We start from the raw sequence: 56,304 nt of genomic DNA on the forward strand, positions 1-56,304 counted from the left end.
GGAACTGCCCGGACTGCTTCGGCGCTGGTATGCCGACCTTGCTGACGGGATCGTGCTCGCGCTGCCCGAGGCAGACACGCCTGACGCGTTGGACGACACCGCGCTTGCCGGCCTCGTCGAGGCGTGCCGGGCGATCTGAGCCTCATCTCACCAGTGGACTCCCTTGAAGAGTCGGGCGAGCATGATCTGCTCGCTCTCACGCTTGCCGCCCTCCGCCTGGTCGCCGCGGGCGGCAGCGGAGTCGGGGAAGACGTGATAGGCCATGTTGAGCATCCGGAACGACGCCTTCGGCGCCACGGTGTGCGCGACCGCGCCGGCGTTCCCGAGCATCGTGTTGAGTTCGTGCGGCTTCTCCACCAGCGCCTTGATCACCACGTCTGCGGCCTGGCCCGGGGAGATGGTGGGGAACTTGTCGTAGATCTTGGTCGGCGCGATCATCGGGGTCTTCACCAACGGCATGTGGATGTTGGTGAAGGTGATGCCGTCGCCGACGACCTCGGAGGCCACGACGCTGCTCCAGGCGTCGAGCGCAGCCTTCGAGGCGACGTACGCCGAGAATCGGGGCGGGTTGGTCTGCACGCCGATCGAGCTGATGTTGACCACGTGGCTGCGCTTCTGGGTCCGCATCTGCGGGAACAGGCCCATGATCAGCCTGATCGCACCGAAGTAGTTGAGCTGCATGGTGCGCTCGAAGTCGTGGAACCGATCGTGGCTGAGCTTGATCGAACGGCGGATCGAACGGCCGGCGTTGTTGACCAGGTAGTCGACCGACGGCAACTCCTCGATCAACCGGTTGCACAGGTCGTCGATGGCCTCGAGGTCCGAGAGATCACACGGGAAGACGTGAGCTTGCCCGCCGCGCATCTCGATGGTGCGTTGCAGTGCTTCCAGCTTCTCCCGTCCGCGGGCCACGAGCACGGGGATGCCGCCTGCCTGGGCCACCTTGAGGGCGGTCACCTGGCCGATGCCCGAGGAGGCGCCGGTGATCACGACGTACCTGCCCTCGAGCGCGGCCCGGTTGGCCGGGTCGCGGCCGGTGCTCCGGTCAAGGTTCTCCTCCCAGTAGTTCCACAGCAGGCGGGAGTAGGAGTCGGTGTCCGGGACCGCGATCCCGGAGCCGGCGAGGGCCTGTTCGGTGCGTCGGGAGTCGAAGACGGGCACGAAGTTGGTGTGGGCGAGCACCTCCTTGGGGATGCCGGCGCGGCCCACCGTCTGCCCCAGCATCGCCTGCACCGGCGCCGTGCGCATCGCCTGCGAGAGCAATCGCCCAGGCTGCAGCTGTCGGGGCAGCGCGCTCAGCGTCGGACCCATTCGATCGAGGGAGTGGCGAACTGCGGCGCCCCAGCAGCGGCGCAGAAGCCGTTGATCATCTCGACGACCGACTGCGGCTCCGGGTTCACCAGGTGGAAGGCCTCGCCGTCGCGTTCGGGAAGGTGCGCGAGATGGTCCATCGCCTTGGCGACGTAGTCGACCGGCACGATGTTGGTGTTGCCCAGGTCGATGCCCAGGAGCGGCAACCAGCTCGGGAACACGTCGCGGAGCCGTTTGAGGACGGGGAAGAAGTAGTAGGGGCCGTCGACCTTGTCCATCTCACCGGTCTCGGAGTGCCCCACGACGATCGCCGGTCGGTAGACCCGCCACGGCACCACGGACTCCTCACGCACGATCCGCTCGGACTCGTACTTCGTGCGGTGGTAGGGCGACGGCAGCACCTGCCCCTCGGCGAACATGGTCTCGTCGAAGGCGCCCTCGAAGTCACCGGCGGCAGCCACAGAGGAGACCTGGTGGAAGCAGCCGGCTTGCACCGCGGCCGCCAGCTCCAGGGCATGGCGGGTGCCGTCGACGTTCATCGCGTCGTTGGTGGCGTCGTCAGCAGTCATGTCATAGATGGCCGCCAGGTGGAAGAAGTGGTCGATCCTCCCGCGGTGCTCTGCGATCCAGGCCTCATCGACACCGAGCCCCGGCGCAGACAGGTCGCCGACGACCGGCACGACACGATCGCTGCCCCACTCATCGATCAGGCGCTCGATGCGGGGCAGCGAGGACTCGCGGCACAGGACGAAGACGTCGCCCTCGCGCTTCTCGACGAGCTCGTGGACGAGGAACCTGCCGATGAAGCCGGTGGCACCGGTGACGAAGTAGGCCATGCACCGGGAGCCTAGTGTGCGCAGGGGTCGGGCCACACCGTTTCAGCAGCTCGAACTTCGGAGCCGAGTGCGCGATGCGTCAGTCGGAACTGCCGCCGAACATGATCTCGTCCCAACTGGGCACGGAGGCACGGCCCTTTCGGCGCGACGTACGCCGGGGCGCCGGAGGCTCCTCCGCCTTGGGTTCATCAGCGGCCGGCTGGTCGCTGCTCTCGGCCCGGGACGGGTCGGACTCATCCGTCTCGGCCTGCCGCGACTCGGTCATCGGCTCGGGAGTGGGGGCGAGCGCCGGGTCCTCGGCCAGCCCGGCGTCACGAGCTGCCCGGGCCGTCTCGGTCAAGTCGACGGTGCTCTCCTCGGCCACGTAGGGGGCCGGCTGCTCGGAGGACTGGATGAGTGCGATTGCGTCCTCGCCGAGTGGGAGCTGCTCGCTCTGCTGGCTGCTCTGGCGACGCGCCCGTGCCTCCTCGAGGTCGTTGCGCGGCGCGGGAGCGGCGGGTGACGTCGGGGCCGGGGCGTCACCGACGAGCCAGCGAGCGTCGTCGTCATCGACGACCACGTAGTTGCCGGGCAGGTCGTAGGAGTAGTGGGCGACCCCGATGCGGTCCTCGACCTCATAGGTCGCCTCAAGGGTCCACCGACCGTCCTCGCGGCGCCAGGCGTCCCACTCGACGCCATCCACGGACTGGCCGTGAGCGCGCATCTGTGCCTCGACAGCGTCGCCGAGCGTGCGGGCTCCCGTCTCACCCGAGCGGCGGCGTACGGAGGAGCGCTGGGCGCGTTGGGCCATGTGTTGGCGCTCGGCCAGCACCGGGTTCACGAAGGGGCGATCTTGTCGACCGAGGTCTGCGCCGCCTGGGCCACGGCCTCGGCCGTCTCGCCGGCCCGGATGCGCGCTTGGATGTCGCGAGGGCGGAGGGTGCTTTCCATCTGGATCTCCAACTGGCCGATGTGGGATCTGTCGCCGCGCACAGCAGCACGCAACTTCGTGTCGACGTCGAGGGAGAAGCGCTCACCACTGTCGCTGACCAGGAGCAGGCGCTGCTTGTCATCACTCAGTCCAGCGAGCGTGAGGTGCAACATCTGCGTTGTTCCTTCTCCTCGATCTCGACTTCGAGCCACGAGCCTACGCCAGTGTCCAGGTCGGGCCGGGCACCAGAGGCGGCGTGGCCCCACCTGGCAGCGATAGCCTTCGGCCGTGAACAGCCACGACCTCCTCGTCATCCTCGACCTGGTCGGCATCTTCGTCTTCGCCATCTCAGGTGCACTCGTGGCCGTGCGCAAGCAGCTCGACCTGTTCGGGGTCCTGGTCCTTGCGGTCACCACAGGTCTGGGAGGCGGGTTCCTCCGCGACGTGCTCATCGACGCGACACCGCCGGCAGCGCTCCAGGACTGGCGGTACCTGACGGTGCCGGTTGCCGCCGGCCTGCTCTGCTTCGTCTTCCACCCGCAGGTCGGACGCCGGGAGAGCGCGGTCAACGTCTTCGATGCGTTCGGTCTCGCGCTCTTCTGTGTCACGGGCACGGCGAAGGCGCTCAGCTACGGCCTCGGTCCGGTGCCCGCAGCCCTGATGGGGATGGTGACCGCCATCGGTGGCGGCATGGTGCGCGACCTGCTTGCCGGCCGGGTCCCGGTGGTCTTCCGTGGTGAGCTCTATGCGACGCCGGCGCTGGTGGGAGCGGCCATCGTGACGATCGGCTGGCAGCTCGACCAGGAGCTGTGGCTGGGTGCCGCGGTCGGTGGCACCACCTGCCTCGTGTGGCGGCTGTTGGCGTTGCGGTTGCGCTGGCATGCGCCGTTGCCCCGGGGCTCCGCCAGTACGTGACGGCGTACGTCGCCACATGCGTCACACCTGGTGGGGAAACTGCATGCTTGGCGTGCGTGGCTACGGGCGCCAAGCGACAAGTTCCCCGCCCGGGCGGGGAATCGCGGGGCCAGCGGGGCGGGTGGGATCAGCCGAGGACGCGGGTCAGGTAGGCGTTGGCGAAGACCCGGTGGGGGTCGAGCCGGTCTCGTAGCGTGAGGAACTCCTCGAAGCGCGGATAGACCTCGGCCAGCTGCTCGGCGGTGCGGGTGTGCACCTTGCCCCAGTGAGGTCGGCCGCCGTGGGCGACCATGATCTGCTCCATCGCAGCGAAGTAGTCGCGGTGATCGGTGCGTGCGTTGACGTGGAACGCCAGATACATCGACTCACGGCCGGTGGAGGTGCCCAACGTGATGTCGTCGGCGGGGGTCTGGCGGATCTCGACGGGGAAGCTGATGCGCCACTGGGACCGCTCGATGCGGTCCCGTGCCTCCCGCAGGGCCGCGAGGCCGGCCGCGCGGGGGACGGCGTACTCCATCTCCTTGAAGACGACGGTCCGGGGCGTGGTGAACACCCGGTGGGGAATGTCGCTGTAGCGACGCTCGGAAAGGAACTTCACGGCCAGTTCGTTGAGTCGCGGGACGCTGTCGGGACGGGCGTTGCCGACGCGGTTGATGACCGAGTAGACGCGGTTGGCGAGGAAGTCGTCGTCCCACCAGGCGCGCAGCCGGCTGAGAGGCTCGGCCTGGCTCGGCTCGTTGTCGAGCCGGTTGTTGGTCTTCACCTGCATTCCGTCGGTGTGCGGGAACCAGTACATGTCGACATGATGGTTGTCGGCCACGAACTCGTCGTAGCGTGCCAGGCCCTCCGCCCACGAGATCGGCTGCTCGTGGGCCTCGAGCACACCGAGCGGCTCCACGTCGAACGTGAGGGAGGTGAGGACGCCGAGGGCGCCGAGTCCGATCCTTGCCGCCGCGAAGAGCTCCGGGTTCTCCGTGCGGGATGCCCGGAGCAGTTCGCCCTCGCCAGAGACGAGCTCCAGGCCGCTCAGCTGGGCTGACAGGGAGGCGCTGACACCGCCGGTGCCGTGGGTGCCGGTGCTGGTCGCACCGGCGACGGTCTGCTCGGCGATGTCACCCATGTTGTGCAGGGTGAGCCCCATCCGGGCGAGCTCGGTGTTGAGGACCCTCAACGGGGTGCCGGCGGCAGCGGTGACGGTCATCGCGGCCCGGTCGACCTCGAGGATGCCGATCATGCGGTCCGGCCGCAACATGATGTCCTCCGGCGCGGAGATCCCGGTGAAGCTGTGGCCCGTGCCGACCATCTTCACCCGGCGTCCAGTGCCCGCGGCGCGTGCGACGATCTCGGCGACCGACGCGGGGTCGGTGGGGGCGAGGACCTCGCTCGGGGAGGCCGTCTCGAGCCCGGACCAGTTGCGCCATGTGCTCATGGCGGACGAGGCTACTGCAAGAAGTGGATCAAGTGTCCCGATGGGCACTTCCTACGGGGTTCTTCCTACGATGGGGCCATGGCACCGGATCCTCTTCCCTTCGATGCACTCCTGCTGGTCTCCTTCGGCGGTCCGGAGGCTCCGGAGGACGTCGTTCCCTTCCTCGCCAACGTGACCCGTGGTCGCGGCATCCCGGAGGAGCGGTTGCGCGAGGTCGGCGAGCACTACTTCGGGTTCGGGGGCAAGTCGCCGATCAACGATCAGAACCGCGCCCTGCTGGCGGCCCTCCGGGACGACTTCGCGGCGGCCGGCCTCGACCTGCCGGTCTACTGGGGCAACCGCAACTGGGACCCCTACCTGCGCGACGCGCTTGCGCAGATGAAGGCCGACGGCATCCGGCGAGCCGCGTGCTTCGTGACCTCCGCCTACTCCTCCTACTCTGGCTGCCGGCAGTACCGCGAGGACCTGGCCGGCGCCGTTGCCGAGGTCCCGGGTGCTCCGCAGCTGGACCGCCTGCGTGCCTACTTCAACCACCCGGGCTTCATCGCCCCCGTCGTCGACGCGACGCTCACCGCGCTCTCCGAGCTCGACCCGGCCCGCCGCGACGAGACGCACCTGGTCTTCGTCACCCACTCGATCCCGGTCACGATGGCCGAGGGAGCCGGCCCCGACGGTGACGCCTACGTCGAGCAGCACCTCAGCGTCATGGCCGAGGTCGTCGAGCGGGTCCGGTTGGAGACCGGCCACCGCTACTTCCACGACCTCGTCTACTGCTCGCGTTCGGGGCCGCCCCAGGTGCCGTGGCTGGAGCCCGACGTCAACGACCATCTCGAGATGCTCGCCGAGGAGGGTGCTCGACCGGTCGTGCTCATCCCGATCGGCTTCGTCTCCGACCACATGGAGGTCGTCTACGACCTCGACACGGAGGCTGCGGCAACGGCGGAGCGTCTCGGCATGCCGTTCGCGCGGGCGGCGACGCCGGGCGTGGACCCCGGTTCGTCGCGATGGTGCGCGACCTCCTGCTCGAGCGAGCCGCCGTCGAGCGTGGCGGCGACGTGACCCGCCAGGTGTGCGGGTCACTCGGCCCGGCGCAGGACCTGTGCCCGCTGGACTGCTGCCCCAATCCGAGATCCCCGCTGCCGACCCTGGGCGACCTGCCCGAGCGGGAGTCCGTGTGAGCGACGGCGAGGCTCTCGGGGAGGGGCTCCTCGAGCTCGCGGTGCGTGCCGCCGCCGAAGCGGCCACGTTGGTCGCCGCCCGACGCAGCGGCGGCGTCCGGGTGTCCGGCACCAAGTCGTCGGACGTCGACATCGTGACCGAGGTCGACACCGAGTGCGAGCGACTCCTGCGCAGTCTCGTCCTCACCGCCCGCCCTGAAGACGGCTTCCTCGGTGAGGAGGGTGACGACGTCATCGGCAGCAGCGGCGTGCGCTGGATCGCCGATCCCATCGACGGCACCGTCAATTTTCTCTACGGATTGCCCCAGTACGCCGTCTCCCTGGCTGCGGAGGTCGACGGGGAGGTCGTTGCCGGAGTCGTGGTCAACCCCGCGACCGGAGTCGCCTACCGGGCCCGTCGTGGTGGTGGAGCGTGGCGCTGGCAGGGTCCCGCGGCATCGAAGGATGCGCGGCCCGAGCGCCTCGAGGTGAGGGGCGCGGTGCCCGTCGCGGAGCGGTTGGTGCTCACCGGTTTCAACTACGAGGCGCACATCCGTCGGATCCAAGCTGCTGCGGCTGCGAGCTTGTTGCCCCGGGTGCGTGACATCCGCCGCCTGGGTGCCTGTGCGCTCGACCTGTGCCATGTCGCGGAAGGGGCGGCCGATGGCTACGTCGAGGAGGGCGTGGAGCTCTGGGACCACGCGGCCGGGGCGCTCATCGCGGAGGAGGCCGGAGCCCGTTCGGTGCGCACGGTCGGACGTGGTGGCAAGGCCGCGTTGGTCTGCGCACCGGAGACCGGATTCGACGATTTCTGGGCCCTCGTACGCGACGCAGGATTCCTCGCAGAAGGGGAATAGTCGACCCCGGTGGTTGGTTGCTCCGGCACGTCGTGTGGAATGCGCGTGCACATTGTGCCCCGATGGTGCACAATCTGGCGCCGAACGTGCGACATATTCAGTGCGCAAGTCATGAAGTGGAGAGGTTGATGGCGACCGATTACGACGCCCCGCGCAAGAACGAAGAAGACCAGAGCGAAGAGAGCATCGAAGAGCTCAAGGCGCGGCGTCACGACAAGAACTCCGGCAAGGTCGACGAGGACGAGGCGGAAGCCGCCGAAGCCTTCGAACTGCCCGGTGCCGACCTGTCGCACGAGGAGCTTGCGGTCGAGGTGAAGCCCAAGCAGGAGGACGAGTTCACCTGCATGAGCTGCTTCCTCGTGCACCACCGCAGTCAGCTCGCCGACGCCAAGTCGATGATCTGCCGCGACTGCGCCTGATCCTCGGCTTGATCTTCTTCCGCCCAGCGGACGCTGAAGCCCCGCAACCTCGTGAGGTTGCGGGGCTTCAGCGATCTCTCGGGGCTACTCGCCGTCGGCGCGGAGCCCGGGCGGCAGCTCTCCGGTGGAGGCCAGGTAGTAGTGGGCCACCTTGCGAGCAGCCAGCATCCGGACCACGGCCACGAAGGTGCCGCTGAACGCTGCCCAGGCCAGGGCCTCGCGGAAGTTGACGTCGGGATCGGCCGGATTGGCCGGTGGCTTGTGCCCCGTGGCGGCCTTCCAGGTGGCCGTCATGGCCTTGCGGGCGACGATGCCGCTGCCCAGGGTGGTGGCGGTGGCCATCACTCCCCAGAGCTTCGAGCTGGCTTCCTTGTCGTCGGACTTCGCCATCACTGACCTCCCGTGGTTTCGGAAACGGAGTTGAGCACCTTGGCCAGGCGTTGTGGGTGCCGGGTGGCCACCAGCCAGTACGGCGTCGGATCGGCCGGGTCGGACACGGTGACCTTCACCGCACGCTTCAGGTAGGGCCGCAGGAGCAGGAAGGCGCGGGCGTCGGCCTCGACACCGGCGAGCCGGCGCGCCGCCTCGGGATCCAGCGGAGTGGTCTCGCCCAGCAGCGCAAGAGGGATGTGGGCCCGTCCGGCGCGAAGCTCACCGTCGGCCACCTCGATCCGGGCGGAGCCGAACTGCATGAGCGCGCCCGCCATGCACACGCCGACCGCAGCCACGATGCAGGCGATCACCAGTCCCGAGAGTGCATCGACCACGGCAAGGACCAGGAAGAAGCTGATCAACAGCATCGTCGCGTGGGCCCACCACCTCAGCGGCACGGACAGACGTTCGGCGTACTCCACGGGGATGAGTTTCCCAGACAGGTGATGTGAACGCACGGGTAGGGTCTGCAGCATGACTGACGAAGGCGCCGAGGTGCCCCTGGTCCGGCTCGATCCGGACCTTCCGATTCCCGGCTACGCGCACCCGGGCGATGCCGGTGCCGACCTGATGTCGCGCATCGACCTCGTGCTCGAGCCCGGGGAGCGGGCCCTGGTGCCGACAGGTGTCGCGTTGGCGCTGCCGCCGGGCCACGTCGGTCTGGTCCATCCCCGTTCCGGGCTCGCCGCCCGCCATGGGATCACCATCGTCAATGCCCCCGGCACCGTCGACTGCGGCTACCGCGGTGAGATCAAGGTGCTGTTGCTCAACACCGACCGCAATCAGCCGTTCGAGGTACGCCGCGGCGACCGCATCGCCCAGCTCGTGGTGCAGTGCTTCGAACGGGTTCGCTTCGTCGAGGTGTCGGCCCTCGACGACTCGGTGCGTGGAGCGGGGGCTACGGTTCCACCGGCGGTTTCGTCGGAGCAGACCCACAGAGGAGTTCGTTGTGAAGTTCGGACGCAAGTCCACCAAGGCCACGGAGACCACGAAGGTCGAGAGCCCGGCCGCGGGGGATGCGACCGAGGCCGAGGTCCCGCAGACGCAGGAGCCGGTCGGCCCCCGCGACGTCTCCGAGGTCGACCTCGAGGACGGGGTGCCGCGCGTCGACCTGACCAGCCTGCTGATCGCCCCGGCCGAGGGACTCGAGCTGCGGATGCAGGTCAACGAGTCCGACGGCCAGGTGCAGAGCGTCCTGCTCACCAACGACGAGGGCGCTGTCGAGCTTCGGGTCTTCGCTGCTCAGCGGGGCGGGGACATGTGGTCGGAGGTGCGCAAGCAGATCGCAGCCGAGACCTCCCGCCAGGGCGGCACCGCCACCGAGAACGATGGCTCCCAAGGGCCCGAGTTGCACTGCCAGATGACGGTCCGCACCGCGGACGGCCGCACCGGCGTGCAGCCGACGCGCGTGGTGGGCTTCAACGGCCCACGGTGGTTCCTGCGCGCCACCTACCTCGGTCGGCCCGCGGTGCAGCCCGAGCAGGCCGAGGACTTCGAGAAGGCCGTCAACGCGTTGGTCATCCGTCGCGGTGACGGGCCGATGGCGCCGGGCGAGGCGTTGCCCATCAACCTGCCGCCGCAGGCTCGGCGCGTCAAGCCGGCTGAGTGAGGACCTGATGGAGGAGCGCGGCTGGCGGGCCCGCCTGGGCCGTCGGATGAGCGACTGGGCGAGCAGCAGCGATCAGCACGCCCGGGACCTGCGCCGTTCCCACGAGACGTCCGGCCGGCTCAGCATCGCCGAGGCCGGTGATCGGGAGAAGGTCCAGCTCACCGGCACTCTTCGATCGGTGACCCTCCGTCCGCGCGGGGGAGTCCCAGCGTTGGAGGCCGAACTGGACGACGGCAGCGGGGTGCTGACGCTCGTGTGGCTGGGACGGCGTCGCATCGTCGGCATCGAGGCAGGCAGAGCGCTCTCGGTGGGCGGTCGGATCGGCGTCCAGGACGGTCACCGAGTGATGTACAACCCCAGATACGAGCTTCGGCATGAGTGAGCACGCTGCCAACTCCGCGTCGGCCCCGACCTCTGCGGAGCAGACGGTCGAGGCCGTCGTCCGCCACCAGCTCTCCCGGGCCCTCGGAGGCCGCCGGGGCATGCTCGAGGCCGCGGTGCCGACGATCATGTTCACGTTCTCGTTCATCGCCTTCAAGGACCTCAAGGTCTCGCTGACGATCAGCCTGGCAGCGGCGATCCTGGCGCTGCTGGTCCGACTGGTGCAACGCAGCACGGTGCAGTTCTGCGTCAACGCGCTCGTCGGCATCGCCATCGGCGCTGCCTTTGCCCTGCGGGCCGCGAAGGCCGGTGGAGACGCCAATGACCAGGCCCTGGCCTACTTCCTCCCGGGCCTGCTCTACAACGCTGCCTATGCCGTTGGCCTGACGCTCTCCAACCTGCTGCGCTGGCCCATCATGGGCTTCATGGTCGGCAGCGTCACCGGAGACCTGACCGCCTGGCGCAAGGACCCGGGCATTCGGCGGCTCTGCTCCCACCTCACCTGGATGCTGGTGCTGCCCTGCCTGCTCCGGGTGCTCGTGCAGACGCCGTTCTACGTGCTCGGCAAGAGTGGCGGCATGGAGCCGAGCACCGCGGTCGCGGCGCTCGGGATCTCCAAGATCGCCATGGGGTGGCCGCTCCAGCTGGCGGCGCTGGCAGCCATGGTGTGGTTGCTGGCCCGCAACGCCACGCCGGTCCAGGAATCCTCCGACCAGGACGGCCCGGAACCCGCCCCCGAGGGCGCAGCGGAGCGCGAGGGCTCAGCCGCCTCGGAGTGAGGCCGCGGCGTCAGCTCTTCTCGGGCCTGGGGAGAGGATCCGTTGGAGCTCCGGCTCGACGTCGTCGGGCACCACGAAGAGGAGCTCGTCCCCGGCTTCGATCGGCTCCTCGTCGGCGGGGGTGTAGACCTGCCCGTCGCGGATGATCGTGACCAAGGCGCAGTTCTCCGGCCACGGGATGAGCCCCGAAGGCGTGCCGACGTACGGCGAGTCGTCGGGGAGCGTCATCTCAACGAGGTTGGCGTTGCCCTTGCGGAAGGTGAACAACCGCACCAGGTCGCCCACCGAGACGGCCTCCTCGACCAGGGCAGACATGATGCGGGGGTCGAGACACTGACGTCGACGCCCCAGGCCTCGGTGAACAGCCACTCGTTGTTGGGGTGGTTGACACGACCGACGGTGCGCGGCACGCCGAACTCGGTCTTGGCCAGCAGCGCGGTGACCAGATTCGCCTTGTCGTCACCGGTGGCCGCGATGACCACGTCGCAGTTCTGCAACCGCGCCTCCTCCAACGAGCTGAGCTCGCAGGAGTCGGCCAGCAGCCATTCGGCGTCAGGCACCGAGTCGGGGCGGATGGAGGCCGGAGCCTTGTCGATCAGCAGCACCTGGTGGCCGTTCTCGATCAACTCGCGGGCGACCGACCGGCCCACCGCGCCGGCACCGGCGATGGCGACGCGCATCAGTTCTCCTCCGGTCCGCGCTGGACGATCCTGTAGGCCCGGGAGGCGCTGTCCTCGCGCATCACCAGATGGAGCACGTCGCCCTCCTGGAGGACGGAGTCGCGGGTGGGCAGCATGCCCTCGCCGAGCCGATCGATCCAGGCGATGCGGACGCCGGCCTGTTCCTGCAGGTCGAGAGTGCGCTGCCCGACCCAGGCGTCGGGGATCACCACCTGGTCGAGTCGGATCGTGCCCGAAGGGTCGCGGAAGGTCGGCTCGGCGCCAGCCGGCAGCACCCGACGCAGCACCTGGTCGGCAGTCCACTTGACGGTGGCGACGGTCGTGATGCCGAGTCGTTGGTAGACCTCGGCCCGGCCCGGGTCGTAGATCCGGGCGACGACCGTCTGGATCCCGAAGCTCTCCCGAGCGACGCGCGCCGCGATGATGTTCGAGTTGTCACCGCTGGAGACCGCGGCGAATGCGTCGGCGCGGCCGATCCCTGCCTTCGTGAGCACCGCCTGGTCGAAGCCGTAGCCGGTGATCTTGTCGCCGTTGAAGGTCGGTCCGAGCCTCCGGAACGCGTCGGGGTTGCTGTCGATCACCGAGACGGTGTGGTTCCTGTCCTCGAGGCTCCGCGCGAGGGTGGAACCCACTCTGCCGCAGCCCATGATCACGACGTGCACAACGGGAACGCTACCGCAGAGGGAGTGGTTGGGCCCGATGTGGACTAGCCTCCTCGTCGTGGGTGTCGGAGACGTCTCGAAACGGATCCTGCTGGGCCGCAAGCTCCGCAGCTCGCAGCGGGGCGGGACCCTGCTGCCGAAGCGGATCGCGCTCCCGGTCTTCGCGAGCGACGCGCTGTCGTCGGTCGCGTACGCCCCCGACGAGATCTTCATCATGCTGGCGCTGGCCGGGGCGTCGACGTACGCCTGGTCGTGGAAGGTCGGGCTGGCCGTCGCGCTGGTGATGGCTGCGGTGATCGCCTCCTACCGCCAGACCGTGCACGCCTATCCCAGCGGCGGCGGGGACTACGAGGTGGCCAAGGTCAATCTCGGCGAGCGGGCCCAGATGACGGTGGGGGCCGCGCTGCTGCTCGACTACGTGCTCACGGTCGCGGTCTCGATCTCCTCGGGCGCCCAGTACGCCGCAGCTGCCGTTCCGGTGCTGTCGGGGCACGAGGCCGGCTTTGCGGTCGCCCTGGTGCTGCTGCTGACCGCCGTCAACCTACGCGGCATGCGTGAGTCGGGACTGCCCTTCGCGGTTCCCACCTACCTGTTCATGGGCGGGGTCCTGCTGATGTGCGGCATCGGGATCTGGCAGTTGGTCACCGGCAGCCTGGGCACCGTCGAGACCGCTGACTTCGAGATCGTGCCGTCGTCGGGCTACGAGCAGGAGCTCACCACCGTCGGGCTGATCTTCCTGCTGGCCCGCGCCTTCTCGTCGGGCTGTGTGGCGCTGACCGGAGTCGAGGCGATCTCGAGTGGCGTGCCGGCCTTCCGACGTCCGAAGTCGACCAACGCGGCGACCACGCTCCTCCTGCTCGGGCTCATCGCGATCACGATGATGATGAGCGTCATCATCCTGGCGCGCGAGATGGGGCTCAGGTACGTCGACCCGCACCACCTGGACCGGCTGCGGCAGCCCGACGGGTCGCCGGTCGCAGACGACTACGACCAGCACACGGTGGTGGCGCAGTTGGCGAAGGCGATCTTCGACGGTTTCCCACCCGGCTTCTACTTCGTCGTGGTGACGACGGGGATCGTGCTGGTGCTGGCGGCCAACACCGCCTTCAACGGCTTTCCCGTCCTGGGCTCGTTGTTGGCGAAGGACGGCTACGCTCCGCGTGCCCTGGCCTCTCGCGGAGACCGGCTCGCCTACAGCAACGGCATCGTGTTCCTGGCCATCATGGCGATTGGCCTCATCTGGGCGTTCGACGCCGAGGTCACCCAGCTGATCCAGCTCTACATCGTGGGTGTCTTCATCAGCTTCACGCTCTCGCAGCTCGGCATGCTCCGGCACTGGACCCGCCATCTCGTGAAGACGAAGGACCCCGCGCAACGCCTCCGGATGCAGCGCTCGCGTGCCATCAACGCGGTGGGGCTCGCCTGCACGGTCGTCGTGCTCGTCGTCGTGCTCGTCACCAAGTTCCTTGCCGGGGCGTGGATCACGGTGCTGGCCATGGCGGTGTTCCTCGCGATCATGTCCCGCATCAACCGGCACTACCGTCGGGTGGCCGCGGAGCTGGCGGCTGACGACCAGGACAAGGTGCTGCCCACCCGGGTGCACGCCGTCGTCCTGGTCTCCAAGCTGCACAAGCCGACGCTGCGGGCACTGGCCTACGCCAAGGCGACGCGGCCCAACGTGCTCGAGGCGATCAGCGTGAGCACGGACTCGGGCGAGGCGGACGCGCTGCTGGCTGAATGGGACAAGCGCGGCGTCGACGTCCCCTTGAAGATCCTCTACTCGCCCTACCGAGAGCTCGTGAAGCCCGTGGTCGAGTACGCGATGGAGATCCGCGCCGCCAACCCCCGCGGCGTGGTGGCGGTCTACATTCCCGAATACGTCGTCGGTCGGTGGTGGGAGCAGCTGCTGCACAACCAGACGGCGCTGCGCCTGAAGGGACGGCTGCTCTTCACGCCGGGCGTCATGGTGACCTCGGTTCCCTACCAGCTGCGCTCCTCCGAGGTGGCGCTCGAGCGCAAGGTTCGCTCCGCCCGTCGTGCCAAGGCCGGCGACGTACGCCGCGGCGCCCCGACAGCTCCTGACCGACACAGCTACAAGCAGGTGGACTGATGCCCGCACGCCCCGATCGTCCCCACCGAGGCGGTCGTCCCAACCGACGCAGGCAGCCCCGAGGCCGGAGCCTGAGGGGCAGCGCTTCGAGGTCGAGGTCGGACCCGTCGCACACGGCGGTCACTTCGTGGCCCGGATCGCCGAACTCGGTGACCGCGTCGTGTTCGTGCGTCATGCCCTACCCGGTGAGCGAGTGGTGGTCGAGTTGACCGAGGGCACCGAGGGCGACCGCTTCATGCGTGGTGACGCGGTGGAGGTGGTGCGCGCGTCGGAAGACCGAGTCGCTGCCCCGTGCGCCGTGGCTGGTCCCGGAGGTTGCGGTGGCTGCGACTTCCAGCACGCCGCCCTGCCGGCGCAACGGCGTCTGAAGACGGCCGTCGTGCTCGAGCAGCTCCGGCGCATCGGTCGGTTGCCGGAGCACCACGAGGTACTCGTGGGATTCGAGGTCGAGGCGGTGCCGGGCGACGAGGACGGGTTGCGCTGGCGGACCCGGACCACCTTCGTCACCGATCGGGACGGACGTCGGGGCATGCGCCGGCACCGCTCGCATGCCGTGGTTCCCGTCGACGATTGCCTGATCGCGACCCGTGACGCGCGCCAACCCCACTCGGGAGGCCCTGACGTGGTGCGGGAACGGGTCAGTGCACGCGAAGGAGAGCATGAGTTCGTCGTCGACGTGGACGGATTCTGGCAGGTGCATCCAGGTGCTCCCAGCATCCTGGTCGACACGGTGATGGAGTGGCTGCGGCCGCAGCCGGGGAGCGTGCCCTCGACCTCTACGCCGGAGCCGGTCTCTTCTCCGCCTACCTGGCCGATGCCGTGGGTCCCGATGGCTCGGTGCTCTCGGTCGAGGGGAGCGCGGCTGCATCGGCGCATGCAAGTACCAACCTGGCGGCGTACGCCGGGGTGCAGGTCGTGGCCGGAGACGTCGCGACGGTGCTGGGTGAGCTCGCTGCTCCCGCCGACGTGGTGGTCCTCGACCCGCCGCGTGCCGGCGCCAAGCGGGAGGTGGTCGCTGAGGTGCTGCGCCGCTCTCCGCGCGCCGTCGCGCTGGTGGCCTGCGACCCAGCCGCACTGGCGCGTGACGTGGCGCTCTTCCGTGAGGCGGGGTGGGACCTCGCGGCGCTGCGGGGCTTCGACCTGTTCCCGATGACGCACCACGTCGAGTGCGTGGCCCTGCTCTCACCCGTGGAGCCGGGCGTGCCGCGTTCGTAAACTTCCTTGAAGTGATGTATCTTGATGTCAAGAGATATTCATTGGGGAATGTAGGCGAACCTTCCTTTCCGTCACCGCCGGGTGGTGGGCAAGATGGGACAGGTAACCCGAGGACTTCTGGAGGAGATGGCTGATGGCCAGTCAGGACAGTTTCGGTGCGAAGAGCACCTTGGACGTGGACGGCAAGTCCTACGAGATCTTCCGGCTGGACGCGGTCCAGGGCGACGGGCTCGACGTCGACAGCCTCCCGTTCTCGCTGAAGGTGCTGCTGGAGAACCTGCTGCGCACCGAGGACGGCGCTGACATCACCGCCGACGACATCCGTGCGCTGGCCGGCTGGGAAGCTGACGCCGACCCCAGCAAGGAGATCCAGTTCACGCCTGCCCGCGTGATCATGCAGGACTTCACCGGCGTGCCGTGTGTCGTCGACCTCGCGACGATGCGCGAGGCCATGGCCGACCTCGGTGGCGACGCCAGCAAGATCAACCCGCTCGCGCCGGCCGAGATGGTCATCGACCACTCGGTCATCGCCGACGTGTTCGGCACGCCCGAGGCGTTCGAGCGCAACGTCGAGATCGAGTACGAGCGCAACCGCGAGCGCTACCAGTTCCTCCGCTGGGGCCAGGGCGCCTTCGATGACTTCAAGGTCGTCCCCCCGGGCACCGGCATCGTGCACCAGGTCAACATCGAGCACCTCGCCCGCGTCGCCTTCACCCGTGAGGTCGACGGGGTGCTCCAGGCCTACCCCGACACCTGCGTCGGCACCGACTCCCACACCACGATGGTCAACGGCATCGGCGTGGTCGGCTGGGGCGTCGGCGGCATCGAGGCCGAGGCCGCGATGCTCGGTCAGCCGGTCTCCATGCTGATCCCGCGCGTCGTGGGCTTCAAGCTCTCCGGCGACCTGCCCGAGGGCTCGACCGCCACCGACCTGGTGCTCACCATTACCGAGATGCTGCGCGAGCACGGTGTCGTCGGCAAGTTCGTCGAGTTCTACGGCCCGGGTGTCTCGGCGCTCCCGCTGGCCAACCGCGCCACCATCGGCAACATGAGCCCCGAGTTCGGCTCGACCATCGCGGTCTTCCCGATCGACGACGAGACGGTCAAGTACCTCCGTCTCACCGGTCGCTCCGAGGAGCAGCTCGCGCTCGTCGAGTCCTACGCCAAGACCCAGGGCCTCTGGCACGACCCGGCCGCCGAGCCGCGTTACTCCGAGAAGCTCGAGCTCGACCTCGCCACCGTGGTCCCGTCGATCGCCGGCCCGAAGCGCCCGCAGGACCGGATCCAGGTCACCGAGGCCAAGCAGTCCTTCCGCGGCGCGCTCAGGGCCTACGTCACCGACGAGGCCGACGCGGTCTCCGGTGCCTACGACGAGGCCCTCGAGGAGTCCTTCCCGGCCTCCGACGCGCCGGCGACCTCCGAAGGCGTCGACGGCCAGACCCCGGCCGCGACTACCTGTCGTGCGCGCCCAAGGACGGTGGCCGCTCGAGCAACCCCGCCCAGGTGACCCTCGCCGACGGTACGTCGTTCGAGCTCGACCACGGCGCCGTCACCATCGCGGCGATCACCTCGTGCACCAACACCTCCAACCCGTCGGTGATGATCGGTGCCGCCCTGCTCGCCAAGAAGGCGGTCGAGAAGGGCCTGCAGCGCAAGCCGTGGGTCAAGACGACGCTGGCCCCGGGCTCCAAGGTGGTCTCCGACTACTACGAGAAGTCGGGCCTCACGCCCTACCTCGACAAGCTGGGCTTCAACCTGGTCGGTTACGGCTGCACCACGTGCATCGGCAACTCCGGTCCGCTGATCCCCGAGGTCTCGGCCGCCGTCAACGAGAACGACCTCGCAGTCGTCTCGGTGCTCTCGGGCAACCGCAACTTCGAGGGTCGCATCAACCCCGACATCAAGATGAACTACCTCGCCTCTCCGCCGCTGGTGGTCGCCTACGCGCTCGCCGGTTCGATGGACGTGGACCTGTTCACCGACCCGCTGGGCCAGGACCAGGACGGCAACGACGTCTTCCTCAAGGACATCTGGCCGTCGCCGGCCGAGGTCGAGGAGACGATCGCCGGTGCTGTCACCTCCGAGATGTTCGGCGACTCCTACAAGGACGTCTTCGCCGGTGACGACCGGTGGCGCTCGCTGCAGACCCCTGAAGGCGACATCTTCGCGTGGGACGAGGACTCGACCTACGTCCGCAAGGCGCCGTACTTCGACGGGATGCCCGACACCCCCGAGCCGGTCACCGACATCGACGGTGCCCGGGTGCTGCTGAAGTTGGGCGACTCGGTCACCACCGACCACATCAGCCCGGCCGGTGCCATCAAGAAGGACTCGCCCGCGGGCAAGTACCTCGCCGAGCACGGCGTGGCACAGCGTGACTTCAACTCCTACGGTTCGCGCCGAGGCAACCACGAGGTCATGATCCGCGGCACCTTCGCCAACATCCGGCTGCGCAACCAGCTGGCTCCGGGCACCGAGGGTGGGTTCACCCGCGACCTGCTCGGCGACGGCGAGGTCACGACAGTGTTCGAGGCGTCCGAGAAGTACATCGCTGCCGGTGTGCCGCTTGTCGTCCTGGCCGGCAAGGAGTACGGTTCCGGCTCCTCGCGTGACTGGGCTGCCAAGGGCACCTCGCTGCTGGGTGTGAAGGCCGTCATCGCCGAGTCCTACGAGCGCATCCACCGCTCCAACCTGATCGGCATGGGCGTCATCCCGCTCCAGTACCCCGAGGGCCAGAACGCGGAGTCGCTCGGCCTGACCGGCGAGGAGACCTTCTCCATCACTGGCATCACGGCGCTCAACGACGGCACCACCCCGAAGACGGTCAAGGTCAAGGCCGGCGACGTCGAGTTCGACGCGGTCGTCCGCATCGACACCCCGGGTGAGGCCAACTACTACCGCAACGGCGGCATCATGCAGTACGTGCTGCGCAACCTGCTGAAGGCCTGACCTCCAGCAGTTGGTCGCCCACGGGCGGTCGTCGGGTTCTCCCGGCGACCGCCCTGCTGCTTTTCAAGGGATTCGGGAATTTCTCCGTCCGACACCCAACCTCCTGCGGCGCCACGGCGTACTTGGTGGTGGGATCCAATCGAAGGGGGACCGATGAGCACGCTCGAGCAGCAGCTCCGCGAGCTGGGGACGCCGCAGCGTCACGCGCCGGCGGACGAGCCCCAGGGCCACGCGCTGTGGGCTCGCGGCAGGCGTTGGCACGTACGACGCCGCGCCGGCTCCGTGCTGACGGTGCTGGGTGCGCTGGTGCTGATCGCTGGGCTGGGCACCTGGAGCTGGGAGAGGTCGCAGCCCCCGGCCGCACTGCCCGCGGCTCAGCAGGGTGAGGTGCTGCTGCCCGACACGATCTTCACCGTCTCCAAGTGGCTCCCGGACCTCGCCCCCGGGCAGGTCGCAGCGATCAACCCGAATCTGGTGCGCGGTGGCTGGTGGGGAGATCGTCGCGGCGTGGCCGCGATCTCTGCGGCCACGGGGGAGTACGGGTTCATCCCGTTGCCTGCGCACGCCACCGAGCCGCGGCTCTCCGCGGACGGTCGCCACCTGGCCTACTGGGCGGCCGGCGAGCCCGAGGGGGACCCGAACACGGTCGAGGACGGCGTGAGCATCACCGCAGTCGAGGTGCGTGACCTCGAGTCGGGGGCGACGACCCGGCTCGACATCCCCAGCGAGCACGGCCTGATGCCGTCAGAGATGACCTGGGTGAGTGAGCGGCTCGTGGTCGTCGCGAGCGCGTGGGCGACGGGTGACTCGGGTGATGAGACCCTACGAGGCAGCGGTCGCATGATGGACCCGCTGGTGTGGAAGGTCGGCACGGACACGTGGCAGTCCTGGGCACTGCCGTCGGAGCAGGCACCGGATCTGTTCTCAGCGGTCCGCGGCGACGCCTACCTCAAGCCAGAAGGGCGGAACGGAGTCTGGGTCGACCTCCCGCGCGACTCGCCGGGGCGGATCGCGTGGGTCGGTGACCGGAGCGTGGCGACAACTGCGCCGCAGTCCACCACCCAGGTGGACGACCGCGGCCGGATCGCACAGGTGAAGGCCGTCCGGGGAGGCACGCCCGGAGGGTTGCGTGTCGGCACGCTCCCCAACGGGGGGACGCAGACCCGATGGACGGAGGTCCCCGGCGTTCGAGGCGTCCACGGGGTGCTGGGCTGGCGTGACGGTGAGGTCGTGGTGCTGCGTGAGGTCGACGAACAGCTGGTCATCCAATCGATCGATCCGGAGAACGGTGCGACCACTGAGCTGATCCGGCACCACTTGGCACCGGCCGAGGATCTGTGGCGCACCAACGATGCACTGGGGCACTGGCGGTTCGCGACCGACGTCCTCGAGACCGCGCCGCTCACCGAAGGAGTGCAGCCCCCGAACCCGCTCGACCCGCGCATCGTCCCGGGCGGGACCGCCGTGGTCGTGCTGCTCACCGGGTTCGCGTTGTGGAGGTGGCGACGTGTCCGCCCCTGACGACTTCACCGAGTTCGTGGCGGCTCGCTACCAGGCCCTGTTGCGTACGGCGCGGCTGCTGTCGCGGAGCGAGCACGAGGCCGAGGACCTCCTCCAGGAGGCGCTGGCTCGATGCGTGCCGGTGTGGCGCCGGATCTCGGCCGATCCCGAGGGCTACGTCCGCACCGTGCTGGTGCGGCAGAACATCTCCAGGTGGCGGCGTACCCGGAGGCTGTCGGTGCACCCCACCGAGGTGCCGCCGGAGCGGCCCGTCGTCGACGCCGACGTGGCAGAGCAGCAGCACCTGCGCGAGGCGCTCGCGCAGCTCGCCCCGAGGCAACGAGCGGTGGTCGTGCTCCGCTATGTGGAGGACCGGCCCGAGCGTGAGGTCGCCACGCTGCTCGGCTGCAGTGTCGGCACCGTGAAGTCGCAGGCACACGACGGCTTGGCGCGGCTGCGTCGGATCCTCGGGGAGGATGCGGGACTGGAGAATCGCGCCGCAGCTCCGTTGTGATCGGGAATTGCTCCACGAGGCCCACGAGTCGCGTCCGTCGCCGTGTCGCTAGGTTGGCCCCATGCTTGTTGCCTTCTCCGTCGCCCCCAGTGGAACCGGCCGCCAGGACGCGTCGGTCGCCGACGCTGTCGCCGCCGCCGTGAAGGTGGTCCGGGAGTCCGGCCTGCCGAACCGCACCGACGCCATGTTCACCACCATCGAAGGTCCTGACTGGGACACGGTGATGGACGTCGTCAAGCGGGCCACCGAAGCCGTCGCGCCCTTCGGGTCACGGGTCTCGCTGGTGCTCAAGGCCGACATCCGTCCGGGCTACGAGGGAGAGCTCGACGCCAAGGTCGCGCGGGTCGAGGCCCAGCTCACCGACTGAGCGGCAGGGGCAGGACGCGCCCACCTGGGTACCGGTGGCGGACCCGACGAAGGAGCGTCCGTGAGCCACGTTTCCGACCATGTGCTGGAGCGCCTGCGCGCCTGGGATGTCGATCAGGTCTTCGGATATCCGGGCGACGGCATCAACGGCCTCCTCGGGGCCTTCTCCCGCGCAGACGACGATCCGCGCTTCATCCAGTCACGCCACGAGGAGATGAGCGCCTTCCAGGCGGTGGGCTACGCCAAGCTCAGCGGGCGGGCCGGCGTCTGCCTTGCCACCTCCGGTCCCGGCGCGATCCACCTGCTCAACGGCTTGTATGACGCGAAGCTCGACCACGTCCCGGTGGTGGCGATCGTGGGCCAGACCGACCGGACCGCGATGGGCGGCAGTTATCAGCAGGAGGTCGACCTGCACGCGTTGTTCAAGGACGTGGCCGGTGACTTCGTGCAGACGGTCATGGTGCCCGAGCAGTTGCCCAACCTGCTGGACCGTGCCTTCCGGGTCGCGTTGACCCGGCGTACGCCGACCGTCCTGGTCATCCCCAACGACGTCCAGGAGCTCGACTACGAGCCGCCCACCCACGACTTCAAGATGGTGCCTTCCAGCCTCGACCTCAGTGCCGCATCGACGGCAGTGCCCGACAGTGGGGCACTCGCTCGGGCTGCCGACGTGCTCAACACGGGCGAGCGGGTGGCGGTCCTGGTCGGCCAAGGTGCCCGAGGAGCCGTCAGCGAGGTGACCGAGCTCGCCGACGTACTCGGCGCGGGCGTCGCGAAGGCGTTGCTGGGCAAGGACGTGCTCGCCGACGACCTGCCCTGGGTGACAGGGTCCATCGGCTTGCTCGGCACCCGACCCAGCTACGAGATGATGCGTGACTGCGACACCCTCCTCACCGTCGGGTCGAGCTTCCCCTACAGCCAGTTCCTGCCGGACTTCGACCAAGCCCGGGCGGTGCAGATCGACCTCGACGGCGCGATGATCGGGATGCGCTACCCCTACGAGGTCAACCTCGTGGGCGACTCCGCCAGCACCTTGCGGGCGCTGCTCCCGCTGTTGGAGCGCAAGACCGACCGGAGCTGGCGCGACGGCATCGAGCGGGACGTCGAGAAGTGGTGGCGCTCGATGGACGCCGAGGCCATGGTCGGAGCCGATCCGATCAACCCGATGCGGATCTTCAGCGAGTTCTCGCGGCGCGCTCCCGATGACGCGATGGTCTTCGCAGACAGCGGATCGGCGGCGAACTGGTATGCGCGCCAAGTGCGGATGCGGGGCAACATGCGGGGCACGCTCTCGGGCACGTTGGCCAGCATGGGCCCCGCGGTCCCCTATGCCATCGGTGCCAAGTTCGCGCATCCCGGTCGTCCTGCGATCGCCTTCGAGGGTGACGGCGCGATGCAGATGAACGGGATGATGGAGCTGATCACCGTCGAGCGCTACTGGCGCGAGTGGGACGATCCGCGCCTGGTCGTCGCGGTGCTCCACAACAACGACCTCACCCAGGTCACCTGGGAGCTCCGAGCGCTGGGCGGCACCCCCGCGTTCGTCGAGTCGCAGGCGCTGCCCGACGTCTCCTACGCCGACATCGCGCACGGCTTGGGCCTCGGGGCGATCACGGTCACGGACCCGGACCAGCTCGGGGATGCATGGGACCAGGCCCTCGCCGGTGACCGGCCCTATCTCCTTGACGTCCACTGCGACCCCGACGTGCCACCCGTGCCGCCGCACGCGACCCTCGACCAGATGACGGCGACGGCTCGAGCGTTGATCAAGGGCGACACCAGCAGGTGGGGCGTGTTGAAGGAGGGACTGAAGGTCAAGGCCAGGGAGCTGATGCCCGGCGACCCCGACCAGTGATCGACTTCCGTCACGGCGGAGTGCGTGAGCCGGGGCAGGACGGGTACCGCAGGCCGGACCCACACATCGGAGGTTTCCATGACTGACCCGGAGCCGGCACCCACGCCGTCGACCATCGAGTTGCTGGAACGACTGACCGACGACACCAAGCGCTTGGTGCGTGACGAGATCGAACTCGCCAAGGCCGAGATGACCACCAAGGCGAAGGCCACGGGGATCGGTGCCGGTCTCTTCGGCGCGGCCGGCATCCTCGCCCTCTTCGGACTCGGCGCGACCATCGCCACCGCGATCATCGCGCTCTCCTTGGCCGTGGATGCCTGGCTCGCCGCGTTGATCGTGACGGTCGTCATCTTCGTGGCGGCCGGAGTCGCGGCGCTGGTCGGCAAGAAGCGCATCTCCGAAGGGGCGCCGCCGATGCCGGAGCGGACGGTCGAGAGCGTGAAGCAGGACATCAACACCGTGAAGGGAGCCGGCCATGACGGGTGAGAGCCAGGACGAGATCCAGCAGGACATCGAGGCGACCCGGGAACGGCTGGGCGAGACGATCGACCAGCTCGGGGAGAAGTTCGACGTCAAGAAGCAGGCAAGGGCACACCAGCAGCAGTTGGGGATCACCGCCGGTGCGGTCGTCCTCCTGGCCGTGGCGCTGGTCGTCTGGCGTCGCACGCGCTGAGCCGTCGGCGGGCTGACGTGCGACGCGACGACGTACGTCAGCCGGTCAGGCGGGCGCGTTCCGCCGGTGTCAGCTCGGCAAGGGCGGCATCGAGCTCGCCGGAGATGTCGTGACGCCTGATGGTGGTGGCGACGACGCTGCTGGCCGCGGGGTGGACGAGGAGCGCTCGCAGGACCCGCGCGCCGTTGGCGGGGAGACCCGCGCAGCCAGGGAGAGCGCATCGAGGGCGACCTCCTCGTCGGTGACCGCGGCCGCCAGGCGGACGTCGTCGTCCTCGGGCAGGCGTTCGAGGATCCCTTCGACGGCGGCGTCGTCCTCGGCGAGGTTCGCGACCTCCAGGATCACCCGGCGGTCAGCCGACTCGATGATGCGCACGGCGAGGTCAGGGCTGACCACGGGGAGGAAGCGACTCATCGCCAGGTGCTCCCGACGTTCGAGCAGGACCGCCGAGACCTCGAGGATGCGCGACTCCGGCAGGCCGGCGATGATCGGCCTCGCTCGCTGGGGATCGAGTTGCACACTGAGCTCGGCCAGGAAGGTCGCGGGCAGCGACTCGGCGAGCTTCACCGCCAGCGGCGGCTCCATCGTCGCCGCCGTACGGGCCGAGGCCGCTGGCCCCAGCGCGGCTTGGGCGATCCGGCTCGAGAGTGCCGCGGGCACGGCGCCTGCCAGCTTGCCGATCCGGCGGAAGGTGCGGCGGTGCCGCTCGAAGAGATGCTCGCTCAGCCCTCTCCGGAGGGCGGCCAGGTCGTCGGCGGACTGGTCGAGCAGGTCGGAGAGCTCGGACTCCTCGACGTGCAGCGCCGTGGCCAGTCGCGCCACCTCGCGGCGGGACGCCAACATGCTCACGACTCCTCCAAGAGCAGGGCGCGAGCCCGGCCGCGCAGCGGCCGGGGCAGGGCATTGAGGGCGGCTTCCAACGAGGTCGCAACGAGGGCGTCCTCGCGGTCGACCGCGGCATGCACCAAGGCAGTCAAGGAGTCGAGACGCTCCTGCGGGAGCGCCGCGAGTCCATCCAGCCCGTCGTCGGGCAGCCCGACGCTCCTGGCGAGGTCCTGCGGTGTGGCCACACCGACTCCTCTCGGGTGCAACTGCCTTCGCCGGCAGCTGATAGCAGGTGCAACTGTCTGTGACACCTTATGTCCGATGTTCTCGGGAGTACGGGAAACGCGCCGCGGTGCTGGCCCGGCAGGACGTGTCGGGCTCGTGGCTCACGCGGAACCATTCATCTCGTGCCAGCATGGGGCCATGGAGAGCGAGCTGCGGCACTATCGGACCGGTGGACGCGACGTGGTCCTCGACATCACGGCTGATGCCTCGGACTACGTCAGCGAGCTCGGCGACGGTCTCCTCCACGTCTTCGTGCCTCATGCCACCGCGGGCTTGGCAATCCTCGAGACGGGTGCGGGCTCCGACGACGACCTCCTTGCAGCACTCGCCGACCTGCTTCCCGCGGATGACCGCTGGCGGCACCGACACGGCTCGCCCGGCCACGGCCGATCGCACGTGATGCCGGCCCTGGTGCCCCCGTACGCCACCGTGCCGGTGCTCTCCGGCGCCTTGGCCCTTGGCACGTGGCAGAGCATCTGCCTCGTGGATCTCAACCTCGACAACACCGAACGGGACGTCCGGTTCTCGTTCCTGGCCGGGTGAGGGCGATGACGGAGGTGCAGCGAGCTGTCGCGCTCTATCTGCTCGTCGACCGGCACGGCCGGGTGCTGTTGCAGGAGCGCGACTCCGAGGCGCCGCGCTACGCCGACCAGTGGTCGGTCCCGGGCGGCGGCATCGAAGCGGGGGAGTCGCCGTTGCAGGCGGTCCACCGAGAGCTGACCGAGGAGACCGAGGTGGTCCTGCCCGACGGTGAGCTCGTGGCCTGGCGAGCCGAGCGGCGTGAGGTGCCGGGCCTCGGGTTGGTCGACTACCACCTCTTCACCGCGGCAGTGGAGCTCACCGACGCCGACATCACCTGTCATGAGGGTCGGCAGATCGTGTTCGTCGGCCCGGAGCGGTTCGCGACGCTCGACCTGACCGGCTCGGCGACCGAGATCCTCGAGAACTTCGTCCGCTCAGAGCGCTACGCACGTCTCGTGGGCCGATGACGCCCGGACCCGCGCACCACTTCGCCAACGTGCTCCTCGTCGACCCGAGTGGCGCCGTACTGCTGCAGGAACGCGACTCCCGCCCGGCCCTGGACCCGGACTGCTGGGGGCTGCCGGGTGGGCACATGGAGCCAGGGGAGACCGCCGAGTTCGCCGCGCGGCGCGAGCTGGCCGAGGAGACCGGGGTCGAGCTGGCCGGGCCACTGCAGCACTGGGCCGACGTGTCGGTCTTCCACGAGGCCTACGGCACCGACGACGTGGTGCACACCTTTGCCGCGGGCACGCCCCTGGGCGACGCCGACATCGACTGCCGCGAGGGACGACAGATGATCTTCGTGCCGCCTGACGATGCGCTCCTGCTGCCGCTCACCCAGTCCGCCCGCAGGATCCTGCCGGCGTTCCTCGGTTCCCCGCTCCATCGACGACTGCAGGAGGATGCATGCGCCCAACCGTGATCCCGGTCCCCGCCATGGGAGCCGAAGACGTGCTGGTCGGCCACGACGGCGCTGTGTGGACCGGCACCGAGGAGGGCAGCATCTGGCGGGTCGACCCCGAGGACGACAGCGTGCGCCGGGTGGCTCGCACCGGCGGCCGGCCACTCGGCCTGGAGTGGCTCCCCGACGGCGCGATGCTGGTCTGCGATGCCCATCGAGGGTTGCTCCGCGTGGATGTCTCGACGGGCGAGGTGGTCGACCTGCTGCGGATCGTGGAGGGCCGCGCGATGGTCTTCTGCAACAACGCCGCGGTCTCTGCCGACGGCGGTATCTGGTTCTCCGACTCCTCGACCATGTTCTCGATCGAGAGGTGGAAGGACGACTTCCTCCAGGGCACGCGCACCGGGCGATTGCTCCATCGCAGCGCCGACGGGGAGGTGCAGGTGGTACTCGACGGGCTCGCCTTCGCCAACGGGGTCGCACTGGCTGCCGACGAGAGCTGGGTCGCCGTCGCCGAGACAGGCGCCCGCACCGTGGTGCGGCACTGGCTCTCCGGGGCGCGCGCCGGTCGCCGGGAGTTCCTCGTCGAAGGGCTGCCGGGCTATCCCGACAACATCTCCCGGGGCAGCGACGGCCTGGTCTGGGTCACCATCGCCTCGCCGTCCGACCCGATGGTGGAGCGGCTGCAGAAGGCTCCGATGGTGATCCGGCGCCTTGCCACCAAGATCCCCGAGCGGCTCCAACCGGCGCCGAAGCAGACGGTGCGGGTGCAGGCCTACGACGACTCCGGCCGGCTCGTGCACGACCTCGACCTGGAGGCCGTCGGCTACCACATGGTCACCGGGGTGCGAGAGCACCGGGGCAGGGTCTGGATGGGGAGTCTTCACGAGGGCGCGCTGGCCGTCGTCGACCTCCAGCCGAAACCAACCGTCGGGTAGGGTTGTCCGGTGGTCGCGCTCCTGCGGCCACGGCCCCGGACCGGAGGACGACACACATGGGTTACCTGGCGTCGATCACGACCCCCAGGGACCTGCAGGACCTGTCCGAGGAGCAGTTGACTGCCCTCGCCGTCGAGATCCGCGAGCGGTTGGTGGGTGTCTGCTCCCGCACCGGCGGTCACCTCGGCCCCAATCTCGGTGTCGTCGAACTGACCATGGCCATCCACCGGGTCTTCGAGTCGCCGCGCGACCGGATCGTCTTCGACACCGGCCACCAGACCTACGTCCACAAGCTGCTCACCGGCCGGGCCGACCGCTTCGACACGCTGCGGCAGGAGCACGGCCTCTCCGGCTACCCCAGCCAGCGGGAGTCCGAGCATGACATCGTCGAGAACTCCCATGCGTCAACGGCGCTCTCCTACGCCGACGGCCTTGCCAAGGCATATCGCATCAAGGGTGAGGAGCGCCATGTCGTCGCCGTCATCGGCGACGGAGCGCTGACCGGTGGCATGGCCTGGGAGGCCCTCAACAACATCGCGATCGCCAAGGACAGCCGCCTCGTGATCGTGGTCAACGACAACGAGCGCTCCTACACCCCGACCATCGGCGGGCTGGCCACTGCGCTCACCACGCTGCGCACCAACCCGCGCTACGAGGCTGCTCTCGACCAGGTCAAGCGCCGCCTCAACGCCGTGCCTGGTGTCGGTCCTGCCGCCTACGACGCGCTGCACGCGATCAAGAAGGGCATGAAGGACGCGCTCGCTCCGCAGGGCCTCTTCGAAGACCTCGGCCTGAAGTACGTCGGGCCCGTCGACGGTCACGACCGTGCAGCCATGGAGCAGGCGCTGACCAAGGCCAAGGGCTTCGGCGGCCCGGTGATCGTGCACGCCCTCACCCGCAAGGGCCACGGCTACGACGCGGCCGAGAACCACGAGGCCGACCAGTTCCACGCGCTCGGTCCGTTCGACATCGCCTCGGGCGAGGAACCTCCCAAGGGCCGGGTCTGGACGGATGTCTTCTCCGAGGCGATCGTCGACCTGGGCGAACGTCGCCCTGACATCGTGGCGCTGACGGCGGCGATGATGCATCCCGTCGGTCTCGACGCCTTCGAACGTCGATTCCCCGAACGCACCTTCGATGTCGGCATCGCCGAGCAGCACGCGGCCACCTCCGCTGCGGGACTCGCCATGGGCGGCCTGCACCCGGTGGTCGCTGTCTATGCCACGTTCCTCAACCGTGCCTTCGACCAGGTGCTGATGGACGTCGCCCTCCACCGGTGCGGCGTGACCTTCGTGCTCGACCGGTCCGGTGTGACCGGCGACGACGGTGCCAGCCACAACGGCATGTGGGACATGTCGGTGCTGCAGGTGGTTCCCGGCCTGCGCCTCGCTGCGCCGCGTGACGCGGAACGGTTGGTCGAGCTGCTCGACGAGGCCGTCCGTGTGGACGATGCGCCCACGGTGCTCCGCTTCCCCAAGGGCCCGCCACCCCAGGAGATCCCTGCCTTGGAGCGGGTCGGATGGACCGACGTACTGCTGCGGCGCGGAGCGCCGGACGTGCTGCTGGTGGCCGTGGGATCGATGGCCCCGACCGCGCTCGACGCAGCAGTCCGACTCGAGGCACAGGGCATGGGGGTGACGGTCGTCGATCCGCGCTGGGTGAAGCCCATCGATCCGGCGCTCGTGCAGCTGGCTCGCCAGCACAAGCTCGTGGTCAGCATCGAGGACAACGGCGTCGTGGGAGGCGTCGGTTCCGTCCTGCTGCAGACCCTCAACGAGGCTGGAGTGCACACCCCGCTGCGGATCCGGGGGATACCGCAGGAGTTCTTCGACCATGCCAAGAGGGGGCGATCCTCGAGCGGATCGGTCTCACCGGGCCAGCGCTGGCGCGACAGATCACCGGCGAGCTTGCCGCGATCGAGCAGGAACGGATCCTGGCCGATGCGGACCGGGGCCACTAGGCGCGGCTGGGAGGGAGTCGCGCTGACGCTGGTCCTGATCCTGGGACTGGTCAGCGGTTGCGGGCTGGGCGAAGATGCTCCGGCGGAGGGCGGCAGGGCTGTCCAGAGCGATCTGCACCGCGAGGTCAAGATGCTGCTGAAGCAGCGGGTCCGCGCGGTTCGCAAGGGCAAGGTCGACCTGTTCCTCGACGGCCTCGTCGACGACCCGGTGCTCCGGCGTGATCAGCGCGCCTACTTCGAGAATCTTCGGCAGCTGCCGCTCGCCAACTTCGGCTACGCACTGCCCGACGACGGCGTGACCGCCAGCAGCAGCACCGGCCGGGTGATCGCGACCTTGTCGGTGGTGCTGGAACTGGACGGTTTCGACTCCGGGCCGGTGCGCACTCCCACCCGGATGACGCTGGAGCGCGAGCAGGACGGGGTCCTTCGCATCGTCGCGGCCCGCGACGAGGAGTACGAGGTCGAGCGCAACGCGGTGCCACAACCGTGGGACACCGTGCCCATCGAGGTGCTGAGCGGAAACGGCGTGCTCGGTATCTTCGACCGAGACAGTTGGCGCCGGGCGGGGGCGATCATCGCGGAGGTCGAGCAGGCGATCACCGAGGTGTCGGGCCGGGTTCCCTACGCCTGGCCCGAACGGGTGGTCGTCTACGCACTCTCCGACACCTCCTTCCTCGCCCGTCTCCCCGATCTGCCGGGCGACGACCCCGAACGTCTTGACGGGGTTGCCTTCCCGGTGCCGCTGCGTCCCGGCGCAGCCGAGTACGCCGGCACTCGCTTCCTGCTGCACCCGCGGATCCTCGAACGCACCCCGACTATGCGTGCGCGACTCATTCGTCACGAGCTGGTGCACGTGGCGCTGGGCCAGATGGACGACCGGGTGCCGGTCTGGCTCTCGGAGGGGCTCGCCGAGTACGTCTCGGTGCGGGCGTTGGCGCCGCAGGACCGGATGATTGCCCAGGACGCCGTCGCGGCGGCACGCAGCGGCATCAGTGCACTGCCCTCGGACGCCGCCTTCAACGGCAGTGACTCGTCGGCCAACTACGGAGTCGCGTGGTTTGCCTGTGAACACGTGGCAGCCGTCTACGGCGAGCAGGTGCTGTGGCGGCTCTTCGACGAGATGAGAGCCGATGGTGGAGTGGCCGACACCGATCAGGACCGGGTCCTGCTCGATGAGTTGGGCATCGACGGCGACACGCTGGCGAAGGCCGCGGGCTCGCGGATCGTCTCGGTCTTCGGCTGAGGTCGGCCCGGGTTCCACGCCACGATCGGTGGCGTGGGAGCAACTCCGTGAACCACTACGATGCTGCACATGCGTATGCGCTGCTCCGGACCACGTCGTGGGCGAGGTTGGCCTCAGCGTCATCGCGGCGGCATCGGGAACAGCCGGGGCGGGTGCGGTGTTGTCCCGTCGTCTGAATGTCTTCGGTCCGCCGTGCGGCCAACAGGAAAGGTGAGCGTCCTTGAATCTCGTGCACATCGTCGATGAGGTCCCGGAGCTGGAGCACCGCCCTGATCTCCCCCTGGTGGTGGCACTGGACGGATTCCTCGACGCCGGAAACGCGGCCACGTTGGCGGCCAAGCACATCAACCGGGCAGCGTCCGCGCCGGTCGTCGCGACCTTCGACGCCGATGAGTTCCACGACTACCGGGCCCGCCGCCCGGCAGTGACCTTCAGCCGCGACCACTACACCGACTACGCTGCGCCGCGCCTGGTCGTGCGGTTGGCGCGCGACGAGGTCGACACGCCGTACCTCCTGCTGACCGGTCCCGAGCCCGACGCTCGTTGGGAGGCCTTCGCGCGGGCCGTGAAGGAGGTGGTGGAGCGGTTCGAGGTCGGCTTGGTGCTCACCCTCGACTCGGTGCCGATGACGACCCCCACACGCGGGCGCTTCCGGTCACCCACTACGCCAACAACCCCGAGCGACTCGAGCAAGGCAACCTGTGGGACTCCGACCTGCGGGTACCCGCCTCCGCTCACGCGATGCTGTCAGTGAGGTTGGGGGAGTGGGGCCACGACGTTGCCGGCTATGTCGTGCACGTGCCGCACTACCTCTCGGAGTTCGACAACCCGGCCGCGGCACGCAGCCTGGTGAAGGGTGTCCAGGCCTCCACCGACCTCGTCTTCGACGTGGCGGAGCTCGACGAGGCTGCCAGGAAGCACGAGAGCCGGGTTGCCGAGCACCTCGAGGAGAACCCCGAGGTCGCGACCCTGGTTGCCGGGCTGGAGCAGCAGTACGACACGTTCCGCGCCGCCGAGCAGTCGGGCAAGAGCCTGCTGGCCGAGGGTGCAGCACTTCCGACCGGCGACGAGTTGGGCGCTGAGTTCGAACGGTTCCTGGCCGACCTCGACGGCCCCGATCAGCCCAAGGAGGGCAACTGACGTGCCCAGATCCACTGCGGAGCTGGTCGAGCTCTTCGACATCGAGAACATCGACGACAACCTCTTCCGGGGACGTCAGCCCGACACCACGCTGCAGCGAGTCTTCGGTGGTCAGGTGGCCGCGCAGGCACTGATCGCTGCCGCGCGCACCACGGACGGCAAGACGGTGCACTCGTTGCACTCCTACTTCCTGCACCCCGGTGACACGGCGGTCCCGATCGTGTATGACGTCGAGAACCTTCGTGATGGCCGTTCCTTCGCCACCCGGCGGGTGCTGGCGCGACAGCACGGACGGCCCATCTACGTGATGACCGCCAACTTCCAGGTGGCGGAGGAGGGGCTTGAGCACCAGGACGTGATGCCCGACGTACGGCCACCCGAGGAGGGCCTCACCCTGGCCCAGATCAACCACCGCGGCGGTGCCGACGAGGCCAGGGCAATGGCGCAGTGGGAGGCGGAGTGGGCAGCCCTCGACGTGCGCTACCTGGGCAACTCGAAGGTGGGCGGCGTCAGCGCCGACGGCGAGCGTCCGGCCCGCGCCCAGGTGTGGTTGCGGGCCGACGGCAGGCTGTCGGACGATCCGTTGGAGCATTTGGCGGCCTTCACCTATGCCAGCGACATGACCCTCATCAGTGCCGCGCTCGTGCCCTACGGGCTGCGTGTCGGATCGCCCGGCATGCAGGTCGCATCGTTGGACCACAGCATCTGGTTCCACAAGCCCTTCCGCGCCGACGAGTGGTGGCTCTACGACCAGCAGTCGCCCGCCGCCACCGGCGGACGGGGACTCGTCCTCGCCCGCGTCTTCACCCAGTCCGGCGACCTCGTCGCCACCGTCGCCCAGGAGGGCCTCATCCGCCAGCGCTCTTCTGGGTGAGCAATTTCCCGCCGCGCGTTGGTCCGGTGTGCGGGGGATCGCCAGTTGGCCGGGGCGTCCTCGCCGACCCGATAGGCGAAGTAGTAGGACTCGTGGCGACTTGACCCGCAAATTGCCTTCTTGGTGTGCGTGGCTACGCACACCAAGAAGGCAATTCCCCGCCCGGGCGGGGAATTGCCGCGTCTGGATTGGTTCAGAACGAGCGGGTGAACCCGACGACGTGGGGCGCGCCGGTGCGGGGGTTGGCGACGGCGAAGCGAACCTCGTCCCCGCGCTGCCGGAAGCCGAAGCGGACGGTGCCGGGGAGCAGGATCGGCTTCTTGAAGCCAGCCGTCACCTCGACCTGCTCGGGCAGACGGTTCTCGAAGCCGGCGACGGCCCGCGCCTTGGTCCACATGCCGTGCGCGATCTGCCGCGGGAATCCGAACGCCTTGGCGGTGAGCGGGTAGAGGTGGATCGGGTTGCTGTCACCGGAGACGGCGGCGTACTGGCGACCCAGGTTGCCGGGCAGTCGCCATGTGGCTGCGCCTTCGACCTGCTCACCGAACTCGGTGCCGCGGTCACCGTTCTCCTTGTCACCTCGACCGACCCGCAGGTACGTCGACGTGCTGGTCCAGAGCGTCTCCTCACCGGTGGTGACGGCCACCGACATGTCGAAGGCGGTCCCCTTGGTGTGCTGGCGCAGGTTCTCCGCACGCAGCTCGACGTCGACCACGTCACCTGCGCCGACGTGGGCGTAGCGGCTGATCCGGTTCTCCAGGTGCACGGTGCCGATGGCGGGGAACGGGAAGGCGGTGTCGCTCATCAGGGCCATGTGCAACGGGAAGGCCACCATGTGCAGATAGGTCAACGGCACCTCGTCACGGTGTGCGAAGCCGCACACGTCGGCATAGGAGCGGACGTGTGCGGCGTCGATCCGCACGCCTTCGCGACGCAGCACCAGGTCGGGGAGCTCGCGGCCGGTCTTGCGTACGCCGGGCAGCTGGTTGACACCGGGCACGGTGGGCAGGGCGGCCCGGAGCATGCCGGACAGTCCACCGCCCTCGCCCGAGATGATGCGGGTCTCGGTCATGTCAGGCACCCAGCATCATCTGGCCACAGACCCGCACCACGTTGCCGTTGACGGCGGTGGAGGCCGGGCTGGCGTACCAGGAGATGGTCTCGGCGACGTCGACGGGAAGTCCGCCCTGGCTCATGGCGTTGAGCCGCTGGCCGACCTCGCGAGTGGCGAACGGCACCGCTGCCGTCATCTGCGTGATGATGAAACCAGGGGCGACGGCGTTGATGGTGATGCCGTTGGCGAGCTCGCTCGCGAGCGAGTCGACGAAGCCGATCACGCCGGCCTTGGAAGCTGCGTAGTTGGTCTGCCCGACGTTGCCTGCGATACCGGCGATGGAGGCGACACCGATGATGCGCCCGTTGTCGTTGATGGCTCCCGCCTCCAGAAGAGCGCGGGTGATGAGTTCCGGAGCGGTGAGGTTGACCGCAATCACTGACGACCAGCGGTCCTCGGCCATGTTGGCGAGCTTCTTGTCGCGGGTGATGCCGGCGTTGTGGACGACGATGTCGACTGCGCCATGCTTCTCCGTGACATGGTGAGCGATGCGCTGCGGCGCGTCGGCGTGGGTGATGTCGAGGGTCAGGCTCTCGCCGTTCAGCTCCTTCATGACCGACGCCAGCTCGCTCGCGGCCTGCGGCACGTCGATGCCCAGGATGGTCGCGCCGTCGCGGTGCAGCACCCGCGCGATCTGCTCGCCGATGCCGCGGCTGGCGCCGGTGACGATCGCGATCTTGCCGGCCAGCGGGCGCGCCCAGTCCACGGTCGGAGCGCTCTTGCTTCCCTGGGCGCCGATACGGACGACCTGGCCGGAGACGTAGGCCGACTTGGGCGAGAGCAGGAAGGCCAGGGTCGAGTCGACAGCGGCCTCTGCACCCTCGCTCACGTAGACCAGCTGGACGGTGGAGCCCTTGCCGATCTCCTTGCCCAGCGAACGGGTGAAGCCTTCGAGGGCACGTTGGGCCACGCGCTCGCCCCCTCGAGCTGCTCGGGCGGGGTCCCGAGCACGACGACTCGCGCGCACGTCTCGAGCTGCCGCATCAACGGCGTGAAGAACTGTTGCAGCGCCACGAGGTCGGCACTGCTGGTGAGTCCGGTGGCGTCGAAGACGAGCCCCTTGGCGCGCTCGCCCTCGTTGAGTGCATCGGCATACGTGACGCCGAGGCCCTCGAGCTGTCCGGGAAGCAGGTCACGGAGGCGGCCGTGGCCGCCGAGCACGACGGTGCCGGAGACGAGGGAGCCCCGTCCTGCCAGCGCTCGAGCGGGGTCGGGTTGGGCAGTCCGAGGTTCTTGACCAGCATCTTGCCGATCGGGTTCTTCGTGAAGGCCTGGTAGCGGTCGCTCATCTGCATGTCCTCATCTGATGTCGCGGTTCCGGGGCCGTCCCGGAGGGTGCCTGTGTCGATCGTATGCAACACGTTGTGTAACTCGGAGTTAAGGTTTCGTGATCTCCGACTCATTCCTTTACTCATGAGTAACAACGGGGAAGGATAGTCGACAACGCCTCACGCGCGAGCCCCATCCAGATCCAGGAGTGACATCACCATGCAGGCAAGCACCCGCAGGGTCGCCATCATCGGCGGCAACCGCATCCCGTTCGCCCGGTCCAACAGCGTCTATGCCGACGCATCCAACCAGGAGATGCTCACGGCCGCCCTCGACGGCCTCGTCGAGCGATTCGGTCTCGAAGGCGAACAGCTCGGAGAGTTCGCCGCGGGCGCCGTGCTCAAGCACAGCCGTGACTTCAACCTCGCGCGCGAGGTCGTGCTGGGCTCCAAGCTCTCTGCCCGGACGCCCGCCTACGATCTCCAGCAGGCGTGCGGCACGGGTCTCCAGGCGGTCATCCAGGTCGCCAACAAGATTGCCCTCGGCCAGATCGAGGTCGGCGTCGCCGGCGGCTCCGACACCACCTCCGACGCTCCGCTCGCCGTTGGCGAGAAGCTGCGCAAGAAGCTGATCAAGGTCAACCAGGCGCGTGACACCAAGAGTCGCCTCGCGGCGCTCGCCAAGATCCGTCCCGGTGACGTCTCGCTGGCGATCCCGCAGAACTCCGAGCCTCGCACCGGTCTCTCCATGGGCGACCACCAGGCGCTGACGGCCCTTGAGTGGGGTATCACCCGTGAGGCCCAGGACGAGTTGGCCGCCGCGTCGCACCAGAAGCTCGCGGCGTCGTACGAGGCCGGGTTCCAGGACGACCTCATCACGCCGTTCCGCGGTGTCGAGCGGGACAACAACCTGCGTCCGGACTCGACGGTGGAGAAGCTCGCCAAGCTCAAGCCGGTGTTCGGCAAGGGCGAGGCGGCCACGATGACCGCGGGCAACTCCACTCCGCTCAGTGACGGTGCGTCCGTGGTGTTGCTCGCCTCCGAGGAATGGGCGAAGGAGCACGACCTGCCGGTGCTGGCCTACCTCACGGCCTACGAGACCGCTGCCGTCGACTACGTCGGTGGCGACGAGGGCCTGCTCATGGCGCCGGCCTACGCCGTGGCGCAGATGCTGACCCGCGAGGGCCTGAGCCTGCAGGACTTCGACTTCTACGAGATCCACGAGGCCTTCGCCTCGCAGGTGCTCTCCACGCTCAAGGCTTGGGAGTCCCCGGTCTTCTGCAAGGAGCGCCTGGGGCTCGACGCCCCGCTCGGTGAGGTCGACCGCGACAAGCTCAACGTCAACGGCTCCTCGCTGGCGGCCGCGCACCCGTTCGCCGCCACCGGTGGTCGCATCGTCCCGGTGCTGGCCAAGCTCCTGGCCGAGAAGGGATCCGGCCGTGGCCTGATCTCCATCTGCGCTGCCGGCGGTCAAGGGGTCGTGGCGATCCTCGAGCGTCCCTGATCGATGCTGAACCAGCCGGTCGGACCCGTCGGGTCCGACCGGCTGTTGCATTGTCGGCTCCGCAGCCTCAGCCGCGGGCGAGCGTCAGGCTGCTGAGCACGAGGTACTCGCGGACCCGGTCCGTCGAGAGCGACTTGGTGGTGGGGATGCCCGGCGCTGCCTCGCTGATGAACAGCCCCACCCGGGCCAGTTGCAGGGCCCCGAGCCCGGAGGCATACATGTAGTTCGCGAGTACGTCGGTGTCGGCGATGGTGAACTTGCCGGCCGCCACCCCCGCCTCGAGCGTCGCCTTCAAGATCGCGAGACAACCCGCGATCGACCGCCCCAGCCGGAAGAGGGCTGCCTCGGAGATCTCGTCGAAGAGCTCTGGGCCCGGTCGTCGCATCAGCATCTGGGCGCACTCCACGAACGCCGGGTGTGCGACGCCGTAGTCGACGAACGTGCCGACGGTGCTGATCAGACGCTCCTCGGGGTCGCCGTCGCTGATGGCCGACATGCGCGCCATCAGCTCGTCGAGATAGCCGACCAGCGTCAATGCGAAGAGTTCCTCCTTGCCGGAGAAGTGTCGATAGATGATCGCGCGATTGGTGCCGACCAACTTCGCGATGTCGTCGATGTGTACGTCGCGCACGCCGCGCTCGTCGAAGAGGGTGCGGGTGGCGAGGAGGATCTCCTTCTCGCGCTTGCGGCGGCGGGTCGCAGCGGCGGAACGGCGTCCGTCCACGGGGGCCTCAGTCATGACGGCATGCTACGCGATGTGCAACTCACTGTCGCACGTCATGTGGACACGTGTTCGCCGACGGACCGCAGCGCTGGCGGGAGGCGCTGAGCTGTCGGGAGCACCTCCTAGGGTGGTCCCCATGGCCGGCCGACCGCTCGAACGCACCTGGGTGCCCGACTGGCCCGTGCCGGTGGGCCAGGTGCTCGCACCGCTTCGTCGCGGAGCCGGCGACCCGACGTACGCAGTGACCCCGACGGTGCGCACTGGCGTGCCGCACTCACCCCGGCGGGACCGGGGACGCTCCGCATCGACGTCGATGCCGCCGCCGGCACGGTGCGTGGATGCGGGTGGGGCGCGGGCGCGGCGTGGTTGCTCGACGGTCTGCCCGACCTGCTGGGGGCGGCCGATGACTGGAGCGACTTCCGGGAGTTGCATCCACTCGTCTCACAGGCGCGGCGCGCCCATCCCCATTGGCGGATGGGCAGGACCGGGCTCCTCCACGATGCGCTCCTGCCTGCGATCCTCGAGCAGAAGGTGACGGGACAGGAGGCCTTCACCGGCTACCGCCGCCTCGTCCGAGGATTCGGCTGCCGCGCCCCGGGCCCGGACGACGGTCCGCCGTTGTGGTGCCCGCCCACGCCCGAGGCCGTGGCGACGATCCCGAGCTGGGAATGGTTGCGGCTCCCGGTGGATCCGGCCCGCTCGCGCGCGGCGGTCACTGCCGCGCGTTCGGCCGCTGCCCTGCAGCGGGGCCTGTCGTCGGGGAGCGAGGTGCTCGACAGGCGACTGCGTTCACTGCCGGGCGTCGGCGTCTGGACGAGCGCGGAGACGCGGGCGCGGGCGTTGGGGGACCCCGATGCCGTGAGCTTCGGCGACTTCCACGTTGCCAAGGACGTCGGTTGGGCATTGACCGGCCGCCCCGTCGACGATGCCGCGATGGAGGAGCTCCTGGAGCCGTGGCGGGGTCATCGGCGCCGGGTCACGGTCCTGCTGGCCCTCGCCGGCGGAAGGCGTCCCCGGCGCGGGCCACGGATGGCGCCGAGGCATCACCTCCCGCGCTGAGGTTCGTTCATCGAGATGACAGGTCTGCACCTCGATCTGTGGCAGAGTGCCGTTGCGGATGTGACGTAACTAACGTTTACTACATGCGTTGCACCTTTGGTCGACGACCGCGAGGAGAAGCGATAGCCATGGCAGCACAGGCGGGAGGCGGCGTGTCGAACAGCCTTGCTGGCCGGGTCACCACCGACCTCGTCGGCCGTGGCCGCAGCGGCTTGGAGACCGCCGGGGCGATGATCGTCCTGGGCATCGAAGCGTTGGTCGTCGCGGTCCGCGACATCGCCACGCGCAAGTTCTCCTGGTCGGAGTTCTTGCTGCAGGCCTGGTTCATGAGCCGGGTCTCGGTGCTGCCGACCATCCTCGTGGCGATCCCGTTCGGGATCATCGTCTCGATCCAGATCGGTGGCGTCGCCGGCCAGATCGGTGCGCAGAGCTTCTCCGGGGCAGTCAACGGCATCGGCGTGCTGCGCCAGGGCGCGCCACTCGTCACGTCGATCATGATCGCCGGTGCCGTCGGCGCCGCCATCACCTCGGACCTCGGCGCCCGCACCATCCGCGAAGAGGTCGACGCGCTCAAGGTGATGGGCATCAATCCCGTGCAGCGCCTGGTCGCGCCGCGTGTGGTCGCTGCGCTGGTCGTCGCCTTCTTCCTCAACGTGGTCGTCGCGGTGACCTCGATCATCACCGGATACACCCTCAACGTGGGCGGAGGCGCGGTCAGCTCCGGCACCTACATCTCCGCATTCGTGTCCTTCGCGCAGCCGACGGACCTCTTCCTGGCCAGCTTCAAGGCGGTGATCTTCGGCTTCATCGCCACCATCGTGGCCTGCCACAAGGGGCTGACCGCCAACGGCGGCCCGAAGGGGTGGCCGACGCGGTCAACGAGGCCGTCGTCATCAGCATCATCTCGCTGGCCGTCGTCAACGTCGCGCTGACCCAGGCCTACGTCATGTTGGCCCCAGCCAGGATTGCGTGAGGGGCGACGATGGCCAAGGTCACCAGCGGACTGCAGAACAACCTGATCAGGTTCGGCGACTTCGCCTGGTTCTCCTGGACCGCGTTCGCGGGTGCCCAGTTCACCTTGCGGCGCTACTACAAGGAGGTCCTGCGACAACTGGCTGACATCTCCTGGGGCACCGGCGCGCTCCTGGTCGGCGGTGGCACGGTCGGCGTGATGGTGCTGCTCTCACTCTCCGCCGGCACGTCGCTGGGCATCGAAGGATTCAACGGCCTGGAGTTGCTCGGACTCGCTCCACTCACTGGCTTCGTCTCGGCCGGCGTCAACACCCGGGAGCTGGCACCACTCGTGGCGGCGCTGGCCCTCGGCGGTCAGGTCGGGTGCAGGTTCACCGCCCAGATCGGGTCGATGCGGATCTCCGAGGAGATCGATGCGCTCGAGGTGATGGCGGTCGAGCCGATGCGCTACCTCGTGACCACCCGGGTGCTGGCAGCGCTGATGGCGATCATGCCGCTCTACCTGATCGGCCTGCTCGGTGCCTACGCAGCGTCGGAGTTTGCCGTCGTGGTGCTCTTCGACCAGTCACGTGGCACCTACGAGCACTACTTCTATTCGTTCATCGACGCCCGGGACATCTTCTACTCGTGCGTCAAGATCTTCATCTTCGCGATCCTGGTGGCCCTCATCCACTGCTGGTACGGATACCGCGCCGGGAGCGGTCCCCAGGGAGTGGGAGAGGCGACCGGCAGGGCGATCCGCGCCAGCATCGTCGCGGTGGTGGTCTGCGACATGATCCTCACCCTGGTCTTCTGGGGATCCGATCCGGGCTTCAGGGTGGCCGGCTGATGAGCGCCTCCAAGCAGGTCCAGACGCTGCGGGCCGGCGTCATCGTCGTCGTGCTCCTGGCCCTCCTCGCGTTGTTGCTCGCCTACTCGTTCGGCAGGTTCGACGACAACGTCGAGGTCACGGCGAAGCTCGACACCGCAGGCGGCGCCCTCGAGAAGGGCGCCGAGGTGAAGCTGGACGGCGTGGTCGTCGGCACGGTCCGTTCGATCGACCCCGCCAGCAAGGGCATCGAGCTCAAGCTCGACATCGATCCCGAGGTCGCCGAGCGGGTGCCGGCCAATGCCACGGTCCGGGTGCTGCCGATCAGCATCTTCGGCGCGGCCTACGTCGAACTGCTGCGTCCCGACAGGGCCGAGGGTCATGTGAAGGCCCGGACGGTCCTCCACCAGGACACCTCGGCGACGACGATCGAGCTGGGCGACCTGCTCGAGGAGACCCAGGCACTCGTCGACGCCCTCGGCCCGGCCGAGCTCGCCACGGCGCTCGAGACCTTCGCCGCCACCCTCGACGGACGCGGCGAGGAGATCGGCGAGATGGTCGAGACGGCCGAGCGTGCGGTCGCGCGGCTGGATCCCCTGATGCCCCTCATCAGGCAGGACCTGAGGCTTGCCACGGTCACGGCCGTCACGATCAGCGAGATGACCCCCAACATGTTCACCGCCCTGCGCGGCCTGGTGGCCGTCAGCCAGACCCTGATCGACCGGGAGGACGCCTTCCAGAAGGTGTTGGCCCGCTTCGACAAGGCCGGCAGCGGTGTGGAGGAGGTCGTGAGCAGGAACGACAGGGCACTGCGCGAGGGCATCCCCTACATCCGCCGGGTCGTGAGCGCGATGTACGTGGCGAGGGGCGACGTACCCCGCACGTTCGCCGCGGTCACCGCCCTGGCCTCGGGTGCCCTTCCTGCGCTGCAGTTCGGTCCCTACATGCGCATCGATGCCGACATCCGGTTGAGCGACGAGCGCAACTACGGGCCCGGCGACTGCCCCAGCTACGGCGGCCTGCGCGGAAGGGGGTGCTGACATGGAGAAGGGGGTCAAGGCGATCGCCGTCAAGTTCGGCATCTTCGCCCTCGTCGCCATCCTGGGTTTCATCGCGCTCTACAACACGATGACCAACGACGTCGGGGGAGACCAGCACACCCTCAAGGCAGAGTTCGAGAACGTCAGTGGCCTGAGACAGGGCGACGACGTACGCATCTCCGGGGTGAAGGTCGGCCGGGTGGAGAAGGTCGAGACCTATGAGGCCGACGGGACGCGTCGAGCCCGGGTGACCATGCGGGTCCAGAAGGACCAGGCGATCAGCGACACCACCCACGTGACGATGCGCTACCAGAACCTGCTGGGCCAGAAGTACCTCGCCCTGACCCCGGGCAACAAGCCGGGGACCAAGCTGAAGGACGGCGAGACCATCAGGATCGGTCGGACCAGCCCGGGCTTCGACCTGACGGCCCTGCTCAACGGGTTCGAGCCGCTCTTCAACGTGCTCTCACCGGACGACATGAACACGCTGGCCGAGAACATCGTCTCCGTCCTGCAGGGGAGTCCGGCAGTGTCGAGCTCCTGCTCTCCCAGACCGCTGACTTCACGACCTTCCTCGCTGATCGTGACGAGGTCTTCGACGAGGTGGTCTCCAACCTGGCGCCGGTGGTCGACAACCTCGCCAGCAACTCCGAGCAGTTCGACACGGCACTGGTGGAGCTCCGCAGGCTGATGCGCGGACTCAACGAAGGAAGTGACGAGTTCTTCGGGGCGCTCAGCGGCATCCGGGGCAACCTCGACGCCACCACCGAGCTCATCGGGGACCTGCGCCCGTCGGTGTCGGCGAGCATTGCTCGGATCCGGGAGCTGGGAGACACCGTCAGGCGCGGTACGCCGGTGATCACCGATGCGCTCGACGTCCTGCCCCTGATGGTGGGGGCCTTCGTCCGCTCGATGTCCTACGGAAGTCATCTGCAGGTCTACAACTGCTCACTCGGGCTCAGGCTGATCGGCGAGAAGCCCGTGTGGATCGGCAGCCCGAACGGGCTCCACTCGGAGGCGTGCTCGTGAAGATCGCAAAGACTCCGGCTGGATACCGCCGGGTGGGCGTGATCGGCGTCGCGGTGCTGGCGCTGGTCGCCGGGTTGATCGCGGCGACGTCCACCTTCCCGTTCGGGAAGAACACCTACACCGCCGAGCTCGAGCACACCGCCGGGTTGCGGGTGGGGGAAGAGGTCCAGGTGGCCGGCGTCGGCGTGGGCGACGTCACCAAGATCGAGTTGGACGGCAAGTCCGTCATCGTCGAGTTCACCGTCGACAACGACATCCGCCTCGGACGGGACACGACCGCCGAGGTCAAGGTGGCCACGCTGCTGGGAACCCACTTCCTGCTGATCAATCCACAGGGGGCGGTGAGCTCGACGACGAGCGTGTGCCGCTGGCCCAGACGAGGGTCCCGTTCAACCTCCAGGACGTGATCAACGAGACCGGCGACCTTGCCGCGGAGCTGGACGTCGACCTGATCAGTACGTCGCTCAACGAGGTGGCGCGGACCCTCAGCGCCAGCAGCGAGGAGTTCCTGCCCGCACTCGAGGGCATCTCGGAGCTCTCGAAGGTGTTGGCCCGCCACTCCGAGGACATCGGCACCCTGCTCGAGTCGACCAGCACGTTCAGCGACCAGCTGGCGGCCAACACCGAGGACATCACCGGGCTGATGCGACAGTCCAACATCTTGATGACCGCACTGCTGGCCAGGCGTCAGGACCTCCACGCGATGCTGGTCGACTTGAAGTCGCTGGGTGAGGAGCTGACCACGCTCTTCGAGGACAACCGCGGCAAGGTCGGCCCGATGCTGAACGCCCTCAACGACACGATCGACCTCTTCACCGACAACCACGAGATCCTCGGCCAGGTCGCCGAGTTGCTCGGACCCACGGCCCGCTACTTCGCCAACGCGACCGGCGCAGGCTCCTGGCTCGACCAGTACATGCCGGAGGCGACACCCGACGGGGTCCGATGCCTGCAGGAGGGGAACTGCCGATGAGTGTCACCTGGATGCGTCGCGCCGCGGCAGCCGTCGCGGCTTGCATGGTGCTCCCACTGGGGATGGCCGGGTGCGGTCTCCTCGGCGACGACACCTACACGCTCAAGGTCGAGCTGGAGACGTCTTCCGGGCTCTTCGTCGGCAACGACGTGGGGGTGCTCGGGGTGCCGGTGGGTGAGGTGACGTCCATCGAGCCCAAGGGCGACCACGTGCTGGTGACGCTCGAGGTCGACAGCGACGTCAAGGTGCCCGAGGATGCCGGCGCCGTGGTGGTGTCGCGTTCGATGGCGACCGACCGCTACGTCGAGCTGACTCCGGTCTGGTCCGAGGGACCGACGATGAAGGACGGCGCAGTCATCGAGCCCTCCCGCACCCGGACACCGGTGGAGTGGGACGAGGTGCTCGGCGCCATCGACACCTTGGCCGAGGGCCTCAACGGTCAGGGCAAGGACGGCGTCCCGATCAAGCGCCTCATCAACCGCACGGCGAAGCTCTTCGACGGCAACGGACAAGTGGTGCGTGACACGATCACCAACCTCGTCACCGGCACCGGCGTCTTCGCCGAGCACAGCGACAGCTTCGTCAACGCGCTCGAGAACCTCGATGTGCTGACCCGGGAGATCGCTGCCAACCAGGTGGTGGCTCGCGAGTTCATCGACAACGTCTCGCAGGCGACGGCGCTGATCGACGACGAGAAGCAGAACCTGACCGATGCCAGCGAGAGCATCGCCGAGACCATCCGCCTGCTCGGCGTCTTCGTGAAGCGCAACGAGAAGTTGCTCGGGAGCACGGCGACCCGCATCGAGGACCTCTCTGCTCGCTTCCTGCGCCACGAGGAGTCCTTCTCCGAAGGATTGCGGGTGATGCCGGTTGCCATGGAGAACCTGGGGCGCGCCATCAACGACAAGGGGCGACTCGACGTCAAGCTGCCCTTCCTCACGATCCTGCCCGGGGCGGACGTGGTCAACGGGCTGTGCACGTTGCTGCCGACGGGGCTGTGCGACGTCCTCGGGCCCGACCTGAACCTCGAGGAGATCCTCGAGATCCTGCTCGGAGGTGGTGGGTGATGGCGCGGATGCACACGATGATCGGCGCGGCCCTCGCGTTGGCCCTGGGGGTCAGTGGGTGCTCGGCCCTCAACGCCGAGAACATTCCGTCGCGCAGCGGGATCGAGGACGGCTATGAGCTCACCGTCCTCTTCCCGGACGCCCTCAACCTGGCCAACGGCGCCACCGTGAAGATCGACGGGGCCAAGGTCGGCAAGGTGAAGGACGTGTCGACCGAGAACTTCCAGGCCAAGGTCGAGCTGGTCATCGACGGCAGGACGCAACTGCCGGAGGGCACCGTCTTCCGACTGCGTCCCACGACCGCGCTGGGCGAGCTCTTCGTCGAGGTGCTGCGAGGCGAGGGCGCGGAGGCGATCGAGCCGGGCGCCGTCATCCCGATCGCGGACACCCGCGGTGCGCCGACCGTCGAGGACGGGCTGGCCGCGGCCTCCCTGCTGATCAACGGCGGTTCGCTGAGCCAGATCAAGACGATCGTCAGCGAGGTCAACGACTCCCTCAACGGCCGTACCGACACGGTTCGCAGCCTCCTGCACGGGGCCAACGACCTGCTCACCAGCCTCAATGACGGCAGGGAAGACCTCGACCACCTGCTGCGAGCGCTCGCCCGGACCTCACGCCTGCTCAACGAGCGGGAGGACGAGATCAACGAGGCCATCGAGATCGCCGCACCTGCGGCGCGGGTCCTGGCTCGCAACACCCCGCAGGTCACGGCCCTGCTCACCCAGATCGAGTCCATGAGCGAGACCGTCGACGGGTTGGTCACGGCCACCCGCTCCGACCTGACCAGGACGCTCAGGGAGCTGGAACCCGTCGTGGCGGCCATCGTGGGGAGCAAGGCGAAGGCGAAGACCTCGCTGTTGGAGATCCAGAAGTTGGCGCCGGCCCTCGACAACGCCGTTCCCACCGACTACCTCAACCTGATGCTGGTGCTCTCGCTGTCTGCAGAGACCCTGTTCGGCACCGGCGACGATCCGGGGGCGAGTCGATGAAGAACAAGGCTGCGGCCCAGGCGTCGCTGCGCAAGCTCGTCCTCGGCGCGATCGTGCTCGCCGGAGTCTTCTTCGTCTGCGTCGCCCTGATCCTCGGCTGGATCCTGAAGGCGCCGATCGGCAAGGAGCGACCCGAGATCACCGTCAGCATGCCGCGTACGGGGGCCTCTTCGAAGGATCAGCGGCGACCTATCGAGGCGTCGAGGTCGGCCGGGTCACGAGGATCGAGCTCAGCAGGACCACCGAGGGCATCGACGTCACCGTGCGGCTGGATCCCGGAGTGGAGGTGCCCGAGGACTCCGCGGCCAAGGTCCGGAGCCTCTCTCCGGTCGGGGAGCAGTACGTCGACTTCCGGCCGGCCTCGTCCGGTGGTCCCTTCCTCGCCGATGGTGACCGCGTCACCGCCACGGCTGAGGACCTCCCGGTCTCCATCGCCAAGATGGTCTCCGGATTGCAGTCGGCGCTCCGGCAGGTCGACCCCGACAAGGTCCGCACGGTGCTCAAGGAGGTCAACATCGCCTTCGAGGGGAGCTCTGAGGATCTCCGCCAGCTCGTCGACAACACCGAGCTGTTGCTCGAGACGGTCGACACGAGCCTGCCGACTCTCGAACGGTTCCTCGAGAACGGGAGGACCAGCCTCCAGATCTTCGTCGACAACCGGGAGCAGCTGCTGGGGTTTGCGGCAGCTGCCGCTCGGATCGGCACCTGGTACGTCGCCTGGGACCCGACGGTGCGCACCCTCCTGACCCAGGTGCCGAGGGACCTGGTGCACTTCAACACGCTGGTCTCCGACCTCGACCGGCGTCTCCCGGACTTCCTCGACCAGGTCAACGAGTTCGGGCTGCTGCTGGCTCGGCACGCGCCCGCCCTGCAGGCCACCCTGGAGATGGTGCCCTACGGACTGGGGCGTTTCGCCAGCGTGATGCGCAACGGCTACATGAACGTGACCGCCAACCTCAATGGCCAGAAGACATGCGACTACGGCTCGCAGCGGCGCAACCCCACCCATGTCGACCGACAGGCTCCCGACCTGGACGGTCAATGCGGGGACGGTGCGCCGTGGCGCGGTGCCAACCACGCGCCGCCGGCGCTGCCGCACTGATCACAGGCAAGGAGTGAGCGAATTGTTGAAGCGTCGTGGGGTCAGGGACCTCTCCGACAAGCAGGTCTTCGTGACGGGGGCCGCCAGCGGCATCGGTCGCGCCACGGCTCTCCAGGCGGCCCGGGAGGGCGCCGTGCTGCACCTGACCGACCGCAACGCCGAGCCGTTGGCAGCGACGGCGGAGGCGATCCGTGGGCTCGGTGGCAGGGTCGGGCTCGTGGACGCCTGCGACATCAGCGACCATGCTGCCGTCGCCGAGCTCGCGAGGCGACTCACCCGGGAGTACGGCGCCATGGACGTCCTCGCCAACGTCGCGGGCATCTCCATGTGGGGCACGCCCCGCTCCCTCGAGCACGAGCAGTGGCGCAGCCTGGTCGACGTGAACCTCATGGGTCCGATCCACGTGATCGAGGAGTTGGTGCCACCGATGATCGATGCCGGTCGCGGCGGGCACCTGGTCAACGTCTCCTCCGCGGCCGGCATCATCGGCATGCCGTGGCACGCCGCCTACTCGGCCAGCAAGTTCGGCCTCCGCGGTGTCTCGGAGGTGCTCCGCTTCGACCTGCGTCGCCACCGGATCGGGGTCAGCCTCGTGTGTCCCGGCGGCGTGGACACCGGGCTCACCGACACGATCGTGATCGCCGGCGTCGACACCTCGACCCCGCGGTTCCTGAAGGCACGCGATCGCTTCAAGGGGCACGCGGTCACCCCCGAACAGGCGGCGGAGTCCCTGTGGCGAGGGTGCGGCGCAACCGCTTCTGGGTCTACACGTCGACCGACATCAGGCTGGCGCACCTGCTCCAGCGCTACTTCCCGCCCGGTTACGACGCGATCATGCGGCTGTTGAACTGGGGGCCAACAAGGCGCTCCCCGAGGTCGAGAAGGCGCGGCGGGAGGCCGCGACGTGAGCTCCACCGCGCGGATCTCCCGGGGCGGCCTCCGGCAGGTCGGCCCCTTCGTCTGGCTCTTCTCCAGGGTCGCGGGCCGGGTCGCGGGCACCGAGCCCCCGGGCGTGTTCCTGACCCTGGGCCGCAACCGCCGCCTCTTCTGGGGTTGGCTCCACTTCGCCGGTCGTCTGATGCCCGGGGGCAGGCTTCCGCGGCGGGAGACCGAGCTCGTCATCCTCCGGGTGGCGGCCCGCGCGGGCTCCGACTACGAGTGGGCGCAGCACGCCACGATGGGGGAGAAGGCGGGCCTCACCCCACCCGAGCTCGCTGCCCTGGGCGACGTGGGCGACGGGTCGACGTATGCATGGGGAGCGCGCGACGGGATGCTCGTCGCGGTCACTGATGAGCTCCTCGAGCGCCACGACCTGAGCGACGAGACCTGGGGCCTGATGGCCGAGCACCTCGACGAACGCACCCGCATCGAGTTGGTGATGCTGGTCGGTCACTACCGGATGCTGGCCACCGCGTTGCAGACGTTGCGGGTGGTGCCCGACCGGCCGCGCTGACTCACAGGAGTGGGCGCAACGGGGTCAGCACGGCCTCGGTGAAGCGTCGGTAGATGTCACGCGACTCCCACTCGCCGCTCGTGAGCTCCACGCTGTTCGTCAGGTCCAGCTCGAAGATCCGCTCCATCACCTGGGCCATGCCCGGGTCGATGATCTCCACGTTGATCTCGTAGTTGCCCGTCATCGACAACCGGTCGACGTTGGCGGTGCCGACGGTGGTCCAGTTGCCGTCGATCGTGGCGGTCTTCGCGTGCACCATCGCGTCGCGGAAACGGAAGACCCGGATGCCTGCGTCGAGGAGTTGGCTGAAGTACCCACGCGAGATCCAGTCGGCCACGATGTGGTTGGACTTGCGCGGCAGCAGCAGTCGTACGTCGACCCCGCGCCTCGCCGCTGCCACCATCGCGTCGACGAAGTCCTGGTCGGGGATGAAGTAGGCGTGGGTCAGCCAGATGTTGCGGGTGGCCCGGTTGATCGCCTCGAGATACATGCCGCGGATGGGGAACATCCACAACCGCGGCACGTTGCGGTGCAACCGGATCCGCGGCTCCCAGTCGGAGGCGGTCTCCAACAGCAGCGGTCGTTCACTGCGGCGGAAGCGCTTGCGCCGGTTGAGGTTCCAGAAGTCGGCGAAGGCGCGCTTGAGGTCCCACACCCCATGGCCGGTGATCCTGATGTGGGTGTCGCGCCACTCCGTGGCATATGCGGTGCCGATGTTGTAGCCGCCGACGAAGGCGACCTCCTCGTCCACGATCAGGATCTTGCGGTGGTTGCGGCCGTAGCGGCTGATGTCGAAGAAGCGCAGCCCCGCGTTGTAGACGGGGTAGGGGAGCACCTTCAGCTGGGGCGGGAACCGCTTGAACCGCGGATCCACCACCAGGTTGGCGAAGGAGTCATAGATGATGTGGACGTCGACCCCGCGGCTCGCGGCATCGATGAGCGCCTGCTTGAACTGCTCGCCGACCTCGTCGCCCTTCCAGATGTAGGTCTCGAGGAGCACCTGCTTGCGGGCGCCCTCGATGGCCTTCAACATGTCGTCGTAGAGGTCCTGACCGTAGGTGTAGGTCGTGATCGTGCCGTCTCCCACCTCGGCGGTGGCGGGACCCGAGGTCGGGAACGGTTTCGGCTTGCGGTTGCGACGTCGATAGGAGTCGACCAGGGTCAGGCCGAGGGCGAGCAGGATCTGCACGCCGAACACCGTGAGCAGGGTGCGGCGTACGACGGGGAACACCCGCGAGCGCGGGGCCAGACTCCTGAGCACGACCCAATCCAAGCATGTTGTGTCGGGACGTGCTCGTAGGCTGACCACCATGCGCCCCGTGACCGACCTCGAACGCCGAGTGGCACCCTTCAAGGTTGTCTCCGACTACCAGCCGTCCGGCGACCAGCCGACCGCCATCGCGGAGATCTCCAGACGGATCCACGACGGCGTCTCCGACATCGTGCTGCTGGGCGCAACGGGCACGGGCAAGACCGCGACGGTCGCCTGGGTCGCCGAGCAGATCCAGCGACCGATGCTGGTGCTGCAGCCCAACAAGACCCTGGCGGCTCAGTTCGCCAACGAGCTGCGCCATCTCTTCCCGGAGAACGCGGTCGAGTACTTCGTCAGCTACTACGACTACTACCAGCCCGAGGCCTACGTGCCTCAGACCGACACCTACATCGAGAAGGACTCCTCGATCAACGAGGAGGTCGAGCGGCTGCGCCACTCGGCCACCAACTCCCTGCTCACCCGGCGCGACGTCATCGTCGTCTCGACGGTGTCGTGCATCTACGGTCTGGGAACCCCGCAGGAATACGTCGATCGCATGCTCAAGCTCAAGGTGGGCGACGAGATCGAGCGCGACGACGTGTTGCGGCGCCTCGTCGACATCCAATACACGCGCAACGACCTCAGCTTCACGCGCGGCACCTTCCGGGTGCGCGGCGACACGTTGGAGATCTTCCCGGTCTACGAGGAGCTCGCCGTCCGGGTCGAGTTCTTCGGAGACGAGGTCGAGCGCCTGATGACGCTGCACCCGATCACGGGCGAGGTCATCACCGAGGACAGTGAGCTCCACGTCTTCCCGGCCACCCACTACGTTGCGGGCCCCGAGCGCATGGAGCGTGCCATCGCCGGGATCGAGGCGGAGCTGGTCGACCAGCTGGCCGACTTCGAGAGGCAGGGCAAGCTGCTCGAGGCCCAACGCCTCCGCATGCGCACCACCTACGACATCGAGATGATGCGGCAGGTGGGCTCCTGCTCGGGCATCGAGAACTACTCCATGCACATGGACGGCCGCGAGCGCGGCACGGCCCCCAACACGCTGCTCGACTACTTCCCCGAGGACTTCGTCCTGGTGATCGACGAGTCCCACGTGGCAGTGCCCCAGATCGGCGGCATGTACGAAGGCGACATGTCCCGCAAGCGCAACCTCGTCGACCACGGGTTCCGGCTGCCCAGCGCCATGGACAACCGACCGCTGCGTTGGGAGGAGTTCCTCGAGCGCATCGGGCAGACGATCTATCTCTCCGCGACCCCCGGCAACTACGAGCTCGACAAGGTGAGCAGCGGTGGCGGTGCTCCCGATGTCGTCGAGCAGATCATCCGTCCGACGGGCCTGATCGATCCCGAGGTGATCGTGCGACCGACCAAGGGCCAGATCGATGACCTGATCCACGAGATCAGGGACCGGGTCGCCAGGAACGAACGGGTCCTGGTCACCACGCTCACCAAGAAGATGTCCGAAGACCTCACCGACTACCTCCTGGAGGCCGGCGTCCGGACCCGCTACCTGCACTCCGAGGTCGACACCCTGCGGCGCATCGAGCTGCTGCGCGAGCTCCGTATGGGGAGTACGACGTCCTCGTCGGCATCAACCTCCTCCGTGAGGGCCTCGACCTGCCGGAGGTGTCGCTGGTCGCCATCCTCGACGCCGACAAGGAGGGGTTCCTGCGTTCGTCCAAGTCCCTCATCCAGACGATCGGCCGTGCGGCGCGCAACGTGTCCGGACAGGTCGTGATGTACGCCGACCGCATCACTGCCTCGATGGAGGAGGCGATCGACGAGACCAACCGTCGCCGCGCGATCCAGGTTGCCTACAACACCGAGCGAGGCATCGATCCGCAGCCGTTGCGCAAGCGCATCGCCGACATCACCGACATGCTCGCACGCGAGGACGAGACCACGGAGGAGCTGCTGGCCACGTGGGGCAAGGGCAAGGGTGGCAAGGCGATCGCCCCGGTGCCGGGGCTGTCGCGCATGTCCGACGACGGTCGTGCCGACACCGCTGGTCTGCCCTCGGCAGAGCTCGCCGACCTGGTGCAGCAGCTCACCGAACAGATGCATGCTGCCGCGGCCGATCTGCAGTTCGAAGTGGCGGCGCGACTCCGTGACGAGGTCTCCGACCTGAAGAAGGAATTGCGTCAGATGATTGAAGCCACCAAGTGATCCGAGCCTGATTCGGTCGTCACCTCCCCGTCAACCGGTCGTTGTGCAAGACAGTCGTCCCAGATGGTTGCGCACAGAACGAGAACACGTTCTAATATCGCGTGGCGTGCATCACTTGACGCACTGGTAACAAACGCCGACACGATGAGGGAGGTGATCCGGCGTGGGGTTTTCTGCGGCTTCGGTCCTGCGGGGCCCGGGGGAGATGGCCGTCATGGTCGTCGGTGTCACGAAGCGGATCTTCACCCGCCCCTTCCAGACTCGTGAGTTCATCGAGCAGGCCTGGTTCATCACCAGCGTGACGCTCCTGCCCACGATCCTCGTCTCCATCCCGTTCGGCGCCGTCATCTCGCTCCAGGTCGGGAACCTGACCGGCCAGCTCGGCGCCCAGTCCTTCGCGGGCGCGACGGCAGTGCTGGCCGTGGTGCGGGAGGCCGCACCGATCGCGGCCGCCCTGATCATCGCGGGCGCGGCCGGGTCGGCGATCTGCTCCGACCTCGGAGCCCGCAAGATCCGGGAGGAGATCGATGCGATGGAGGTCCTCGGCATCGATCCGCTCGAGCGTCTGGTCGCTCCGCGCGTCGTCGCCACCGTCTTCGTGTCGATCATGATCAACGGCCTGGTGATCTCTGCCGGCATCGGTGGTGGCTACTTCTTCACGGTGATCATCCAGGGTGGCTCCGCAGGCGCCTTCCTCTCGAGCTTCACTGCCCTCGCCTCCATCAACGACTTGTGGATCGCCATGGTCAAGGCTGCGGTCTTCGGATGGCTCGCTGCGATCATCGGAGCCCACAAGGGGCTCACGGCCGGGGGCGGGCCGCTCGGCGTGGGCCGTGCGGTCAACGAGTCGGTCATCATCGCGTTCATGATGCTGTTCTTCATCAACGCAGTCATCACGCTGGTCTACTTCCAGCTCGTGCCACCTCCGGGGATGTGATGGCAAACCTCACCGCAGTCGGAGCATCCGTCATCAAGGCACGTCGCGACAGTCTTGAGCAGTACGGCGACCAGTTCCTCTTCTACGTCAAGGCGCTGGCCTGGACGCCGCGCGCCCTCAAGCGCTACCGCCGCGAGATCTGGAACACGCTCGCGGAGGTGACCTGGGGCGCGGGGGCCTCAGCGTGATCGCGGGCACCGTCGGGGTCATCGGCTTCCTCGCCTTCTTCGCCGGCACCGAGGTGGGCATTCAGGGGTATGCCTCGCTCAACCAGCTGGGTGTGGCGAAGTTCAGTGCCTTCATCTCCGCCTACTTCAACACGCGCGAGGTCGCGCCGCTCATCTCGTCGATCGCCCTCGCGGCGACGGTGGGCTGCGGTTACACCGCGCGCCTGGGCGCCATGCGGATCTCCGAGGAGATCGACGCGCTCGAGGTCATGGGCGTGCCGTCACTGCCGTTCCTGGTGACCACCCGCATGATCGCCGCCTTCATTGCCGTCATCCCGCTCTACATCGTGGCTCTCTCCGCGTCCTACCTCGCGCCCCGACTCATCACCACCTACATGTATGGCCAGTCCGCCGGCACCTATGACCACTACTTCTTGCAGTTCCTGCCGCCCATCGACATCTTGTGGTCCTTCTTCAAGCTGATCTTCCTGGCGGTCTCGATCATCCTGATCCACTGCTACTACGGCTACTCCGCCTCCGGCGGGCCCGCAGGCGTGGGTGTGGCCGTGGGCCGTGCGATCCGGACCTCGATCGTGTGGGTGGTCGTCGCCGACTTCTTCCTGAGCTTCGCGATCTGGGGTTCCACCACCACAGTGAGGATCACGGGGTGAGTCGCCGATGCTGATCAACATCCACCACGACAGCCCTGCGGAGCACCGCAAGCTGCTGCTGTGCGGCGTGCTCTTCATCGCCATGATCGCGGCCTTCCTGACGATCTCGGTCGCCTTCTACCAAAAGGTGTTCGAGCCGGTCACGATGGTGACGATCAAGGCCGACCGCGCTGGTCTCCAACTCGCGAAGTTTGGCGACGTGCGTCTCAACGGCGCACTCGTGGGGCAGGTCCGCAGCGTCGAGCAGGACGGCGACGAGGCCTCGATCAAGTTGGGGCTGCGTCCCGATGCGGCGAAGACGATTCCGGAGAACATCTCCGTCCAGATCCTGCCGACGACGCTCTTCGGACAGAAGTTCGTCGCGCTCGTCCGCCCGGAGGCTCCCAGCGGCCGGTTGTCGGACGGCCAGGTCATTCCGTCCAACCGGGTGGAGACCAATGTCGAACTGAACCGGATCCTTTCGGAGCTGTTCCCACTCCTTCGTTCCATCCGCCCGGCCGACCTCTCCCGGGCCCTCACCAGCTTGGCCAACGCGCTCGAGGGCAAGGGCAACGTGCTGGGTGTGACGATGGAGAAGGTCGAGGGATATCTCTCCGTCATCGAGGGAGAGCTGCCCCAGCTGCGCGAAGACATGGTGCTCCTGGCCGACGTGGCGCAGACCTACGCCGACGCGGCACCCGACCTGCTCGCCACCCTCGGCAACCTGACGGTCACCGCCAACACGTTGGTCGACCAGAAGGAGAGCCTGGCGGCGTTCCTCAACGACCTGACCGGGCTCTCGCAGACCTCCACCCGGGTGTTGGAGGCCAACGAGCGCAACCTCATCAGGGCCACGGAGCTGACCGAGCCGATCACCGATCTCCTCGCTGTCTACTCGCCGGAGTTCCCGTGCCTGTTCCGCGGCCTGGCCAAGTACGACGACTACCTCAACGACATGTTCGCTGGCAACCGCGTGAAGCAGTACACCGAGCTCGGTGCCACCCAGATGGAGGGCTACAAGGAGGAGGACCGTCCGGTCTACGGTGAGATCGGTCGCGGGCCGTTGTGCCACGGCCTGCCCAACCCGGAGTTCCCGATCGGCAAGTTCGAGATCCGCAACGGCGACAACGGCAGCATCGACAAGACCAACCCGTTCAGCATCCTCAGCGGCGACTCGTTCCTGCGGACCTCCAACCAGTACGCCGGCACCGAGGCGGAGCAGTACGCCGTCAACTCGCTCCTGGCCGCCAGGTCGGGTCGACCGGTGGATGAGTACTCCGCGACGTCGGCCATCGTCTACGGCCCGCTGGTCAAGGGCGAGGAGGTGACCCAGTGAGCCGCAACAGCACCACGACGGCAGCGGCCGTCAAGCTCGCCATCTTCACCGTGACCAGCCTCGTCGTCACGGGCTTCCTGGCCTCGGCCATGGGCCTGGGTCTCGGCGGCGGCCGCACCTACGAAGCCGTGTTCTCGAGCGCGACCTCGCTGGAGAAGGGCGACGACGTCCGCGTCGCTGGTGTCGTGGTCGGTGAGGTGAAACGGGTCGAGCACCACAACCGGTCGCAGGCCTTGGTCACCATCAAGGTGAACGACGACGTGCCGGTCACCGAGCAGACCTTGGTCAAGATTCGCTTCAAGAACCTCGTGGGAGAGCGCTACGTCGCGCTTCTCCCCGGTGCGGACGCTGACGCGGCGGACCGTCTCAACGACGGTGACCGGATCCCGATCGAGCGCACCGAGCCCTCGCTCGACCTCAACGTGCTGTTCAACGGGTTCAAGCCGCTCTTCAGCGCGCTCAACCCGGAGGAGGTCAACGAGCTCTCCGAGAACATCATCCAGGTCCTGCAGGGCGAGGGCGGCACGATCCGCAGCCTCCTGGAGAACACCTCGTCCCTGACCAACACGCTGGCCGACCGCGACGAGCTGATCGGTGAGGTCGTCACCAACCTCAGCCAGACCCTCGACACCGTCAACGAGCGCTCCGACGAGCTCACCTCGCTGGTGCTGGACCTGAAGGGCTGGATGAAGGACCTCGCCAAGGACCGCAAGGTGATCGGCGGCTCCCTCGACCACATCTCCAATCTCACCGAAGTGGTGGCCGACCTGCTGCACAAGGGCCGCCCCCTGCTCAAGGACGACATCCGGGAGCTCCGCCGGCTGGCGACGACGTTGAGCCGGCCGGAGAACGAGAAGATCCTCTCGGAGCTCCTCGAGACCCTGCCCGAGTCCATGGAGGACCAGACCCGTACCGGCACGATGGGATCCTGGTACGCCTACTACCTGTGCTCGGTGGGGTTGTCGGTGAAGCTGCCGATCCTCTCCGACGTCCCGCTCCTCGACGAGATCCAGAAGGCGATCAGCAACGTCCAGCTGCGCTCGACCGCGAAGAGGTGCCAGTGATGCGTGGACACACCGACCGCCAAGTCATGCGCTACGGCGCGATCAGCCTGGTCGTCGCCCTGCTGGTCATCGCCGCCACCTTCAACCTCCAGAAGTTCCCCGGTCTGGCAGGCGCCGACTACAAGGCCCAGTTCCAGGACGCCTCCGGCCTGCGCAAGGGCAACATGGTGCAGGTTGCCGGCATGCGCGTCGGCAAGGTCAACGACATGTCCGTCGAGGACGGCCTGGTCGTCGTCGACTTCGAGGTCGACGGCGACGTGGAGTTCGGCACGGAGAGCCGCGCCGAGGTCAAGGTGCTCAACCTGCTCGGGGAGAAGTACCTGGAGCTCGTGCCGGCCGGTCCTGGGCAGATGAAGGAGAACGCCACCATCCCGGTGGAGCGCACCAACTCGGCCTACGACATCGTCAACGTGCTCGGCGACCTCAGCGACACGACCGAGCGCATCGAGACCGATCGCCTCAGCCAGGCACTGAGCACGATCGGCGACGTCGTCGAAGTGTCGGGTCCGGAGCTCGAGGGGGCCCTGGACGGCATCACGCGACTCTCGGAGACGGTCAGCAGCCGTGACGCGGAGCTCAAGACGCTGCTCGCCAGCAGCAAGGACCTCACGCAGCTCCTCGACGAGCGCAAGGTCGACCTCATGGAGATCATGCAGGCCGGCCAGGCGGTGTTCCGTGAGCTGAGCAACCGCAAGGAGTCCGTGCACCGTCTCCTCGTGAGCGCGAAGACCATGGCCAAGGAGCTCAAGGGCGTGGCGGAGGACAACCAGGCGGAGATCGGGCCCGCCATGAAGGAGCTCGACCAGGTGCTGACGCTGCTCAACAACAAGGACAAGCAACTGCGTCGCACCCTGCGTGCCTACGGACCCTATGCCGACATCCTCGGTGACGTGATCGGCACCGGCCCGTGGTTCGACGCCTACGTCGTCAACCTGCTCAACATCGCCAACGGCGAGTTCTCCGACCTGAGGACGAGCTGATGATGAACCTCGTCAATGCCAAGTTGCTGGCACTCGTTGCCGTCCTTGCCCTGGTGGCGGTGGCGTTCTTCGTCCTCGACGAGGACGCGGAGACCAAGACCGCCACGGCCTACTTCAGTCGTGCCGTTGCCCTCTACCCGGGCAGCGAGGTGCGGATCCTCGGGGTGAAGGTCGGTGAGGTCACCGCAGTGATCCCCGACGGCTCTGCGGTCCGTGTCGAGATGGAGTACGACGCCTCCTTCGACGTGCCGGCCGACGCCAAGGCCGTGATCATCACGCCGACGCTCGTCTCCGACCGGTTCGTGCAGCTGACCCCGGTCCACACCGAGGGTCCGGTCCTGGCAGACGGCGCCAAGATCCTCAACGACCAGACCGGCACCCCGGTCGAGCT

Annotated in this window: 56 protein-coding genes and 9 pseudogenes (2 of these 65 only partly in view); 49 read left to right on the forward strand and 16 right to left on the reverse strand. The window is 68.2% G+C overall.

All coding sequences use genetic code 11. The features are described 5' to 3' along the window. Positions 1-139: the final stretch of an LLM class flavin-dependent oxidoreductase gene (locus L1066_RS09600; RefSeq protein ID WP_283095354.1), read on the forward strand. Its footprint begins 698 nt before the window's first position; the window shows 139 of its 837 coding nt (coding positions 699-837); its start codon lies off the left edge, out of view; its stop codon occupies positions 137-139. 8 nt (positions 140-147) lie between these two features. Here L1066_RS09600 and L1066_RS09605 read toward each other — a convergent pair whose 3' ends face one another. The 3 genes and pseudogenes from L1066_RS09605 to sepH form a co-directional block, all read right to left on the reverse strand. After that, positions 148-1,311, reverse strand: a complete 1,164-nt coding sequence (locus tag L1066_RS09605) for an SDR family NAD(P)-dependent oxidoreductase (RefSeq protein WP_235736120.1) — start codon at positions 1,309-1,311, stop codon at positions 148-150. Next, positions 1,296-2,147, reverse strand: a complete 852-nt coding sequence (locus tag L1066_RS09610; RefSeq protein ID WP_235736121.1) for an SDR family oxidoreductase — start codon at positions 2,145-2,147, stop codon at positions 1,296-1,298. Before L1066_RS09610 ends, L1066_RS09605 begins: the two co-directional genes overlap by 16 nt. 79 nt (positions 2,148-2,226) lie before the next feature. Beyond that, positions 2,227-3,404 (reverse strand): annotated as a pseudogene (sepH, locus tag L1066_RS28525) (septation protein SepH). Here sepH and L1066_RS09625 point away from each other — a divergent pair. Next, a complete protein-coding gene (locus L1066_RS09625) occupies positions 3,346-3,972 on the forward strand; it encodes a trimeric intracellular cation channel family protein (protein ID WP_235736124.1) in 627 nt (208 codons plus the stop codon). The pseudogene sepH and the gene L1066_RS09625 sit on opposite strands and share 59 nt — an antisense overlap. Before the next feature lie 127 nt (positions 3,973-4,099). On the opposite strand, the gene L1066_RS09630 is transcribed toward L1066_RS09625, so the two are convergent. Beyond that, the gene (locus tag L1066_RS09630) at positions 4,100-5,401 is read right to left on the reverse strand and encodes a D-arabinono-1,4-lactone oxidase (RefSeq protein WP_235736125.1); all 1,302 of its coding nucleotides are present in this window, start codon (positions 5,399-5,401) and stop codon (positions 4,100-4,102) included. A gap of 78 nt (positions 5,402-5,479) precedes the next feature. On the opposite strand from L1066_RS09630, the gene L1066_RS09635 reads away from it, so the two are divergent. The 4 genes from L1066_RS09635 to L1066_RS09645 all read left to right on the forward strand — a co-directional run bounded on the left by L1066_RS09635 (position 5,480) and on the right by L1066_RS09645 (position 7,834). Continuing rightward, positions 5,480-6,460, forward strand: coding sequence for a ferrochelatase (locus L1066_RS09635; protein WP_312007439.1), 981 nt, complete (start codon positions 5,480-5,482; stop codon positions 6,458-6,460). Continuing rightward, the gene (locus L1066_RS27615) at positions 6,457-6,579 is read left to right on the forward strand and encodes a hypothetical protein (protein ID WP_312007441.1); all 123 of its coding nucleotides are present in this window, start codon (positions 6,457-6,459) and stop codon (positions 6,577-6,579) included. The genes L1066_RS09635 and L1066_RS27615 overlap by 4 nt, the downstream gene beginning before the upstream one ends. Then, positions 6,576-7,415, forward strand: a complete 840-nt coding sequence (locus L1066_RS09640; RefSeq protein WP_235736126.1) for an inositol monophosphatase family protein — start codon at positions 6,576-6,578, stop codon at positions 7,413-7,415. The genes L1066_RS27615 and L1066_RS09640 overlap by 4 nt, the downstream gene beginning before the upstream one ends. 128 nt (positions 7,416-7,543) lie before the next feature. Further along, positions 7,544-7,834: a DUF4193 domain-containing protein gene (locus tag L1066_RS09645; RefSeq protein ID WP_235736127.1), complete on the forward strand. Its 291-nt coding sequence runs from the start codon at positions 7,544-7,546 to the stop codon at positions 7,832-7,834. Positions 7,835-7,918: 84 nt separating this feature from the next. On the opposite strand, the gene L1066_RS09650 is transcribed toward L1066_RS09645, so the two are convergent. Then, complete coding sequence (locus tag L1066_RS09650) at positions 7,919-8,224, reverse strand: DUF4235 domain-containing protein (RefSeq protein ID WP_235736128.1); 306 nt, start codon at positions 8,222-8,224, stop codon at positions 7,919-7,921. Then, positions 8,224-8,724 carry a DUF3093 domain-containing protein gene (locus L1066_RS09655; protein WP_235736129.1) on the reverse strand — a complete coding sequence of 167 codons (501 nt, stop codon included), beginning with the start codon at positions 8,722-8,724 and terminating at the stop codon, positions 8,224-8,226. Before L1066_RS09655 ends, L1066_RS09650 begins: the two co-directional genes overlap by 1 nt. 16 nt (positions 8,725-8,740) lie before the next feature. Here L1066_RS09655 and dut point away from each other — a divergent pair. The 4 genes and pseudogenes from dut to L1066_RS09675 all read left to right on the forward strand — a co-directional run. Next, positions 8,741-9,103: pseudogene (gene dut / locus L1066_RS09660) on the forward strand (dUTP diphosphatase); the annotation flags it as partial. A gap of 112 nt (positions 9,104-9,215) precedes the next feature. Continuing rightward, positions 9,216-9,875, forward strand: a complete 660-nt coding sequence (locus L1066_RS09665) for a DUF3710 domain-containing protein (protein WP_235736130.1) — start codon at positions 9,216-9,218, stop codon at positions 9,873-9,875. 46 nt (positions 9,876-9,921) lie between these two features. Then, complete coding sequence (locus tag L1066_RS09670; protein WP_235736177.1) at positions 9,922-10,257, forward strand: OB-fold nucleic acid binding domain-containing protein; 336 nt, start codon at positions 9,922-9,924, stop codon at positions 10,255-10,257. Further along, the gene (locus tag L1066_RS09675; protein ID WP_235736131.1) at positions 10,250-11,035 is read left to right on the forward strand and encodes a DUF3159 domain-containing protein; all 786 of its coding nucleotides are present in this window, start codon (positions 10,250-10,252) and stop codon (positions 11,033-11,035) included. Before L1066_RS09670 ends, L1066_RS09675 begins: the two co-directional genes overlap by 8 nt. Here L1066_RS09675 and L1066_RS09680 read toward each other — a convergent pair. Together L1066_RS09680 and L1066_RS09685 are read right to left on the reverse strand one after the other, a co-directional pair. Further along, positions 11,018-11,715: pseudogene (locus tag L1066_RS09680) on the reverse strand (potassium channel family protein). The gene L1066_RS09675 and the pseudogene L1066_RS09680 overlap by 18 nt on opposite strands. After that, complete coding sequence (locus tag L1066_RS09685; RefSeq protein WP_235736132.1) at positions 11,715-12,377, reverse strand: potassium channel family protein; 663 nt, start codon at positions 12,375-12,377, stop codon at positions 11,715-11,717. Before L1066_RS09685 ends, L1066_RS09680 begins: the two are co-directional and overlap by 1 nt. 37 nt (positions 12,378-12,414) lie before the next feature. Here L1066_RS09685 and L1066_RS09690 point away from each other — a divergent pair, with 37 nt between their 5' ends. Next, entirely contained in the window at positions 12,415-14,487 is a 2,073-nt protein-coding gene (locus tag L1066_RS09690; protein ID WP_235736133.1) for an APC family permease, read from the forward strand. Positions 14,488-14,614: 127 nt separating this feature from the next. After that, positions 14,615-14,671 (forward strand): annotated as a pseudogene (locus tag L1066_RS28530) (hypothetical protein); the annotation flags it as partial. On the opposite strand, the gene L1066_RS27620 reads toward L1066_RS28530, so the two are convergent. Next, entirely contained in the window at positions 14,666-15,187 is a 522-nt protein-coding gene (locus tag L1066_RS27620) for a hypothetical protein (protein ID WP_312007447.1), read from the reverse strand. The pseudogene L1066_RS28530 and the gene L1066_RS27620 overlap by 6 nt on opposite strands. Before the next feature lie 38 nt (positions 15,188-15,225). On the opposite strand from L1066_RS27620, the gene L1066_RS27625 reads away from it, so the two are divergent. The 8 genes and pseudogenes from L1066_RS27625 to L1066_RS09730 all read left to right on the forward strand — a co-directional run bounded on the left by L1066_RS27625 (position 15,226) and on the right by L1066_RS09730 (position 23,559). Further along, positions 15,226-15,702 carry a methyltransferase gene (locus tag L1066_RS27625; RefSeq protein WP_312007449.1) on the forward strand — a complete coding sequence of 159 codons (477 nt, stop codon included), beginning with the start codon at positions 15,226-15,228 and terminating at the stop codon, positions 15,700-15,702. A 133-nt stretch (positions 15,703-15,835) separates the two neighbouring features. Further along, positions 15,836-18,651 (forward strand): annotated as a pseudogene (locus L1066_RS09700) (aconitate hydratase). 153 nt (positions 18,652-18,804) lie between these two features. Continuing rightward, positions 18,805-20,172 (forward strand): hypothetical protein, encoded by a 1,368-nt coding sequence (locus tag L1066_RS09705; protein ID WP_235736134.1) that lies wholly within the window; start codon positions 18,805-18,807, stop codon positions 20,170-20,172. Then, positions 20,159-20,665 carry a SigE family RNA polymerase sigma factor gene (locus L1066_RS09710; protein ID WP_235736135.1) on the forward strand — a complete coding sequence of 169 codons (507 nt, stop codon included), beginning with the start codon at positions 20,159-20,161 and terminating at the stop codon, positions 20,663-20,665. The genes L1066_RS09705 and L1066_RS09710 overlap by 14 nt, the downstream gene beginning before the upstream one ends. A gap of 61 nt (positions 20,666-20,726) precedes the next feature. Continuing rightward, positions 20,727-21,032, forward strand: a complete 306-nt coding sequence (locus L1066_RS09715) for a thiamine-binding protein (protein WP_235736136.1) — start codon at positions 20,727-20,729, stop codon at positions 21,030-21,032. A gap of 60 nt (positions 21,033-21,092) precedes the next feature. Further along, entirely contained in the window at positions 21,093-22,886 is a 1,794-nt protein-coding gene (locus L1066_RS09720) for a thiamine pyrophosphate-requiring protein (RefSeq protein WP_235736137.1), read from the forward strand. A gap of 78 nt (positions 22,887-22,964) precedes the next feature. Next, positions 22,965-23,372 carry a phage holin family protein gene (locus L1066_RS09725; protein WP_235736138.1) on the forward strand — a complete coding sequence of 136 codons (408 nt, stop codon included), beginning with the start codon at positions 22,965-22,967 and terminating at the stop codon, positions 23,370-23,372. After that, positions 23,362-23,559, forward strand: coding sequence for a DUF3618 domain-containing protein (locus L1066_RS09730; RefSeq protein ID WP_235736139.1), 198 nt, complete (start codon positions 23,362-23,364; stop codon positions 23,557-23,559). Before L1066_RS09725 ends, L1066_RS09730 begins: the two co-directional genes overlap by 11 nt. Before the next feature lie 69 nt (positions 23,560-23,628). Here the strand turns inward: L1066_RS09730 and L1066_RS09735 are convergent, their stop codons facing one another. Continuing rightward, a complete protein-coding gene (locus L1066_RS09735) occupies positions 23,629-24,408 on the reverse strand; it encodes a hypothetical protein (RefSeq protein WP_235736140.1) in 780 nt (259 codons plus the stop codon). Continuing rightward, positions 24,405-24,629 carry a hypothetical protein gene (locus L1066_RS09740; RefSeq protein WP_235736141.1) on the reverse strand — a complete coding sequence of 75 codons (225 nt, stop codon included), beginning with the start codon at positions 24,627-24,629 and terminating at the stop codon, positions 24,405-24,407. The genes L1066_RS09735 and L1066_RS09740 overlap by 4 nt, the downstream gene beginning before the upstream one ends. Positions 24,630-24,807: 178 nt before the next feature. Between L1066_RS09740 and L1066_RS09745 the strand changes: the two genes are divergently transcribed. From L1066_RS09745 to L1066_RS09780, 8 genes and pseudogenes are all read left to right on the forward strand, one after another. Further along, positions 24,808-25,212: a secondary thiamine-phosphate synthase enzyme YjbQ gene (locus tag L1066_RS09745; protein WP_235736142.1), complete on the forward strand. Its 405-nt coding sequence runs from the start codon at positions 24,808-24,810 to the stop codon at positions 25,210-25,212. A gap of 5 nt (positions 25,213-25,217) precedes the next feature. Then, the gene (locus tag L1066_RS09750; RefSeq protein ID WP_235736143.1) at positions 25,218-25,658 is read left to right on the forward strand and encodes an NUDIX domain-containing protein; all 441 of its coding nucleotides are present in this window, start codon (positions 25,218-25,220) and stop codon (positions 25,656-25,658) included. Next, entirely contained in the window at positions 25,655-26,113 is a 459-nt protein-coding gene (locus tag L1066_RS09755; protein ID WP_235736144.1) for an NUDIX domain-containing protein, read from the forward strand. Before L1066_RS09750 ends, L1066_RS09755 begins: the two co-directional genes overlap by 4 nt. Further along, positions 26,098-27,030: an SMP-30/gluconolactonase/LRE family protein gene (locus L1066_RS09760; protein ID WP_235736145.1), complete on the forward strand. Its 933-nt coding sequence runs from the start codon at positions 26,098-26,100 to the stop codon at positions 27,028-27,030. Before L1066_RS09755 ends, L1066_RS09760 begins: the two co-directional genes overlap by 16 nt. 56 nt (positions 27,031-27,086) lie before the next feature. After that, positions 27,087-28,990, forward strand: a pseudogene (dxs, locus tag L1066_RS09765) (1-deoxy-D-xylulose-5-phosphate synthase). Then, on the forward strand, positions 28,971-30,233 hold the full coding sequence (locus tag L1066_RS09770; RefSeq protein ID WP_235736146.1) for a gluzincin family metallopeptidase: 1,263 nt from the start codon (positions 28,971-28,973) through the stop codon (positions 30,231-30,233). Before dxs ends, L1066_RS09770 begins: the two are co-directional and overlap by 20 nt. Before the next feature lie 286 nt (positions 30,234-30,519). Further along, positions 30,520-31,373 (forward strand): annotated as a pseudogene (locus tag L1066_RS09775) (PAC2 family protein). A 1-nt stretch (position 31,374) separates the two neighbouring features. Next, on the forward strand, positions 31,375-32,247 hold the full coding sequence (locus L1066_RS09780) for an acyl-CoA thioesterase (RefSeq protein ID WP_235736147.1): 873 nt from the start codon (positions 31,375-31,377) through the stop codon (positions 32,245-32,247). A gap of 193 nt (positions 32,248-32,440) precedes the next feature. Here L1066_RS09780 and L1066_RS09785 read toward each other — a convergent pair whose 3' ends face one another. Genes L1066_RS09785 through L1066_RS09795 form a run of 3 tightly spaced genes read right to left on the reverse strand, consistent with a single transcriptional unit; the run spans position 32,441 to position 34,522 of the window. Beyond that, positions 32,441-33,319 carry a MaoC family dehydratase gene (locus tag L1066_RS09785; RefSeq protein ID WP_235736148.1) on the reverse strand — a complete coding sequence of 293 codons (879 nt, stop codon included), beginning with the start codon at positions 33,317-33,319 and terminating at the stop codon, positions 32,441-32,443. A gap of 1 nt (position 33,320) precedes the next feature. Next, positions 33,321-34,271: a 3-oxoacyl-ACP reductase gene (locus L1066_RS09790; RefSeq protein WP_235736149.1), complete on the reverse strand. Its 951-nt coding sequence runs from the start codon at positions 34,269-34,271 to the stop codon at positions 33,321-33,323. Beyond that, positions 34,187-34,522, reverse strand: a complete 336-nt coding sequence (locus tag L1066_RS09795) for a hypothetical protein (RefSeq protein ID WP_235736150.1) — start codon at positions 34,520-34,522, stop codon at positions 34,187-34,189. The genes L1066_RS09790 and L1066_RS09795 overlap by 85 nt, the downstream gene beginning before the upstream one ends. Positions 34,523-34,849: 327 nt before the next feature. On the opposite strand from L1066_RS09795, the gene L1066_RS09800 reads away from it, so the two are divergent. Next, the gene (locus tag L1066_RS09800) at positions 34,850-36,133 is read left to right on the forward strand and encodes an acetyl-CoA C-acetyltransferase (protein WP_235736151.1); all 1,284 of its coding nucleotides are present in this window, start codon (positions 34,850-34,852) and stop codon (positions 36,131-36,133) included. Positions 36,134-36,200: 67 nt separating this feature from the next. Here L1066_RS09800 and L1066_RS09805 read toward each other — a convergent pair whose 3' ends face one another. Beyond that, complete coding sequence (locus L1066_RS09805) at positions 36,201-36,872, reverse strand: TetR/AcrR family transcriptional regulator (RefSeq protein WP_235736152.1); 672 nt, start codon at positions 36,870-36,872, stop codon at positions 36,201-36,203. 351 nt (positions 36,873-37,223) lie between these two features. Between L1066_RS09805 and L1066_RS09810 the strand changes: the two genes are divergently transcribed. The 13 genes from L1066_RS09810 (at position 37,224) to L1066_RS09870 (ending at position 47,349) form a co-directional block, all read left to right on the forward strand. Then, positions 37,224-37,916: a DNA-3-methyladenine glycosylase family protein gene (locus L1066_RS09810; RefSeq protein ID WP_235736153.1), complete on the forward strand. Its 693-nt coding sequence runs from the start codon at positions 37,224-37,226 to the stop codon at positions 37,914-37,916. 128 nt (positions 37,917-38,044) lie between these two features. Beyond that, positions 38,045-38,848, forward strand: coding sequence for an MlaE family ABC transporter permease (locus L1066_RS09815; RefSeq protein ID WP_235736154.1), 804 nt, complete (start codon positions 38,045-38,047; stop codon positions 38,846-38,848). A 50-nt stretch (positions 38,849-38,898) separates the two neighbouring features. Continuing rightward, positions 38,899-39,717, forward strand: a complete 819-nt coding sequence (locus L1066_RS09820; protein ID WP_235736155.1) for an MlaE family ABC transporter permease — start codon at positions 38,899-38,901, stop codon at positions 39,715-39,717. Beyond that, a complete protein-coding gene (locus tag L1066_RS09825; RefSeq protein WP_235736156.1) occupies positions 39,717-40,736 on the forward strand; it encodes an MCE family protein in 1,020 nt (339 codons plus the stop codon). Before L1066_RS09820 ends, L1066_RS09825 begins: the two co-directional genes overlap by 1 nt. A 1-nt stretch (position 40,737) precedes the next feature. After that, positions 40,738-41,427 (forward strand): MlaD family protein, encoded by a 690-nt coding sequence (locus tag L1066_RS09830; RefSeq protein WP_235736157.1) that lies wholly within the window; start codon positions 40,738-40,740, stop codon positions 41,425-41,427. Beyond that, positions 41,361-41,765 carry an Mce/MlaD family protein gene (locus L1066_RS09835; RefSeq protein ID WP_235736158.1) on the forward strand — a complete coding sequence of 135 codons (405 nt, stop codon included), beginning with the start codon at positions 41,361-41,363 and terminating at the stop codon, positions 41,763-41,765. Before L1066_RS09830 ends, L1066_RS09835 begins: the two co-directional genes overlap by 67 nt. Continuing rightward, positions 41,762-42,172 carry an MlaD family protein gene (locus L1066_RS25905; RefSeq protein ID WP_235736159.1) on the forward strand — a complete coding sequence of 137 codons (411 nt, stop codon included), beginning with the start codon at positions 41,762-41,764 and terminating at the stop codon, positions 42,170-42,172. The genes L1066_RS09835 and L1066_RS25905 overlap by 4 nt, the downstream gene beginning before the upstream one ends. After that, positions 42,169-42,738, forward strand: coding sequence for an MCE family protein (locus tag L1066_RS09845; RefSeq protein ID WP_235736160.1), 570 nt, complete (start codon positions 42,169-42,171; stop codon positions 42,736-42,738). Before L1066_RS25905 ends, L1066_RS09845 begins: the two co-directional genes overlap by 4 nt. Beyond that, positions 42,735-43,805, forward strand: a complete 1,071-nt coding sequence (locus L1066_RS09850; RefSeq protein ID WP_235736161.1) for an MCE family protein — start codon at positions 42,735-42,737, stop codon at positions 43,803-43,805. Before L1066_RS09845 ends, L1066_RS09850 begins: the two co-directional genes overlap by 4 nt. After that, positions 43,805-44,794: an MCE family protein gene (locus tag L1066_RS09855; RefSeq protein ID WP_235736162.1), complete on the forward strand. Its 990-nt coding sequence runs from the start codon at positions 43,805-43,807 to the stop codon at positions 44,792-44,794. The genes L1066_RS09850 and L1066_RS09855 overlap by 1 nt, the downstream gene beginning before the upstream one ends. 97 nt (positions 44,795-44,891) lie before the next feature. Next, positions 44,892-45,896: an MlaD family protein gene (locus L1066_RS09860; RefSeq protein ID WP_235736178.1), complete on the forward strand. Its 1,005-nt coding sequence runs from the start codon at positions 44,892-44,894 to the stop codon at positions 45,894-45,896. Between the two features lie 13 nt (positions 45,897-45,909). After that, positions 45,910-46,743 (forward strand): SDR family oxidoreductase, encoded by an 834-nt coding sequence (locus L1066_RS09865; RefSeq protein ID WP_235736163.1) that lies wholly within the window; start codon positions 45,910-45,912, stop codon positions 46,741-46,743. Positions 46,744-46,800: 57 nt separating this feature from the next. Continuing rightward, positions 46,801-47,349 (forward strand): carboxymuconolactone decarboxylase family protein, encoded by a 549-nt coding sequence (locus L1066_RS09870; RefSeq protein ID WP_235736164.1) that lies wholly within the window; start codon positions 46,801-46,803, stop codon positions 47,347-47,349. A 1-nt stretch (position 47,350) separates the two neighbouring features. Here L1066_RS09870 and L1066_RS09875 read toward each other — a convergent pair whose 3' ends face one another. After that, positions 47,351-48,610 carry a phospholipase D-like domain-containing protein gene (locus L1066_RS09875; protein ID WP_235736165.1) on the reverse strand — a complete coding sequence of 420 codons (1,260 nt, stop codon included), beginning with the start codon at positions 48,608-48,610 and terminating at the stop codon, positions 47,351-47,353. Between the two features lie 49 nt (positions 48,611-48,659). Between L1066_RS09875 and uvrB the strand changes: the two are divergent. From uvrB to L1066_RS09910, 7 genes and pseudogenes are all read left to right on the forward strand, one after another. Next, positions 48,660-50,779, forward strand: a pseudogene (gene uvrB / locus L1066_RS09880) (excinuclease ABC subunit UvrB). A 163-nt stretch (positions 50,780-50,942) separates the two neighbouring features. Further along, positions 50,943-51,716: an MlaE family ABC transporter permease gene (locus tag L1066_RS09885; protein ID WP_446499902.1), complete on the forward strand. Its 774-nt coding sequence runs from the start codon at positions 50,943-50,945 to the stop codon at positions 51,714-51,716. Next, positions 51,716-52,554: pseudogene (locus L1066_RS09890) on the forward strand (MlaE family ABC transporter permease). The gene L1066_RS09885 and the pseudogene L1066_RS09890 overlap by 1 nt, the downstream one beginning before the upstream one ends. Before the next feature lie 7 nt (positions 52,555-52,561). Continuing rightward, a complete protein-coding gene (locus tag L1066_RS09895) occupies positions 52,562-53,869 on the forward strand; it encodes an MCE family protein (protein WP_235736166.1) in 1,308 nt (435 codons plus the stop codon). After that, on the forward strand, positions 53,866-54,933 hold the full coding sequence (locus L1066_RS09900; RefSeq protein ID WP_235736167.1) for an MCE family protein: 1,068 nt from the start codon (positions 53,866-53,868) through the stop codon (positions 54,931-54,933). The genes L1066_RS09895 and L1066_RS09900 overlap by 4 nt, the downstream gene beginning before the upstream one ends. Then, positions 54,933-55,913, forward strand: coding sequence for an MCE family protein (locus L1066_RS09905; RefSeq protein WP_235736168.1), 981 nt, complete (start codon positions 54,933-54,935; stop codon positions 55,911-55,913). Before L1066_RS09900 ends, L1066_RS09905 begins: the two co-directional genes overlap by 1 nt. Further along, positions 55,913-56,304, forward strand: the beginning of a protein-coding gene (locus tag L1066_RS09910) for an MCE family protein (protein WP_235736169.1). Its footprint extends 856 nt past the window's final position; the window shows 392 of its 1,248 coding nt (coding positions 1-392); the start codon lies at positions 55,913-55,915; its stop codon lies beyond the right edge, outside the window. The genes L1066_RS09905 and L1066_RS09910 overlap by 1 nt, the downstream gene beginning before the upstream one ends.

Origin of the sequence: Nocardioides alcanivorans (assembly GCF_021555175.1) — a bacterium.
GTDB classification, from domain to species: domain Bacteria; phylum Actinomycetota; class Actinomycetes; order Propionibacteriales; family Nocardioidaceae; genus Nocardioides; species Nocardioides alcanivorans.

Excerpts from the sequence above, each read along its gene's own strand:
- L1066_RS09650 (WP_235736128.1), bottom strand. The coding sequence starts at position 8,224 with ATGGCGAAGTCCGACGACAAGGAAGCCAGCTCGAAGCTCTGGGGAGTG.
- L1066_RS09635 (WP_312007439.1), top strand. The coding sequence starts at position 5,480 with ATGGCACCGGATCCTCTTCCCTTCGATGCACTCCTGCTGGTCTCCTTC.
- L1066_RS09670 (WP_235736177.1), top strand. The coding sequence starts at position 9,922 with ATGAGCGACTGGGCGAGCAGCAGCGATCAGCACGCCCGGGACCTGCGC.
- L1066_RS09895 (WP_235736166.1), top strand. The coding sequence starts at position 52,562 with ATGCTGATCAACATCCACCACGACAGCCCTGCGGAGCACCGCAAGCTG.
- L1066_RS09760 (WP_235736145.1), top strand. The coding sequence starts at position 26,098 with ATGCGCCCAACCGTGATCCCGGTCCCCGCCATGGGAGCCGAAGACGTG.
- L1066_RS09905 (WP_235736168.1), top strand. The coding sequence starts at position 54,933 with ATGCGTGGACACACCGACCGCCAAGTCATGCGCTACGGCGCGATCAGC.
- L1066_RS09855 (WP_235736162.1), top strand. The coding sequence starts at position 43,805 with ATGGCGCGGATGCACACGATGATCGGCGCGGCCCTCGCGTTGGCCCTG.
- L1066_RS09605 (WP_235736120.1), bottom strand. The coding sequence starts at position 1,311 with ATGGGTCCGACGCTGAGCGCGCTGCCCCGACAGCTGCAGCCTGGGCGA.
- L1066_RS09745 (WP_235736142.1), top strand. The coding sequence starts at position 24,808 with ATGGAGAGCGAGCTGCGGCACTATCGGACCGGTGGACGCGACGTGGTC.
- L1066_RS09750 (WP_235736143.1), top strand. The coding sequence starts at position 25,218 with ATGACGGAGGTGCAGCGAGCTGTCGCGCTCTATCTGCTCGTCGACCGG.
- L1066_RS09785 (WP_235736148.1), bottom strand. The coding sequence starts at position 33,319 with ATGACCGAGACCCGCATCATCTCGGGCGAGGGCGGTGGACTGTCCGGC.
- L1066_RS09850 (WP_235736161.1), top strand. The coding sequence starts at position 42,735 with ATGAGTGTCACCTGGATGCGTCGCGCCGCGGCAGCCGTCGCGGCTTGC.
- L1066_RS09730 (WP_235736139.1), top strand. The coding sequence starts at position 23,362 with ATGACGGGTGAGAGCCAGGACGAGATCCAGCAGGACATCGAGGCGACC.
- L1066_RS27620 (WP_312007447.1), bottom strand. The coding sequence starts at position 15,187 with ATGCACCTGCCAGAATCCGTCCACGTCGACGACGAACTCATGCTCTCC.
- L1066_RS09690 (WP_235736133.1), top strand. The coding sequence starts at position 12,415 with ATGTGGACTAGCCTCCTCGTCGTGGGTGTCGGAGACGTCTCGAAACGG.
- L1066_RS09645 (WP_235736127.1), top strand. The coding sequence starts at position 7,544 with ATGGCGACCGATTACGACGCCCCGCGCAAGAACGAAGAAGACCAGAGC.
- L1066_RS09770 (WP_235736146.1), top strand. The coding sequence starts at position 28,971 with ATGCGGACCGGGGCCACTAGGCGCGGCTGGGAGGGAGTCGCGCTGACG.
- L1066_RS09830 (WP_235736157.1), top strand. The coding sequence starts at position 40,738 with ATGGAGAAGGGGGTCAAGGCGATCGCCGTCAAGTTCGGCATCTTCGCC.
- L1066_RS09630 (WP_235736125.1), bottom strand. The coding sequence starts at position 5,401 with ATGAGCACATGGCGCAACTGGTCCGGGCTCGAGACGGCCTCCCCGAGC.
- L1066_RS09705 (WP_235736134.1), top strand. The coding sequence starts at position 18,805 with ATGAGCACGCTCGAGCAGCAGCTCCGCGAGCTGGGGACGCCGCAGCGT.
- L1066_RS09815 (WP_235736154.1), top strand. The coding sequence starts at position 38,045 with ATGGCAGCACAGGCGGGAGGCGGCGTGTCGAACAGCCTTGCTGGCCGG.
- L1066_RS09610 (WP_235736121.1), bottom strand. The coding sequence starts at position 2,147 with ATGGCCTACTTCGTCACCGGTGCCACCGGCTTCATCGGCAGGTTCCTC.
- L1066_RS09755 (WP_235736144.1), top strand. The coding sequence starts at position 25,655 with ATGACGCCCGGACCCGCGCACCACTTCGCCAACGTGCTCCTCGTCGAC.
- L1066_RS09825 (WP_235736156.1), top strand. The coding sequence starts at position 39,717 with ATGAGCGCCTCCAAGCAGGTCCAGACGCTGCGGGCCGGCGTCATCGTC.
- L1066_RS09805 (WP_235736152.1), bottom strand. The coding sequence starts at position 36,872 with ATGACTGAGGCCCCCGTGGACGGACGCCGTTCCGCCGCTGCGACCCGC.
- L1066_RS09675 (WP_235736131.1), top strand. The coding sequence starts at position 10,250 with ATGAGTGAGCACGCTGCCAACTCCGCGTCGGCCCCGACCTCTGCGGAG.
- L1066_RS09715 (WP_235736136.1), top strand. The coding sequence starts at position 20,727 with ATGCTTGTTGCCTTCTCCGTCGCCCCCAGTGGAACCGGCCGCCAGGAC.
- L1066_RS09725 (WP_235736138.1), top strand. The coding sequence starts at position 22,965 with ATGACTGACCCGGAGCCGGCACCCACGCCGTCGACCATCGAGTTGCTG.
- L1066_RS09820 (WP_235736155.1), top strand. The coding sequence starts at position 38,899 with ATGGCCAAGGTCACCAGCGGACTGCAGAACAACCTGATCAGGTTCGGC.
- L1066_RS09800 (WP_235736151.1), top strand. The coding sequence starts at position 34,850 with ATGCAGGCAAGCACCCGCAGGGTCGCCATCATCGGCGGCAACCGCATC.